This window comes from Prevotella sp. S7-1-8 (genome assembly GCF_000758925.1).
Lineage (GTDB): Bacteria > Bacteroidota > Bacteroidia > Bacteroidales > Bacteroidaceae > Prevotella.
In genome coordinates this window covers 1-54,113 of the sequence record NZ_JRNC01000049.1, presented here as the reverse complement: position 1 = coordinate 54,113, position 54,113 = coordinate 1, and the positions used below count along the sequence as shown (strand labels likewise).

At 46.6% G+C, this 54,113-nt stretch carries 37 protein-coding genes; 16 read left to right on the top strand and 21 right to left on the bottom strand.

The genetic code is table 11. The features are described from left to right. Positions 1-600 precede the first annotated feature (600 nt). The 7 genes from HMPREF1640_RS08350 to HMPREF1640_RS08320 all read right to left on the bottom strand — a co-directional run bounded on the left by HMPREF1640_RS08350 (position 601) and on the right by HMPREF1640_RS08320 (position 12,397). Positions 601-1,533 carry a hypothetical protein gene (locus HMPREF1640_RS08350; RefSeq protein ID WP_156098760.1) on the bottom strand — a complete coding sequence of 311 codons (933 nt, stop codon included), beginning with the start codon at positions 1,531-1,533 and terminating at the stop codon, positions 601-603. A gap of 4 nt (positions 1,534-1,537) precedes the next feature. Next, positions 1,538-4,402: a S8 family serine peptidase gene (locus HMPREF1640_RS08345; protein WP_036893860.1), complete on the bottom strand. Its 2,865-nt coding sequence runs from the start codon at positions 4,400-4,402 to the stop codon at positions 1,538-1,540. 16 nt (positions 4,403-4,418) lie between these two features. Beyond that, positions 4,419-6,035, bottom strand: coding sequence for a DUF6850 family outer membrane beta-barrel protein (locus tag HMPREF1640_RS08340; protein ID WP_036893859.1), 1,617 nt, complete (start codon positions 6,033-6,035; stop codon positions 4,419-4,421). Between the two features lie 4 nt (positions 6,036-6,039). Beyond that, a complete protein-coding gene (locus tag HMPREF1640_RS08335; RefSeq protein WP_036893858.1) occupies positions 6,040-8,766 on the bottom strand; it encodes a TonB-dependent receptor in 2,727 nt (908 codons plus the stop codon). A gap of 105 nt (positions 8,767-8,871) precedes the next feature. After that, the gene (locus HMPREF1640_RS08330) at positions 8,872-10,059 is read right to left on the bottom strand and encodes a DUF4876 domain-containing protein (RefSeq protein WP_036893857.1); all 1,188 of its coding nucleotides are present in this window, start codon (positions 10,057-10,059) and stop codon (positions 8,872-8,874) included. A gap of 744 nt (positions 10,060-10,803) precedes the next feature. Then, positions 10,804-11,733: a thioredoxin-disulfide reductase gene (gene trxB, locus HMPREF1640_RS08325; protein WP_036893856.1), complete on the bottom strand. Its 930-nt coding sequence runs from the start codon at positions 11,731-11,733 to the stop codon at positions 10,804-10,806. Between the two features lie 109 nt (positions 11,734-11,842). Continuing rightward, positions 11,843-12,397, bottom strand: coding sequence for a glutathione peroxidase (locus HMPREF1640_RS08320; protein WP_036893855.1), 555 nt, complete (start codon positions 12,395-12,397; stop codon positions 11,843-11,845). 229 nt (positions 12,398-12,626) lie between these two features. Here HMPREF1640_RS08320 and HMPREF1640_RS08315 point away from each other — a divergent pair, with 229 nt between their 5' ends. Both HMPREF1640_RS08315 and HMPREF1640_RS08310 read left to right on the top strand, forming a co-directional pair. Continuing rightward, positions 12,627-13,148, top strand: coding sequence for a hypothetical protein (locus tag HMPREF1640_RS08315; protein ID WP_036893854.1), 522 nt, complete (start codon positions 12,627-12,629; stop codon positions 13,146-13,148). 6 nt (positions 13,149-13,154) lie between these two features. Further along, on the top strand, positions 13,155-13,781 hold the full coding sequence (locus HMPREF1640_RS08310) for a hypothetical protein (protein ID WP_036893853.1): 627 nt from the start codon (positions 13,155-13,157) through the stop codon (positions 13,779-13,781). Positions 13,782-13,951: 170 nt separating this feature from the next. On the opposite strand, the gene HMPREF1640_RS08305 is transcribed toward HMPREF1640_RS08310, so the two are convergent. From HMPREF1640_RS08305 to HMPREF1640_RS08265, 9 genes are all read right to left on the bottom strand, one after another. After that, positions 13,952-15,274 carry an MFS transporter gene (locus HMPREF1640_RS08305; protein ID WP_036893852.1) on the bottom strand — a complete coding sequence of 441 codons (1,323 nt, stop codon included), beginning with the start codon at positions 15,272-15,274 and terminating at the stop codon, positions 13,952-13,954. Between the two features lie 31 nt (positions 15,275-15,305). Next, the gene (queG, locus tag HMPREF1640_RS08300) at positions 15,306-16,241 is read right to left on the bottom strand and encodes a tRNA epoxyqueuosine(34) reductase QueG (protein ID WP_036893851.1); all 936 of its coding nucleotides are present in this window, start codon (positions 16,239-16,241) and stop codon (positions 15,306-15,308) included. After that, the gene (locus HMPREF1640_RS08295; RefSeq protein ID WP_036893850.1) at positions 16,219-16,845 is read right to left on the bottom strand and encodes a polysaccharide deacetylase family protein; all 627 of its coding nucleotides are present in this window, start codon (positions 16,843-16,845) and stop codon (positions 16,219-16,221) included. Before HMPREF1640_RS08295 ends, queG begins: the two co-directional genes overlap by 23 nt. Before the next feature lie 61 nt (positions 16,846-16,906). Further along, positions 16,907-20,293, bottom strand: a complete 3,387-nt coding sequence (locus tag HMPREF1640_RS08290) for a DUF2723 domain-containing protein (RefSeq protein WP_036893848.1) — start codon at positions 20,291-20,293, stop codon at positions 16,907-16,909. Positions 20,294-20,910: 617 nt separating this feature from the next. Continuing rightward, positions 20,911-22,314, bottom strand: a complete 1,404-nt coding sequence (locus HMPREF1640_RS08285) for an MFS transporter (protein WP_052051772.1) — start codon at positions 22,312-22,314, stop codon at positions 20,911-20,913. A gap of 126 nt (positions 22,315-22,440) precedes the next feature. Continuing rightward, on the bottom strand, positions 22,441-24,063 hold the full coding sequence (locus HMPREF1640_RS08280; protein WP_036893847.1) for an MFS transporter: 1,623 nt from the start codon (positions 24,061-24,063) through the stop codon (positions 22,441-22,443). A gap of 76 nt (positions 24,064-24,139) precedes the next feature. After that, complete coding sequence (locus HMPREF1640_RS08275) at positions 24,140-26,311, bottom strand: S9 family peptidase (protein WP_036893846.1); 2,172 nt, start codon at positions 26,309-26,311, stop codon at positions 24,140-24,142. A gap of 135 nt (positions 26,312-26,446) precedes the next feature. Continuing rightward, positions 26,447-28,360 (bottom strand): membrane protein insertase YidC, encoded by a 1,914-nt coding sequence (gene yidC, locus HMPREF1640_RS08270; protein WP_036893845.1) that lies wholly within the window; start codon positions 28,358-28,360, stop codon positions 26,447-26,449. Between the two features lie 127 nt (positions 28,361-28,487). Continuing rightward, complete coding sequence (locus tag HMPREF1640_RS08265) at positions 28,488-30,110, bottom strand: CTP synthase (protein ID WP_036893844.1); 1,623 nt, start codon at positions 30,108-30,110, stop codon at positions 28,488-28,490. Between the two features lie 388 nt (positions 30,111-30,498). Between HMPREF1640_RS08265 and HMPREF1640_RS08260 the strand changes: the two genes are divergently transcribed. Then, the gene (locus HMPREF1640_RS08260) at positions 30,499-31,767 is read left to right on the top strand and encodes a DUF3078 domain-containing protein (protein WP_081935320.1); all 1,269 of its coding nucleotides are present in this window, start codon (positions 30,499-30,501) and stop codon (positions 31,765-31,767) included. Positions 31,768-32,475: 708 nt separating this feature from the next. Here the strand turns inward: HMPREF1640_RS08260 and HMPREF1640_RS08250 are convergent. Continuing rightward, entirely contained in the window at positions 32,476-34,851 is a 2,376-nt protein-coding gene (locus HMPREF1640_RS08250; RefSeq protein WP_036893842.1) for a TonB-dependent receptor, read from the bottom strand. A 72-nt stretch (positions 34,852-34,923) separates the two neighbouring features. Then, a complete protein-coding gene (locus HMPREF1640_RS08245) occupies positions 34,924-35,901 on the bottom strand; it encodes a GNAT family N-acetyltransferase (protein ID WP_036893840.1) in 978 nt (325 codons plus the stop codon). 275 nt (positions 35,902-36,176) lie between these two features. On the opposite strand from HMPREF1640_RS08245, the gene HMPREF1640_RS08240 reads away from it, so the two are divergent. Both HMPREF1640_RS08240 and HMPREF1640_RS08235 read left to right on the top strand, forming a co-directional pair. Beyond that, complete coding sequence (locus HMPREF1640_RS08240; protein ID WP_036893838.1) at positions 36,177-36,695, top strand: HAD family hydrolase; 519 nt, start codon at positions 36,177-36,179, stop codon at positions 36,693-36,695. An 18-nt stretch (positions 36,696-36,713) separates the two neighbouring features. Next, the gene (locus HMPREF1640_RS08235; protein WP_036893837.1) at positions 36,714-37,274 is read left to right on the top strand and encodes a Maf family nucleotide pyrophosphatase; all 561 of its coding nucleotides are present in this window, start codon (positions 36,714-36,716) and stop codon (positions 37,272-37,274) included. A gap of 196 nt (positions 37,275-37,470) precedes the next feature. Here HMPREF1640_RS08235 and HMPREF1640_RS08230 read toward each other — a convergent pair whose 3' ends face one another. From HMPREF1640_RS08230 to HMPREF1640_RS08220, 3 genes are all read right to left on the bottom strand, one after another. Continuing rightward, positions 37,471-38,811 (bottom strand): TolC family protein, encoded by a 1,341-nt coding sequence (locus tag HMPREF1640_RS08230; protein WP_036893836.1) that lies wholly within the window; start codon positions 38,809-38,811, stop codon positions 37,471-37,473. Positions 38,812-38,815: 4 nt separating this feature from the next. After that, complete coding sequence (locus tag HMPREF1640_RS08225; protein ID WP_036893835.1) at positions 38,816-41,971, bottom strand: efflux RND transporter permease subunit; 3,156 nt, start codon at positions 41,969-41,971, stop codon at positions 38,816-38,818. A 62-nt stretch (positions 41,972-42,033) separates the two neighbouring features. Then, a complete protein-coding gene (locus HMPREF1640_RS08220) occupies positions 42,034-43,101 on the bottom strand; it encodes an efflux RND transporter periplasmic adaptor subunit (protein WP_156098759.1) in 1,068 nt (355 codons plus the stop codon). 196 nt (positions 43,102-43,297) lie between these two features. On the opposite strand from HMPREF1640_RS08220, the gene HMPREF1640_RS08215 reads away from it, so the two are divergent. From HMPREF1640_RS08215 to HMPREF1640_RS08165, 11 genes are all read left to right on the top strand, one after another. Then, positions 43,298-44,200, top strand: coding sequence for an AraC family transcriptional regulator (locus HMPREF1640_RS08215; RefSeq protein ID WP_197051501.1), 903 nt, complete (start codon positions 43,298-43,300; stop codon positions 44,198-44,200). A 361-nt stretch (positions 44,201-44,561) separates the two neighbouring features. Beyond that, the gene (locus HMPREF1640_RS08210) at positions 44,562-45,323 is read left to right on the top strand and encodes a hypothetical protein (RefSeq protein ID WP_036893832.1); all 762 of its coding nucleotides are present in this window, start codon (positions 44,562-44,564) and stop codon (positions 45,321-45,323) included. Between the two features lie 79 nt (positions 45,324-45,402). After that, the gene (gene pfkA, locus HMPREF1640_RS08205) at positions 45,403-46,380 is read left to right on the top strand and encodes a 6-phosphofructokinase (protein ID WP_036893831.1); all 978 of its coding nucleotides are present in this window, start codon (positions 45,403-45,405) and stop codon (positions 46,378-46,380) included. 129 nt (positions 46,381-46,509) lie between these two features. Further along, on the top strand, positions 46,510-48,036 hold the full coding sequence (gene atpD, locus HMPREF1640_RS08200; RefSeq protein WP_036893830.1) for a F0F1 ATP synthase subunit beta: 1,527 nt from the start codon (positions 46,510-46,512) through the stop codon (positions 48,034-48,036). A gap of 30 nt (positions 48,037-48,066) precedes the next feature. Further along, positions 48,067-48,306 (top strand): ATP synthase F1 subunit epsilon, encoded by a 240-nt coding sequence (gene atpC / locus HMPREF1640_RS08195; RefSeq protein WP_036893828.1) that lies wholly within the window; start codon positions 48,067-48,069, stop codon positions 48,304-48,306. 562 nt (positions 48,307-48,868) lie between these two features. After that, positions 48,869-49,933 carry a F0F1 ATP synthase subunit A gene (gene atpB / locus HMPREF1640_RS08190; RefSeq protein WP_036893825.1) on the top strand — a complete coding sequence of 355 codons (1,065 nt, stop codon included), beginning with the start codon at positions 48,869-48,871 and terminating at the stop codon, positions 49,931-49,933. Between the two features lie 89 nt (positions 49,934-50,022). Next, positions 50,023-50,268, top strand: coding sequence for an ATP synthase F0 subunit C (gene atpE, locus HMPREF1640_RS08185; RefSeq protein WP_036893824.1), 246 nt, complete (start codon positions 50,023-50,025; stop codon positions 50,266-50,268). Between the two features lie 25 nt (positions 50,269-50,293). Further along, on the top strand, positions 50,294-50,809 hold the full coding sequence (atpF, locus tag HMPREF1640_RS08180) for a F0F1 ATP synthase subunit B (protein ID WP_036893823.1): 516 nt from the start codon (positions 50,294-50,296) through the stop codon (positions 50,807-50,809). 3 nt (positions 50,810-50,812) lie between these two features. Continuing rightward, positions 50,813-51,349 carry a F0F1 ATP synthase subunit delta gene (locus HMPREF1640_RS08175; RefSeq protein ID WP_036893822.1) on the top strand — a complete coding sequence of 179 codons (537 nt, stop codon included), beginning with the start codon at positions 50,813-50,815 and terminating at the stop codon, positions 51,347-51,349. Between the two features lie 62 nt (positions 51,350-51,411). Further along, positions 51,412-52,998 (top strand): F0F1 ATP synthase subunit alpha, encoded by a 1,587-nt coding sequence (gene atpA / locus HMPREF1640_RS08170; protein ID WP_036893821.1) that lies wholly within the window; start codon positions 51,412-51,414, stop codon positions 52,996-52,998. 14 nt (positions 52,999-53,012) lie between these two features. Next, positions 53,013-53,987 (top strand): F0F1 ATP synthase subunit gamma, encoded by a 975-nt coding sequence (locus HMPREF1640_RS08165; RefSeq protein WP_036893820.1) that lies wholly within the window; start codon positions 53,013-53,015, stop codon positions 53,985-53,987. The last annotated feature ends 126 nt before the right edge of the window (positions 53,988-54,113 follow it).

The window sequence follows — 54,113 nt, the reverse complement described above, 5'->3', positions numbered from 1 at the left end:
TTTGCTTATTTAAAAATAAGTTTACCTTCTTCTAAAATACGCGAAATATGCGATAGTTTGTAAATGACTGACATTCAGCGTCTTTTTAAAAGTAGCCTTTGTTCTCCTATTTTGTTGTCTGCTGTTGAGTATCAAATAGCATGAAGATAAGGTTGTAATCGCAACGTGATTGAGCCTCTTCCGCACTGCCAATGAGGCCTAATCAGGCTATGAGAAAGCACCAATCGCAACCCTCTTATGATTTTTGGTAATGCTCGACTTGGTTTTGACAAAAAAAGACAGCCTTTTTTCTCTGGATGACTCGAAAACAATGATCAAAAAAACAGTAATTATATTTTATAAAATAAAGAACAAGGAGTGAGGAATGGGGAGCGAAGAATGAATGAAGACAGCCGCGCCAGATACAAGAAACGTATGGGCGTGGTAGAAGTTTACACGTATGAACTTTTAGCCTACATCATGCATTCCTGTTTTTATCCTGTTTGCGGTTACGTGTTACCGTAATCGTAGGGATCTGCGGCGTCCCCCAAAAGTTAATACTTGCCGAGCCTTTAGCTCCCCCCTTAAATATCAGCTGAGCCGAGTTTTGGGCGTTGTTTTTTAAAAAATCAGCCCAACCCCAGCCATGTACATTTTGCCAACGTTGGCCGTTATGGGTGTTTTCATAGAAGTTTCCATCGTTATTTTCCCCAATCTTGCATTTAATCCGTATGCCACATAGTTGTCTTCGTCTCCCCAATGCGCTCCCATTTGTAGGCTGAGATAACGACATACGCTGTAGGCTGTGCCTATTGAGAGAGTGCCACTGTTTTTGATGCGTCCGTTGCCCCTATAGTATCCTCCTTCTGCGGCGACAGTAAGTTTTTGGTCGCCCCATGTGGGTAAAGAAATGTTTCCGCCTACATATACGAGTGGCGTAAGCATTTTGGTTGTGTTTTGATAGCTGTAAAGGCCAACGTTCCGAATTCCCAAGGCGACGGAACTTGCCATGCTATGCCAATGTGTGGAGTAGGTCGCACCCGCGTTCAGCGCACAGCCATTAGTGGTCATCAGTGTCTTTTCACTCATCAGCGCCCCTGTGACATATATGGACAAATTGCTGTTTAGTCGCAAGGCATATCCCATGTTGAATGAGACGCTATACATGCATTTGCTGTTTGGGGGCATTTGTTTCATGTTCTTGTCCACGTTTTGTTTTAGTTTTCCCATGTCAAGGTATCGCGTACCTACGCCTATTGCCTGTTTTCCACGTCGCCAAGTTACTGTAAGCGTGTGCCATATATAGTTGTTAACATACTCGGCGTTGTCGATATAGCCCAATTGGTAGTCGGCGCTTATGGCCGTGTCATTCGTCATGAAAATATTGCATGGCTGTGTGTAGGGGTAGCAACCGCCTTCTCGCAGGGTTGTAGTTCCGCCCATGGCAAGGGAGTTGGCTGACGAGGGTAAATCCACGATGGGAAAGGGGCGGCCTTGCGCCATCGCGTGGCATGAAACGAGGCATCCGATTATGATCAGGAGATATTTATTCATTGAGTTATCTTTTAACGAACATTTCTTGATATGTCTTTCCTTGGCAGGTTATGTAGAGCGTGTATTGCCCTACCGTGAGACTTGATACATTCATTGTATAGGTGCGTTTGTCGGCATCTAATGAGGAGGTGTCAAAAGCGTTAGCTTTGACCAGTTTTCCGGCCACGTTCCTTATTTGCCACTTTACATGCCCATCAATGGTATCTCCCACCTTGAGGTATAACATTCCGGAGGTTATCGTGGGAAACAAACTGTATATACCTTCATTCCGATATACAAACACGTCGAAGGCCATCGTTCCGCTCTGACCGTGCTTGTCTGTGGCTTTTATGTGTATTTGTCTCTGCCCCCACGTGGAGCCCACCACGTCCATACGGCCATCTTTTACAAGGACATCTTTTCCTTGTTCTTCACTGTTCATAAGTTCGTACTTGACGGAATTCACGTCTTCATCGTCCGTTATTTCGCGCAAATCAATTTGTCGGCGCTCCCCCAGCCGCAATCGTATTTTCCGCGCTTGGGTTTTCATGGAGGGGATTTTGTCCGCCACCACCTCTATAATAAACCGATAGGAACTCTTGGCTCCAAGCTCGTCTCTTGCGCTAACCGTGACTGGATAAACGCCAGGCATGTATTGTTTGGCCTCAATGTGTATGTTCACCCCGGATTTAGTGTGTACGATACGCAATTTGTCGACAGTGCTGAAAGCCACGGTCCATTTATGGTTTTCATGGTCTTCGATGCGCAGCGTGATATCCCTGGTGTCATTGCCGGCTAACGTTATGCGCTCGCTCTCGGTGTCAGGCGTAATTTGTGGAGGTGTGTTGTTGAGTGTCGCAATGCTGTTTGGCAATACGGTCAAAGATGATTGGTGTCCATTCCTTGCCTCTGCCAATATGCCAAAATAATATTTTGTGTTGTTATCCAGATGCGTGACGGTATATTGAATCGCTTGGTTTTCTTTGGCAAATTGGGCAGGAATGTTGTACGCAATGACATCCTTGTTGGCGCGATTAGCTGTTGTGACAGGATGTTTGGAGCAGTAGAGCACGTATTTTTGTAATGAGCCATTAGCCCCATTGTTTTTTGAGGTCCACGCCATCCTTATCTTGCCATAGTCCGGTTTGGCCCGATTGACAAGAAAGAGAGGCGCGGTGGGGGTCGTGTCGTGGTCGTAATCGGTCAGCGCCACAAGTGCGTCGGCATATCCACTGCCCATGGAGTTGCGATATGTCTCGGTTAAATACTTGTTGTAATCCATTGGGCGAACACCTGTCAGAAGCCTTTCCCTCAGTTGTTTGGCGGTGAACCGCGCGTTGCCGTATTTGGAAACTATTAGCGCCGCGATGGCCGATACGTGTGGCGTGGCCATTGACGTGCCTTGCATATAGGCATATCCGCCGTTGGGATGAGCCGTGGTGGCGGGTACGGTGCTCAATATGGCAGAGGTGGGCTGGCCGTCCTGCAACGGATAAAGCCCATTTACTGGTTTGGAGCCGCCCGGTGCTGAAATATCGGTCCACGAGCCATAATTTGTGTACCAAGACGCGCTGAAGTCGGGGTTGAAAGATGATACCGACACCACGGACGATTCCGCCGATGGCATGCTGGGGGCGGATGTGGCGTCGTTCCCGGCGGCAAATATCACCAACCCACCTTGCATCAGTGGTTTGTCGGTCTTGTCGCCGCCTGCGTAGGTGTTAAAATAATGGATTGCATCTTTGATAACTTGTGGCGTTTGTTTCATGACGCGATCGTATCCCCATGAGTTTTGGCTAATTATCGCTCCGTTATTTGCGCCATATACGATCGCCGCCGCCTCGCGGTTGCGGTCTCCCGTGCCGATGGTTTCCGGGGAGTGTTTGTCAGAAGGGTTATAATTGGGATTGTTTTTGAATATCTGGCAGCACATCAATCTAACCCCCGTGTTTGGGTTGCCGTTTCCTCCTGCTATGCTGCTGATGCCTTTGCCGTTGTTGTTGCGAGCGGCGATAATCCCCGCGACATGCGTGGCGTGGCGAGTAGGAGTGATGAGTGCGTTATCTTCCGTAAAGTTATAGCCGTACACATCGTCCACATATCCATTGTTGTCATCGTCAATGCCATTGTCCGGTATTTCATTTTTGTTGATCCAAATGCTTTCTTGCAAATCTTCATGGTGAATGTCTATGCCGCCATCCACGACGGCAACGACCACTGACGGATCGCCGGTTGTTTGCCGCCAAGCCGCCTCGGCGTTGATGTCGGCATGCGCAATACTGCTTATGATGCGCTTTCCCGTAGCGTCAGTATAGTTCCCTATATTGCCATTGTTATGCAGGTTCCACTGTTTGTCGTACAGGGGGTCGTTAAAATATTTGCCCTTGTTTGCTTGTGTCTCTGAGTCGCCATCGTCTGAAATATATTCCGGGCTTTCTAAAACGGCGTGGTATGCGGGCTCCGCATAGTCTGCGATGGTCTCTAATTGATGTTTTGCGGCGGCCCTTGTTCCGCGTGTCGCGGTTCTGTCCATGGCGATGGAGTACCATGTGTTGAGCGCGGCGGCTCGTTGCCTATGTTCGTCCTTGCCGGCAAAGGGAAATATACGCTCTATCTTGTTGGCTCCTACATCGCGCAAATATGTATCCAGCAAGTCGCTTCCTGTTGGTATGAATAGCGTGTTCCTTGAGTTGTCTATATGCTGTACGATACATGCCTTTAGCTTTATATTCAGTCTGTTGGGTATTGCGCGTGCATTGTCCGTTCTTGTTTGGCTTGCCAGGCCGGTGACATTTATCGTGTCAGTGCATGCCGTAAAGGCGGCAATGGCAGTCGCTGCCAGTAATTGTTGGGCGGCATGAAAGCTGCGTGTCGTGATGTTTGGAAACATGTTGCAAGTATAAGAATTAGAAGAAGTAGAACAGGCCGCAGTGCGTCGCTGTTGTTTTCCGATAGTCAGAGCGCGTGTAAGACAAGGTTGTTTCGACGCCGAGCCATTGCCTTCCTTTTATTTTCCGGGCATAGCCGATACGCATCGATAAACGTCGCGCGTTCTCTCCACGCAGCAAAAAGGGCGTGTATGCGTGCGCGTCGACAAACTTGTCGAAGGGAATGGGCACCGAATAATAATCTTTTATTCCTTGCCGCATGTCGAGAAGAAGGTCTGCCACAAGATTGTTTTTAGTGTTGCTCATGGCATAGCCGGTGCCAAGTGATGGAGAAAATGAGTGGTTGATTATTTTCATTCGTGGCGAAACGTAACTTTCTTGGTAACCATAATAGTTGGCGGCCGCCATCATATATACCTGATGCCATGTTGACAAAGGCATGATGTACTTGACACGCAGGTCCACGGACTGATGCCGGGATTTGTATAGCTGTCCGCTTCCCACTTTTTTCGCGTCATAAATGTATTGCTCTTGATTTTGTATTTGGTTTTCGTAGATGTTCTCCACGCCTGTTTTGATACTTTCGTCGCCTGTCAATTGAATATGCAGGGATGAGCTTTCGAACCGTCTGTCCAATATTACTTGTTGGCGAAACCTGTGTGCGTGAATTTCGAACAGGTTTTTGAACGATGTTTCCTCGGTGCTGGCGTGACGGTAATTGTATGCCAGATGGGTGCCCACGTTCCATTCGTTTCCAGTCTCCCCGTCCCTTTGCCAGAGCATGTCTGCCGTTATGCCTTCTATTTTTTGTGTCCTTCCGTATGCCAATGCGCCCTTGCTTTCCTGTCGATGCCATTGCCCAAAGCCATAGAACTGGAAAAAACGCATGGCGTCTGACACCGTGCTGGCTGATATATACTGTCTGTTTAGCTCGGGCGTTACTTTGATGGCGTAAAGATATTGGTGGTGAACGTGTGCCATGCTTAGCCCCAATGTTAGCCAATAGGAGTAGTTTGACTGTTTGGGATTGTCCGGGCGTGACTGTGCGATGCCTTCGTATAGGGCCTCTACGCCATAGTAGCGCTTGCCCAATCGGAAACCATAGCCACCTTTGATATAATAAATTTCCTGGCGCAGCCATCCCTTGGATAGGGTGTCGCCTACAAAATAGGGCTTGTAAAGTTCCGGTTGGGTAGCGTAATTATATGTCACGCCGTCTTTGCCGCGGTATATGTAAGCCGTGTTTCCGAATATGATGCCATGGTTGGCGCGGTATGTTCCTGACGCGGCAATGTCTCCGTCAAGGAGCTCGCATCCATCGTACGACAGGTATTTTCCCGATGTGTTGACATGGTTAACGCTTGATTTAATGATGTTGGCATTGTAACGGCGGCGACTTTTGAAGTAAGCGCTGCTGTCGTTGAGCGATTGCATGAAATAGAGCAGGGCGGCGTTCTCCTGCATAAGATGTACAGCGCCGTTCTCAATGTCAGTAATATGAAATGGCGTTGGCTCGACATAGGGGGAGCTTGGCAACCTGTCTCCACTCAAGAGATAGGTCAAGTTGTTCCGCGCAAAAACATTTTGAAAGCTAATGGATAGCAACAAGCCGATAATGTAAATAGGTATTCTCATGTGTTTAAAAAACGTTGACCGTTAGTTCCGCTCCAAAGAATGGTTTGTGCCAGCTTCTTGTCGTTTGGTAATATGCGTTAACATATTTAGGATTAATCTGTATGATATTGTTGGCGAAGAACGAAAGTTTGAACGAGCGTCCCATCTCCTTTGTCAATTTTATATTCCATAGAAGTGAGACGGGAGCCTTGTTTTCGTTGTACCGGGCGCTTGAAAATTCACGTTTGAGCGATTGAAGCGTTGGATTTCGTTCCAATTCTTCGTGGCGAAAACGATGTATTATACCATCACGATCGAGGTAATTTGCCGGATATATGTCGACGTCCTTGCCTAATCTGCTTTTAGTGAACCATACGGTTTGTATAAAATTGGTAAAGATGAGTTTCCATTGGGGTAGTCTTGTGTTAATCCACATGTTGGTATTGAGGCTTGATGCATATTTCTTCTCAAATCCATCGTACAGCCCCACGTAGGGATAGGGCTTGTCATTCTGGATAGTGCCCGGCCAATACATGACAGGAATACCGTCGGTATAGATGGTATGATAGTAAGCGCCGTTGACCTCTATGTCTGATTTTATCGCGGTTAGGGTGGGAATGTGTATTCGGTATTCCAATCCTTTTTTGATAACTTTCGCACTGTTTTTGGGCATTCGGTTAGATACAAAAGAATGCATGGTTCGAGAGAGGAAGTCTTTGCGCGAGGGTTTTGTGCTAACGGGATGTTTCAATTGATAATAATAGGTGTATGTCACTGGATCGTATTGCGTGAAGTATTCGATGCCGTCGTTCATCTCTTCATGAAACGCCGACAGGTTTATTTTCCATCCATGACAAGAAAAGTCGTAGCCTATTTCCCACTTTTTGTTTTTGTTTTCATGCAGATGCGGATTGGAAGGGTCGGCTATATGCGTGTCAAGTATGAGCCGTCGCTTGCTCTCGTCGTCGAAATAGGCGTTCATAACCATCAAGTCGTGGTATATCTTGTCAGGATACAGGTAGTCGGCGGATGGCAGCTTGTTTTCGACCCCATATCCTATGCGAAACGTGTTTTGCGCGTGATGAAATCCTGTCATGGTGTAAGCCAATTGTACGCGAGGCTCTAACAACGGTTTGCCGTGCAGGTCATAATGTCGTGGCAGGTTGAGCATCATGGCCTCTCTAACGCCTATGCGCATGTTAACCTCGTTGCGTCGTGCATGGAAACGCAAGGTCATTTCCGCGAACGCGGCCTGATTGACCAATGCGGGTATGTCTCTGTTCTTGCGCGGACGTATGAAGCTGCTTGTCGGAAATGGAGGACGTTGAGGGTTCATAATCGTTCCGTCTCCTAAGTTTTTGGTATAATTCAGAGAGGATCCGAGTAACAGGTTGTAGTTTAGGTATTTGCTCCACTGACCAAATTTTTGTCCGCAAAGTTGCGCGAATGTGTTGATGGGACGATTGATAATTTCGTAATATGTGTCGTAGGTGGATGGCAGGAAGATTCCGTCGTGCTCACCTTCGCCATAGGACTGTGGCATGGGAGTGACAGAATGGTTGACAACATGCTTGTGATGTTCCAATTTGTTGTTGGTATAGTCGGCCGATGTCACCAGCTCGAGATAGTCAATCCAAGGTAATTCGAGAGCCATCTTCAGTTTGGCAGAGAAGTCAAGGCGTTGGTATAAAGTGTTATATTTCTCCTGGTAAGCCTTAATCAAGGCGTCTGTCTTGTTATTGTTGAATGATGTCACACAGCTTCCGCGCATGTTTAAGTCTATGGCTTTGCCCCACCACTGACGTTTGTTGTTATAATTGAGTTGTGTTGTGACGCGGTTGTACGCTCCGCGCGTGTCGGCTATATCTGCGGCAGACTGCACAATATCTGCGCCAATATATAGCGTTCCCAACTGTTCCGACAACAAAAAGCCCTTGCCGGCATATGCCAGTTTATTTAAAGGGTCAAACTTAGCCCTTATCCTTAATGGGCTTTTACCTTGCTTCAAATCTATTTTGATAGCTCCGGAGCTAAGGTTGCCTTCTTTGGCCGACGATATTCCTCGTGTTACCGTGATGCGTTCGATATGGTCTGTGGATATGGTTCGCAGGTCTATACCGGTGTTGGCAGTCACATTGCCGTTAGGGTCAGCCATAGATGATCCTGTCAGTCCGCTCAGTTGCATACGCATGCCATCATTTTGTATGGGCACTCCATTGATGGAGACGCCCATTCCAAAGGCAGTGGCAAGGTCTGTACCCACCTGCCGAGAGCTGATAAGTGTGTTGTTTTGAATGTTGTCGCTGCCCATCTTTCCGCCCGGTAGCAATACAAAAATATCATTTAAAGACGTGGGTTGTATGTATTCCAAGGCTTCTTGATTGATTGTGGCCTCGCTCCCGATTTTGTCGTTGTATTTGGCGGTGACGGTAAAGTCGCGGAGCGTGACACTCTGGTCGGCCATGGCGACGTCCAAAGACGTGGTGCCTGCCTTGACGCTTATCTCTTGCGTGGCGTAGCCCATGCATGAAATCCTGAGTCGGTAATCACCGCTAAAAGCATGGCGAAAGACATATTTCCCCTGTACGTCGGCCATGACACCCTTGCCAATATCTATAGCGTAGACGCTGGCAAAACTCACTGGTCGTTTGGTCGTGGTATCGTATATTTTGCCTTGTAGGATGTTTTGAGCGAGCGAAACGGATGCGAGGCTTAACAGAGACACAAGGATGAGAAACGATTTGTAGCGCATAAGGATTGGAAACAATATATGAAAACGACACTAAGTCGCATGTGTAATGTCCCTTAGTGTCGTCGTTTAGTGCAGCTGAAAAAGGGGTGTCGGTCTATCGGCTATCTATTTTTTGATATAGTTTTTCTGCCCGTTGGCTATAACGACAAAGTCGTCAGTGCTGTTGTTGGTATCTTGTAGATAACCTTTTTTGGCCGTTTTACGTTGTACGAACAGACCTTTGAAGCCTCCCATCATGCCTGGCGTGTCGTCAATCAACACGGCGCCGCGATCAATGTCGTTTGGCAGGGCTTTGTGAACTAGTTCCCCTTTGGCGCCAATCTCAACACCATCGATGATAGTATTGGTCGGAAGGATGACATAGTCTTGTTTTTTTGTCGTAAAAGCATTGGGGTTGTTCATTGCCACCTTGTTCGCGTTGCAATATTGGGTAGCGTCTTCTTTTGTTTTTACAAGCATAATGGAGATGCCTCCGCCATATCCCCATTGAAAGGCTTGGAATGTAGAGAAGTTTACGATCATATTGTCTACCTCTGGATTGTCAACCGTCATGGCATATTGGCTGGGAACAAAAATCTCGAAGTCGGCTCCTGTCAGATTGCGCGCTTTCGCTTTCTTTCCGCCCTCGCTATGGTCCACGGCCGAGTGTGCGATAACAATACTTTGGCCAGGTTTTACGATGTGCTCACGCCCTTTGCCGGGAATTGTGTAAAGCTGGCTGATGACAATTTGGTTCTTTTTAAGGTATTCAGTCATTTTTCCCGCTTCCGAATAGTTGGGGTCCGCCGCAATCGCGATGCTTAAACCGTCTGCGTATAATGGTTTGTCACTGATGTTTTTAATGGTGAGATATTCTTCATAATAATTGCGGTCGTATGCCCCATCGTTTGAGGAACAGTTGAAAAACAGCTCATCCAAGACAAAGGTCTTGTCTAAAGTCTCAAAAATTGGTTTAACGACAAGTTTCAGCTCGGCGTTCTTTTGGCTAAGCATATAATTGTCTATTGCGCCATACATGGTGCAGGCGCCATTCTCCGCATCTTCGGCTATTATTTTGTATGTACCCTGTGGCACAGTTGCTGTGGCAATCCCCTTGTCATTGACGGTAGCCGTTGTAATTGCTCCCGATTTTTGCTCGGTCAGTTTAACCTGAAACTTGGTGTACGTGGAAGCCCCATTTGTGCCTTCGATTTGTATCGATAGTGAACACAGTTGATCTTGTTCGTCTTCTGAACATGAAAATAGCGTAATAAAGGAAAGTGTAGCTATGAACATCCACAAATAACTTTTCATTTTAAGATAATTTTAAGTGTTTGAATATGTTTTAGAAAATATTGCTTGCAAAAATATAGATTATAACATTCTGTTGCAATACCTATTAATAGGTATTTGTAAATGTGCCTTATACCATGTCCTTTCCATTAAATAAAGAGAACGCAACAGGTTGTGGTGGGTTTTCGGTTAATACTTTAATCCCAACATTTTTACCGTTCGGATTGTCCGCTTGTTAAACACCCTTCACCTGAGTTCGGGGAAAAAAAGTGATGAAAAAATGGAAATCTCGTTATATTACATTTTTATATATAATAACCAGAAAGTTACAAATATAAGAGAGCTGGCAATAAAAGACTTTTTTGCAAGCTCATGACAATTCTGAGATTTTTGTATTGCGGATGACTTTTAACAAGGAATTTTGCGTTGGATAGCAAAAATGGAATATATGGAAACACTATAAGCGACAAGCGCCGAATGCGTAAGTGACGGATGGGCCGTACGGAGCCCATGACCGCTCTTGTCTGTTTCTGATTCAATGATTTTTTCGATTTCAAGTATTATTGCCTGTTCTTAATAACAAATAGCCCTTATATGCTTCCAAACATATAAAGGGCTATTTGTAGTGTAAAAGCGGCAAATATCGAATGCTTGCGCTATACCACATAAAGGCGGATAATATTAGATAATTACAAAATACCCCCACGCGATCTTGAAAGAATGGTGGGGGTAATGTGATATATGTGGCGCGACCAAGAAGTTTGCCTAACGGCCGATGTATCTCTCGGCCTCAAGCGCGGCTTTGCAGCCCGAACCTGCCGCCACCACGGCCTGCCTGTAAACAGGGTCGGCGCAGTCGCCTGCCGCAAACACTCCTTCCACGTTTGTGCGCGTGCCGCTACCGTCAACCTTGATATATCCCACGTTGTCCATGTCCAATTTGCCTTTGAAAATATCTGTGTTGGGCGTATGGCCAATGGCAAGGAAGAAACCATCTATGGGTAAGTCGTATCTCTTTTCGTCATCTTTGCCTTTGCGGAAAACCACGTGAGCTCCTTCAACGCCGTTTTCACCGTATAGCCCCACGGTGTTGGTCTCGAAGAGGATTTCAATTCTTGGATTATTCTCGACGCGCTTTTTCATAATGTCCGAAGCCCTGAGGTGGTCCTTGCGCACAATCATGTATACCTTGGCGCATAGCCCGGCGAGGTAATTGGCCTCCTCGCATGCGGTGTCGCCACCGCCCACGACTGCCACCACTTTCTTGCGATAGAAAAAGCCATCGCATGTGGCGCATGCGCTAACCCCCTGTCCTTTGTATTTTTCTTCGTCTGGAAGACCGAGGTATTTGGCTGAGGAGCCCGTGGCAATGATGATGGTATCGGCTTCCACTTGGTCGCCTCGGTCGGTTGTCACCGTATAGGGCTTGATGTCAAAATTTACTTCGGTAATCACGCCGTCGCGTATGTCCGCGCCAAACCGCTCTGCTTGTTGGCGTAATTGCGTCATCATCTCGTTGGCATCAACACCATCGGGATAGCCGGGGAAGTTTTCCACGATGGTGGTTGTGGTGAGCTGCCCACCACTTTGCATGCCACAATATAAGATTGGCTTAAGATTGGCTCGGCCTGCGTAGAGTGCGGCCGTATAGCCTGCAGGGCCACTGCCTATGATTAAGCATTTGGTATGTTCCATATTTTTTGTTTCTATATATCCATGCGGAGAAAGCTGTCTTTAAGAGTAATTTTTCCTCGGCGAACGATGTTCGTTGTCGCGCCACTGCATACGCTTGTATGGCGACGAATTACTCAGCAAGCGCTGTCTCGATGTCAGCGCATATGTGTTCTATCTTTTCGGTTGGTTCATAACGCTTGACGACCTGTCCTTTTTTGTTTATAAGAAACTTGGTGAAGTTCCATTTGATATCGGCGTTTTCTTTATAGTGTGGGTCTGCCTCTGACAATAGTTTGTCGAGTATCGGTGTGAGTTTGTGGCTCTCGTCCCATCCGGCAAATCCTTTTTGCGCTTTTAGGAACTTGTATAGAGGTTCTGCGTCGTCGCCGTTCACTTTAATCTTCTTAAATTGAGGGAAGTCGGTTCCATAGTTGAGTTTGCAAAACTCGTGAATGGTCTCGTCAGTGCCGGGCGCTTGTTGCCCAAACTGGTTGCACGGAAAGTCTAAAATCTCGAAACCCCGGGAATGATATTTCCGGTATGTATCCTCCAACTCACTGTAAGTGGGCGTGAAGCCGCATTGTGTAGCGGTGTTAATAATGAGCAAAACCTCGTTGGAATATTCTTTAAGCGACACCTCTTTGCCTTTTCGGTCTTTCACGGTGAAATCGTAAACTGTTTTCATTTTATTGTCTTCTATGTGTTAATAATAGTGTTTAGGCAAAATTACAAAAAAGAATGGAGATAAGACATTGCTGTTTAACATTTCTTTTAGAATTAAATTTATTTAGGGAAATCCCCTTGGTTTGTAGGGAAATCCTACATAATAATATACGTTTTATCTTGTCTTGAAATGTATAAAAAAACTATCTTTGCAGTAACAACAAAGACAACACGACAAAATACCAAACGATATGAAAAAAATTATCAACTTGTGCGCGTTGGCGCTTTTGGCTATTCTATCCATGTCTTTTTCAGCTTGTGATTACGACGACGTGGAGCGAGCGACTGTATTGAACGGCGCATGGCACGGCTCTCTTGGGCAGTATTATCACACAGTCTATGGCGATGGCTATGACGAATGGGAGACGGAGTTCAGGTTTTCGACTTATGACGACTGCTGCATGCGAGGCGAAGGAGTAGAGGTGGACTACGATCCTGACATGTGGAGTGACTTTAAATATTACGACTTCAATTGGGAAGTGGTCAATGGTTGCATATATCTTTATTACCGCAACGGTGACAGATTGGTGATACGCGACTACCAGCTGTCTGACTATCGTCTGAGTGGTATTCTTGAAACCATGGACGGCTATGAGGTGGCAAGGCTCGATTTGGGACGCACCTCGTATTGGCCATGGGGCAATAGTTATGCTAAGAACACACGAGCGGGTATTGATGCTCATGCAGGAATAAAACGAAACTTTAAGAAATGATTGTATATGAAAAAGTGCACTACAATGATGTTGGTGGCCATGATGATGAGTCTACCAACACTTTTGACAAGCTGTGACAGTGACCCTTGGTATGATGATCCTTGGTATGACGATTGGTCATGGGGCAACGATTACAACCATCGGCCTGACAATCAGAATGTGAGCAATGATGATTTTTTTGTCTTGATGGCGCGAACTCTTGCCGGACAATGGCGCGGCAATATGATGGCATACGAGCTCGACGACCATGGTTTTGCAATAGATAGTTTGTCTTATACCACGGATATTGAGTTCAAACAATATAACCGTCAAAGCATTTCTGGCGCGGGAACGCAGTACGACTTTCGTCCTGACACTGAGAAATTGGAGATGAAGCGCGATTTCACTTGGTATATAGACCCCAAGACTGGAGACATATACCTCATTTACAAAGAACAAAATGCTGATGGCATCACACGAAACTACACTATGCGCGTGGCCTACGCAGATCTGAATATGAACAATCGTACGTTCACGGGGTATTTGTGGGCGGAGGACGGTCGCGAGGTGGAGGATTTTTGGTTTGACCGTTACAATGGCACCCGAGCTTCAAGCAAACAAGGTGCAAGAAAAATCTATGTGGTATTTAAGTAGGCATATTGTTCGTCGCTGCCTTGACAACATGCTTGTCAAGCTGTTTTCCTAAGTGATAGAAATAACATCGGCGGTCGTTGTAGCCAACAGGCCTATCCCCCGAAAATAAAAATGCGGTTTAATAGAGCTGTAGATTTAAGCATAAAGCTCAATCTACAGCTCCAAACTTTTTAGATTTGAATGTCTTTGTTCACGTTTTTATAACCCCAAAGGGCATAGAATAGCATGTAAATCATGGATAGCATCGGAACAATATACGATACCATGTAACCTATATGGTCCGCAATAGAGTTTTGTATCAGAGGTAACAAACCACCTCCAACGACCATCGTCATAAAAATACCACTTGCCTGAGCCGTGTATTTGCCCAGCCCTTCGGTGGCAAGATTGAAAATGCAGCTCCACATCACCGAAGTGCAAAGGCCACATAAGACAAGGAGAATGGCGCTCAATGGTAGCGTGGCCATCTCAAATCCAGACCCATTAAATACGGGCATGCTCCCTGTTACCGTCTTTGGTAAAAAAACGGCAATAAGTATTAGTGACAGGCCAAGGCAGTTTGTAAATATCATCATGGTTCTACTCGAAACCTTTGAAGCCGTGAAACCTGCGACCAGACGACCTATAAGCATCAAGAACCAATATGTCCCAGCGGCAAATCCACCTATGCTAACTGCCGTTGCCACATTCAGGCCCGCGCCAGAAGAGCTCGTGTCCGATAGGAAAAAATTGAGTGTACCGGGGATGCCCACCTCCGTTCCGACATAAAAGAAAATAGCGATGACACCCAATGTGAAATGACGAAAAGCGAATGGTGACCGTTCGAAAACAGTTTCACTACTATGGTTGCCCTCTGGGTCCGTAATTGGCACAAAGCTCAAGATGATGAAGGTCATCGCAAAAACTCCCATGGCCAAGAAGAGCACAGCATTGACGTCAGTGATGGCTGTATCCTTGGTTATCTCGCCAATGAGCGTTCCCACGAACATGGGCGTGAGTGTCCCCATGAACGAATTGAGCGTCCCGCCAATTTGAAGCAACTGGTTTCCTCGGTTCCCGCCGCCACCCAGAAGGTTGAGCATTGGGTTTACCACCGTGTTAAGCATACAAACCGAGATGCCTGCCACAAAAGCTCCAAGCAAGTAAATGTAGAAGTTGGCTGGCAACCCGCCCATCATGCTTTCGGTGAAGATTTGTCCGGATAGATATTGTACGTACACTCCCACAAAGCCACAAGCTATGGCGATAAGCGCGGTCTTCTTGTAGCCCACTTTGGATAGAAGTTTGCCAGAGGGGATGCCCATGAACAAATAGGCGAGAAAGTTCATCATATTTCCCAACATGCCAAGAGTGTTGCTTCCCTCAAGGGTAGGCTGGTTTTTCCAAATAACACCGATTGGCGCGGCAAGATTGGTAACAAAAGCTATCATTCCGAAGAGGAATATCATAGCGATAATAGCGATGTAACGCGATTTAGAATTGATTGTTTGCATTTTTTCCTTAGTTTAAGGGTTTGTTAGAATATTATTTATAATTATTAAAAAAGTTTCTAATGTTTCGCATCAGTCCATCATATTTCCCTCTTTTCACGGCAGAACCTTTGAACAATCTCCGGTAATCGTCTATTGACAGGCTGCGCCATTTTTCAGATGTCATGCTCAGAAGCTCTTCTTTGGGTTGAAACTCAGGTATATTGTTAGGTGTGGCATATCTGTTCCATGGGCACCATTGTTGGCATTTGTCGCAGCCATATATCACGTTTCCCATATTTTTCTTGGCTGTTTCGCTCAGTTCCTTTCGGTTTTCAATGGTCTGGTAAGACAGGCAAAGCTTTGCGTCGAAATCATGTTCCATGCTCAATGCGTGTGTGGGGCAGTGGTCTATGCAAGATGTACATGAGCCACACTTATTATCCATAGGCTCGTCATAGTCGGTCTCAAAGTCTACAAACAGCTCGCCAAGAAAGAACATGCTGCCAGCTTTCGGAATGATAAGTTGTCGGTTTTTGCCCACAAAGCCTATTCCGGCTCGTTGCGCCCAATATCGCTCAAGTACTGGCCCACTGTCCACGAATGCCCGATAGTTGGCGGTTCGGACATTTTCTGGTCCGTAAATATAGGTGGCCAACTTGTGTAGCCTGCGTTTCACCACGTCATGATAGTCTTGTCCGAGTGCGTAGGCTGCTATCTGTGGCTCTCCCTTGGGTAGGGTCTTTGCGGGCGCGTAGTTTATCGCTACCGATATGATCGACCTCACGCCATCCATCAATAAGCATGGGTTTATACGTTTCTCCAAATAGTTGCCCATCCATGTCATGTCTGCGTTCATGCCGTCTCTGAGCCATCTGCGCAGACGTCTCTCCTCTTCCTTGTTCACTCTCTCGGCTTTGGCTATGCCACAAGCCGAAAAACCTAAACGCTTGGCCTCGCCCTTGATGTCACTCGAAAGTTTTGAACTCATAGCCTTGTTCCCTTAGCCATTTCAGTGCCGCGGGCAGTGCGTCGCGCAGTTTGTCAATACTTTTCACTGAGTCGTGAAATGTGATGATAGATCCATTGCGTGCGTATTTTTTGACGTTTCTCAGCACGTCATCGGCCGTGAGCCATTTGGAGTAGTCGCGAGTCACGAGATCCCACATCACTATCTTGTATTTACGCTGGAGCCACCAATATTCAGATGGGCGCATCCACCCATGTGGTGGTCTAAACAGGTGACTTTTTATCAGCTCGTTGGCTCTTGCCGTATTCATGGCATACGATATAGTCCAATGCTTGAACGCGCCCATGTGGTTAAAGGTGTGATTGCCAACCTGATGCCCCTCTTTCACGATTTGATTGTAGAGATCATGATATCGAAGTACGTTCTCGCCCACCATGAAAAATGTTGCTTTGGCGTTATACTCTCGCAGCGTCTTCAAAATAAATGGAGTGGAGGACGGGACCGGGCCATCGTCAAACGTAAGGTACACCGATTGGTCGTTGGGGTCCATTCGCCACAAAGCGTTGGGATATAACCAACGCAACCATTTGGCAGGTTGTTCTATAAATCTATTCCTGTTAAACATGCGTCAGTTTGAAAGAATGAAAGGCAAAAGTTCCTACTTGGAACTTTCGCCTTTATAGATTTTACTCTCCAGCTTGACCTCCTTTTCCTATATAGACACGGTAGTAATTGTTCACTTGTGTCTTTTGTTTGGCCGCCAAATTTTTGTCCACCATCTTGGTGATTTCAGACAATTGCGACATAATGCTAAGTTGTATCATGCAGTCTTGCTGTGACATAGCGAAATTCGTGCCATCCAAGCTCAGATAGTATGTCTCGTATTGGCAAGCTTCTTTCCATGCGGCGTTGATTGCATCCAATGCTTTTCGTTTCTGCCCTAACAGTGCGTATGCTTTGGCTATGTCAGCTCCGCCGCTCATATAGTTGAGCGGTACGTTATATGCGGGGATTTCCTTTTCGGCTTTTTGCAACACCTTGAGAGCTTTGCCTTTTTTGTTTTCGGCTATCAAGTGCAATGCGAGCATGCCAAAGAGTCGACGGTGGGTGTTGCACATGCGCATGATATTGTCGTCCAAATACAGCCCCTTGGTTTTTAATCCACCATAGCGGTATCTATTCATCAAGTTGTTATAAGTCTTCTCCGTATCAAAATTCTTGACGCCATTCTTGTTGGTGAGGAATGGTGTTATGCGGTTGGCTAATCCCTCTTGAACGAAGTTGTCACCTAAATTCATGTAGTTGTTTTCACCTACCGTCATGGCCACATACACCGGTCGTGTCCAATTACAGTTGGCTATGATCTCCAGCATCATCAGCTCGCCTTTGTAAAGGGCGTTCTTGCCTTTCAGCGATATTACCATCTTGTCAGGTATGCTATCGCTTGCCATCATCATGCCACTTCTTTTCACGGCGTTTTTGTCGATGGAGACATAGAGGGTGTCGGTAGGAATCATGTGCATGGCTTCCTTGACTTTGGCCTTCGGAACGTTAAAAACTTGTGCGAGAATAGTGGCTTGCTCTGGCGTGATGTTGCCTCTAACCCATTTGTTCATCACGTTGCTCACTTCAAATGGGTTGTCACCAAACAGTTTCTTGGCGGTCGCCGCATCTTGCTTGTACAACTCAAGGATACTCTGTTTCATGTCTGGTACCACTTCCACGTACTCGTTCGTTCCCGAGCAATAATCAAGTCGAGGCCATGTGATAGGTAGCGACGGAGATTTGTAAGCCGGTCGCTTCATTTGGTCAATATACCAGTCTGTTTGAATGTAGCTCAAGTTGCATACACGCGCGTCAGTGCGTACGCCCTCCACATCTTGGTTGTACCACAATGGGAACGTGTCGTTGTCGCCATTGGTAAATAGAATAGGATTGCCTTCGTCTTGTAGCGTCATGAGATAGTTTCGCCCGAAGTCTCGACATGTGTAACGATTGGACCTGTCGTGGTCATCCCATGTCTGCGAGGCCATTTGGATGGGCACGAGCAAGCATGCCACTGCCGCCACTGCTGCCACCACCACGCCATCCGCGTGCAAATATTTCTTCAGCAGGTCTATGATGGCAGCTACGCCCATGCCACACCAGATGGCAAACGCATAGAATGAGCCAGCATAGGCATAGTCGCGCTCGCGCGGTTGCACGGGTGTTTGGTTCAAGTAGAACACGATGGCAAGTCCTGTCATAAAGAACAAGAAGAACACTACCCAGAACTGCCTGATGCCGCGACGACCGCGGAACGACTGCCAGAACAACCCTACCAAGCCAAGCAGGAGTGGCAGGCAGTAGAACACGTTGTGCCCCTTGTTCTCCTTCAGAGCGTCGGGCAGTTTGCTTTGATCGCCCAGTCGCATGTTGTCTATGAATGGAATGCCGGTAATCCAATTGCCATGCTCTGGCTCTCCATGACCTTGTATGTCGTTTTGCCTTCCGGCAAAATTCCACATGAAATATCTCCAGTACATGAAGTTACACTGATAAGACAAGAAGAATCTTAAGTTCTCAAGCTGGGTGGGCATTTTCACCATCATGGCTTCACCGCAACGGTCATACGGCACTTGCGTGCCTTCCACTCCACCCATCCACGACTCGTAGTCTTGTGCGTGGTCAGCGTCATACATGCGTGGAAACAGCATGTTTTGCGCAAAAATGTAATTGTTCTTGTGCGACACCACAAAATAAGAATCTTTCTCATCCTTGGAGGCTTTTTCCTTGCGGCTGTAGATAGGCGCGCCTTCACTCTGCTTCGGTTTGCAGAGGTTGCCCTCTTGCTCAAGGGCCACCTGTGAGGTATAAGCTTGCCCATACAAGAGCGGCTTGTTGCCATACTGGTCTCGGCTTAGGTAGCTACCTAAGGTAAATATGTCCTCCGGAGAGTTTTGGTCCATGGGTGGGTTGGCTGACGAACGTATCACTATCAAGGCGTAACTTGAACAGCCTATCAAGAGCATCAGCGCGCACAACAAAGCTGTATTCTTGAAACGAGAAGTCACGACGTAAACCATCTTGCCATCCGATCGTTTCTTATATTTGAGCAAGAAAGCCACGAGAGCTAATACAAATACGCCAATCACCAGTGCGCTCCAGCCATAACCATAAAATGGTATGCCAATCAATGCGAAAGCCACAAGAAAAGAAACGTTTTCCCTTTGCTTGCTTTTCCCTATATAGCTCTCGTATATACCCCATAACACTGCTGAGACGAGTAGAACTATATAAATCACCAAACCTGTGTTAAACGGCAGCCCAAGCGTGTTGACAAAGAACAGCTCAAACCATCCGCCAACGGTCACGATGCCAGGCACCACGCCATAGAGCACGGCGGCAACGATGGCAAACGAGATAAGCAGGGCTATGAGCGACCCTTTGGTTTCCACATTCGGGAAACGACGATAGCAGTAAACAAGTACAATGGCGGGAATACAAAGCAAGTTCAGCAAATGCACGCCAATGCTCAAGCCTATCATGTAGAAAATCAGCACCAACCAGTGGTCAGCATGCGGCTCGTCGGCATGGTCTTCCCATTTTAGGATGAGCCAAAACACGATGGCTGTGAAAGCTGACGAGTAGGCGTAGACCTCACCCTCTACGGCAGAAAACCAAAATGTGTCTGAAAAAGTATAAATGAGCGCTCCGACCAAGCCACTTGCCTCAATCGCGATGAGCTTGCTCGTTGAAAGGCTGTCCCAATCTTTCACGATAAGCTTGCGTGTGAGATGGGTGATAGTCCAAAACAAGAACATGATGGTGGTAGCGGAGAGTAGCGCGCTCATGGTGTTGACCATACGAGCCACTTGGCTTGGATCACTGACAAACTGGCTGAAGAGGTTAGCCGTTAGCATAAAGAATGGTGCCCCCGGCGGGTGTCCCACTTCCAATTTGTAACCCGTTGTGATAAACTCTGGACAATCCCAAAACGAGGCTGTTGGTTCAATGGTGCAGCAATACACCGTGGCAGCTATCAAGAACGCGAGCCAACCCAGCACATTGTCCACTAATCTGTACTGTTTCATTGATGATTTAATATAATTGGTCTTATTGCAATAATTGCTTGCAAAGATAACAAAAAGCTAAGAGAGAACGTTCAAAAATAAGTTTTTTTTACCTTATTTTCCATCCCGGCACGATTTAAAAACTAAACTTATTTCTTTTTTCTGTCATTTTGATTTTATTCAATTAAAATTGGCATAGACTTGTAATGTGAAGAGTAGAGGAAATGATCTTATAAGCCCAACTTGTAATCATGGTCCGAGCGTCAAGTTTCGCATGCGAAGCTACGCAATCAAATATAACATGTAGTTTTACGTTTGTAACGAATTTATTTTAAATATTTAATTAGGGAATTAGCGGAAATCCCCCATGTAAAGGTACAAACAATGTATCATGTTGCCAAACAGTCTGCTATGAATTTGCGCAATGTCCCTGACTACCCCTGCGTCTCATGCCGCCGTATATGCGGTTTGCCATATGGTGTCTCCTGTTTTTGGTGACATTATAGATCCTGCCCCATTAAAGCGGCATCCCCAGCCTTGTATAGAATGTCATTTTTATAGCTCTGCGCGGTAGGTTGCGGCTATAGCGCGCAAAAGCAGTTGGTAAGGTATGCCTGTGCATCATTATACACCATGCATTATTTGGAGGAGATGATATTCGCCCGTTGCAACCCATAATTGTACTTGCGATCCACGGCGTACAATATGACGGTTGCCAAGATGGTCGCCGACCCAAATGCGCAAAAGATTACTAAACCGGTGGTATAAGATGAATCCGCGTCATTCACCTTGCCAATGAGCATTGGGACCAGCGCAAGCCCGATGTTTTGAATATAATAGATGATGGAGTAGGCTGACCCGAGATATTTGATGGGCACGATCTTGGGGACGCTTGGCCATAGCGCGCTTGGCACGAGCGAGAAAGATATGCCGATGAGAATCATGGCGACAATGGCGAGCCGCGTGTCGTGAATCATGGGCAGGGCGAGTGCTAAATGGCATACCATAAGTATGGAGCAGCCCACAAATATGAGCGTAATGCCCTTGCCCCAACGGTCATACAAGGCGCCAAAAAGGGGAGTGAGAACAATGGTTCCATAAGGGATCACAGCCACGATCCAGCCCGCGGTGGTCTCAGTGACACCATATTTGTTGACCATCAGGTCGGTGGCAAATTTCATGAATGGGCGCAAAGAGCCGTAAAAGAACACGCACACCAATGCGATAAGCCAAAACCCCGGGTTTCGCAGCACTTGAGAAATGTCTCGCAGGTGAAACCCGTCGTCAAGATTTTGGAGGCCGTCAGCTTTTTTGTGACGGAAAGCGGAGAGCTTGCGGTTCAGGTCTCTGTGCATGAAACAGTAGGCGATGAATAGTGCCAGTGCGATGGCGAGGATGATGGCCCCGACAAGGATGGGCACGGACAGGCCCCATGCTTGGGCTATCATTGGACTGAAGCTTAATGCCGACGCTGTGCCAAGGCGTGCCATTGCCATCTGTATGCCCATGGCGGAGGCCAACTCATAACCTGTGAACCATTGGGTTATGATTTTCGAAACCGTGATGCCGGTGATGTCGCACCCCACGCCGAAGAGCGCGAAACCAATGGAGGCAACAATGACTTGCAACTTAATTTGCTCAGGGACAAGACCGAACAAAGTGAAAGTGGCACGCACGGTAATGTCCGGAGAGACATGGCTGATAGCGTAATAGTTGATGGTGGCGCCTAAAAACATAGCGCCCGTGGCAAGTAAGCCTGTAAATATTACGCCACACTTGTCAAGGATTACGCCACCTATGAAAAGCATGAACAGAAACACGTTGAAAAAGGAGTAGCTGCCTGCGTAAAATCCATATTCAGCTTGCGACCAACCCATGCCTCCTTCAGAGGCCGGCAATCGTAAGGAAGTGGAGATGGGAGAGATAATATCCCAAAACACATAGCCTGCCATCATCACGGTAGCCACGAGAAAAAGCGCAAGCCATCGCTTGGCTTTGGATGCTGATGGCAGGGTTGGAGTAGCCGTTCTTGTCTTGTTCATGTCATGATAGTCAATGTATCTATCACGCGATACGGTTTTAGCGGTGTCCTTGTGATGGTAGAAAAAGACCATGTCGCCAATGTGTGTTTCGACATGTTTGTGTTGGCGACATAGTCTTTCGTGATATTAGGCTTGGATATTGGGTTTCTCGAGTCCTAACCCTTTCTTCTTGTCTACGGCCTTAAGTATAAGGCCAATAATGAGGGCCGCCACTCCAAGGCCGGCCAACATGACAAGCGGAGCGGTGTAATCAAGTTGGGTGGCGTCTTTGACACCGGGGTTGGTTTTGTCAAGCACCTTGCCTATCAGAAGTGGGAAAAGCCATAAACCTATGTTTTGTATCCAGAAAATCAGCGCGTATGCGGAGCCGATAATCTTTGCGTCCACAAGTTTTGGCACGCTGGGCCACAGTGAGGCGGGCACCAACGAGAACGACGCTCCAAGCACGAGAATGGTAAGATAGGCTATGATGACACCGCCCACTTGGTTTCCTTTGAATTCCGGCAATATGAAGGCGAACGTTAGGTGGCACGCGATGAGCAGCACGGAGCCGAGCACGAGCATGGAGGCTGCTTTGCCCTTATGGTCCACATAGCTGCCCAGAATGGGCGTTATGCCAACGGCGAGCAAAGGGAACACGGCGAAAATGGATTCTGCCGACTGGCGCATGTAGCCCATGTAGCAATATATAACCAGCGAAATGACTGATAGACAAAGCACCAAGTATTTTATGCTCTTATTTTTCATGAAGTTGAACATGAATGCCGTGATCGCCACAATGAGCATTATGACATACTGCACAAAAGTGACAGACGATGACGCCCAGAACGAATTGGAGGGAACCTCCGTGAACGTAAGGTTGCATTGCAACATGTTAACCGCGTATTTTTGGAATGGGAAAATGGCGGAGTAATATAGCACGCAGAGCATAGACACGAGCCAAAAGCCTGTGCTGGTGAGTATTTGTCCAAGGTCGCTGATTTTGAATGGGTCGTCTTTTTCTTCGGCCTCGCCGGTTTGTTCGTCAAGTTTTCTGTCCATGAAGAAATACACGACAAACATTATCAAGGCAATACAGAGCAAGACAACGCCAAATGCCACGGATCGAGATACGTTCACTTTATCACCAAATTTGGCAAAGAAGGGTGAGAAAATCATACAGGTGGCTACACCAAGGCGTGCCAATGCCATCTCAGATCCCATGGCCAACGCCATCTCTCGTCCCTTGAACCATTTCACGATACCACGCGAAACGGTGATGCCGGCCATCTCTGTGCCACAGCCAAAAATCATGAAACCACATGCGGCTACTTTCGCGGAGGCTGGCATGCCCTCATAAAAAGGAGACACGCCAAGCTGCTCGAATACAGGAATGTGGTTTAGATTGTTAGTGAACCATGCCTCAAGACCGCTACCCATGAAGCTTTCGCTAATGGCATAGTATTTGATAAGCGCTCCTATGAGCATCACGCTACCCGATAGCACGGCCGTAAAGCGCACGCCCATCTTGTCGAGAATGATGCCTGCGAAGATGAGAAAGAACACAAACACATTTAAGAATGTTTCGGAACCTTGCATTGTCCCAAAGGCTGTCGAATCCCAATTGCGTTCCGTGAGCATCAAATCCTTGATGGGAGACAATATGTCCACAAAGATATAAGCGCAAAACATGGCGAGCGCCAAAAGCAGGAGCGCCGCCCATCGAATGGCCGCGGAGTCTCTAAGGGTGTGTTGAACTTGGTTTGTCATAATATGTTTATAATGTAATTTTTTTAAAATTCAGATTATCTACACAATGTCTTGATGGCTTCTTAAGGCTTGTGCGTTATTTCTTAAGCCAGCGATCCAGCCAGTTAAAGAACGTGCGCTGCCACAGCACGCCATTTTGAGGTTTCAGCACCCAGTGGTTCTCGTCTGGGAAAATGAGCAGTTGGGCGGGTATGCCGCGCATGCGAGCTGCGTTAAATGCGCCGAAACCTTGGTTGGCGTTGATGCGATAGTCTTTTTCGCCATGTATGCATAGGATGGGCGTGTCCCACTTGTCAACAAAGCGATGCGGACTGTTGGCATAGGTCTTCTTGGCCGCTTGGGTTTGGTCTTTGTTCCAATAGGCGTCGTCGTATTCCCAATTGGAGAACCAAGCCTCCTCCGTGTCTGTGTACATGGACTCAAGGTTGAAAGCCCCATCGTGTGAGATGAAACATTTGAAACGTTTGTCATGGTGGCCGGCTAAGTAATAAACAGAGAAGCCTCCGAATGAGGCGCCAACCGCGCCCAGCCTGTTTTTGTCCACATAGGGCAAGTTGTTGGCCGCGTCATCAATGGCCGATAGATAGTCGTCCATGCACTGGCCGGTCCAATCCCGGCTCACCGCCTCGTTCCATTCGCTGCCAAAGCCGGGAAGTCCTCGGCGGTTGGGGGCTACCACCACATAGCCATGCGCTGCCATGATAGACATGTTCCAACGGTAACTCCAGAACTGGCTCACGGGGCTTTGTGGGCCTCCCTCACAGAAAAGAAGAGCGGGATATTTTTTGTTGGCGTCAAAATGTGGTGGCAACACTATCCAAACCAATTCCTCCTTGCCATCGGTGGTCTTAACCCAGCGTTGTTTCACGGACGCGGGGGCAAGCTGGTCAAGGATATGTTTGTTCTCGGCAGTAATGGCTATGACATTGGATGCCTTTTCTTTCTTGCTTGGAGTGAGCACGTATAGGTCGTCTGGTGCCAAGTAAGAATGTCTTGAGACAAGTAGCTGGTTGGTATTTCCCAACATTTGCACAGAGCCGTAGTCATGCCATCCATCTGTTAGTTGTTTAACATGCCCACTCAAATTTGTTTGGTAAACCATCTCCACGCCATGCCAAACGCCAATGAAGTAGAGTGTTTTGGAGTTGGGGTGCCAGCAATAATCATCCACGTTTGAGTCGAAACGCTCGGTCACGTATTGCTTTTGACCCGTTTTCAAGTTATATACACAGAGTCTGTTCCGATCGCTCTCGTAGCCGTCGTGCGCCATGCTTTGCCATGCGATATACTGGCCATCGGGAGAAAACTTTGGGTTCACGTCGTAACCCACGTTCATGTCGCCTGATTGGTGGTTCACGGTTTGGTCTCGCATGCTCTTGGTGGGGTCCACGTGTGGAGCTTTGTAATCCTTTGGCTTGCAGATATTCCAGCTTTGTCGTGTCTCTATGTTATAGAGGTAGATGTCTGCGTCGGTGGATATGGCGTAGTCTACGCCGGTTTTTTTTCTGCAGGTGTAGGCCACGAGCTTGGAGTCTTTGCTCCAATCCAACTGCTCAATGCCGCCAAAGGGAGCCAAGGGGCACTCGTATGGCTCGCCATTCAAGATGTCCACACCGTCAGAGATGTTGTCGCCTTTGACATCTGCCACGAAAGGATGCGCGATGGTTTCCACGTAGTGATCCCAATGGCGATAGTTCAAGTCCGTGACCAATCGTCCGCTCGCCTTGGGCAAGTCGGATGGATTTTGCTGAATGCTTCCGTGATATGGCAGACTCTTGATTAAGATGACGCGCTGGCCGTTAGGCGAGAATTTAAACCCCTCTATGTCAATTTTGGAGTTGGTGAGCTGCACGCGATTTGTGCCATCGGGGTTCATTTTCCATATTTGGCCATCGCGTAGAAAAGCTATTTTTTTGCCATTCTCTATCCATGCGGCGTCAGTTTCGTTTTTGGCGTCGGTCGTTAGTTGTGTGGGAGCGATGATGTTTTTGCCCGGTTTGGCCGACTGAGCGAAAAGCATGGTGTGGCTTTTGTTTGCCTTGACGCTGTAGTAGCTTACTTGGTAAACCACTTGCGATCCGTCTGGCGACGCTTGCGCGCCTCCAATGCGCCCCATGGCCCATAGTGCCTCGGGCGTCATGAGGTCGCTTTTGAGGGTGATGTTGTTTTTCTGAATCATGTCTTGCGCGTTGGCATGCGGCTGCTCCATGAGCAGGATGCCTAATGTCAGAGCTAAAAGTTTTTTCATATTTGTTTATGGTTAATAGGATTGCTTAAGAAAATCATTCGTCAAGAATGGCGTTTATGTTGTAAATACATAAAGGTAAAAGGCTATAGGCCCTTTCGCTACCATGTGGAAACAGCCTATATGCCTTTTGGATTTTTATTTCAATCCTTTCTTTTTGCGATTGAGTTGGTCTCGCTTTTCCCTTTGCGCTTCTATTTGCTGTCGTTGCATTTGTTGAAGCGCTTGCATGCGAGCCATCATGCCTTTCATTTTTTGCGGGTTGCTCTGGTTGTCCTTGTAGCGCGCTTCGAGTATGGCGAGGAGCTTCTCGTCGTTGGTCGTTTTGCGCAAAATAAACATGATTGCCGCCGAGAGGATGAGCGATACAAAGTAGTAGAAGTTCAATCCTGACGAGTAATCATTGAATATAAAGAAGAACATCAGCGGCATGAGGAACATCATCCATTGCATCACTTTCATTTGCTCGGCTTGCTGTCCGACCATTTGGTCTTTCTGCATTTGCATGGTAAACCAGCTGTAGATGAGTTGGGCGGCGCAGAAGAGTATACAGGTGAGCGACAGATGATCGCCTATGAGCCACAAGTTGGAATTCCATTGGAACACAGGGTCGTAGGTGGACAGGTCTTTCATCCACAAGAAACTCTGTCCGCGCAGTTGTATGGCGTTGGGCACAAAATTGAACATGGCGATCCAAATGGGCATCTGTATCAACATGGGTAGGCATCCAGACAGTGGCGACACGCCATATTTGGCATACTCGGCCATCATGGCTTGCTGTTTCCGCATTTGGTCTTCGGGCTTGTCATATTGTTTGGTGGCCTCGTCAAGTTTGGGTTTGAGCACACGCATTTTGGCCGAGCTCATGTAGCTTTTTTTCACCATGGGGTAGGTGATGGCCTTTAATAGCAGCGTGATTAGTATCAACACGATACCCATTGGGAACCATTTGCTAAGCCAATCGAACACGTAGATGGTGAACCATCTGTTGATGATGCGAAACAAAGGCCAGCCTAAGTACACAAGGCGTTCCATCTGAAGGTCTTTGCCAAAGGCGCTCTCCTTTTCTACGTTTTTGAGCAGCCGGAAGTCGTTGGGGCCATAGTAGAACTCAAAATTTGTCGGTTTTTTCCCCGTTGGGTCGAGGAAAGCCTTCATTTTAGCCTCGTATTGCTTGAGATACCCGCTTCCTTTCTTTTGGGGAATGGATGTCATTTGCGTGTTCTCGCCAAAGTCCTTTTCCGCTATCATAACAGCTGAGAAGAACTGGTTTTTAAAGGCTACCCAGTCTATATTTTTCTCAATTTCCTCGTCTTTCTTTTCTTTATTCTCGTTCAGATAGTCTGTGCCGCCTTCTGTCTCATGATAGGTGAGGGTGGCGTATCGGTTTTCAAAGGTGAAGCCTTTTTCTTGTTGTCTCACCTTGTCCTGCCAATTGATGGCCATCGTGTTGCTGTTTGGCGCGAAGAGCCCTGCCATGCCATTGACCTTGAAACTCATGTTAAGCAAGTAATTACGTCCCAATTTGTATTGCAGGGATATGCTCTTGCCTTCCGCGGCCTTTGCGGTGAAAGTGACGGTGGTATCGGTTATCTCCGAGGGTTGGAAATAAAGGTCGGCCGTTGAGATGTTGGCCTCTTTGGCCACCAGTGTGTAACTCAGGTTTTGGTCATCGCCTTGGAACAGTGTCACACAGTTGGTTTCCTTGATATTGTCTTTGTAATTCTTGATGACAGCTTTTTTCACTTGAGCTCCTTTTGATGATAATGTAAGCTCCAGCTTGTCATTTTTCAGCACCACATCTTGCGCTTGGCCTGTCATCGCCGTATGGAACAAGGCGGTGGTGTCTTGCAAGATTTGCTGTTTGGCGGCCTGCCGGCGTTTAAAAGCGGTAGTTTGGGTTTCTTTTTCCGCTTTGGCTCTATTCGTCTGTTCTATAGAGTCTTTTACAAATTTGGCTCTTTGTTCCTCTTTGGAGGGTTGTGAGTACCAACTAAATCCGACGAGAATGGCTGCAATAAGAACAAATCCTATGATTGTATTTTTATCCATTGATATTATTGTGGGTCTCTAACAGGTGAATGTATCGTCTGTAATCAAAAAATCGCGCGCTATCGTAAGTCTTTAAGAAAATGTTTGATTTGGCGTCGTTTTTATTTAATTGAGAGGCGTCAACCTCTTAATCTTTAGTTAAATTGTTTTTTTTGTTTTCAATTGCCGCTTTGATAAAGTCTACAAAGAGGGGGTGAGGCCTTAGCACGGTGCTTTGGTATTCCGGGTGAAACTGCGTGCCGATATACCATTTCAGTCCGGGTATCTCAACAATTTCGACGAGGTCGCTCTCTGGATTTCGTCCCACGCACATCATGCCGTTGCGCTCGTATTCTTGTAAATAGTCGTTGTTAAACTCGTAACGGTGGCGATGTCGTTCTTGTATGTGTTCTTGTTTGTAGATGTTAAAAACGCGAGATTTTTGCCTTAGCACACATTCGTACGCGCCCAATCTCATGGTTCCGCCCATGTTGGTGATGTTTTTTTGTTCCTCCATAATGTCAATCACATTGTGCGGTGTCTTTTCGTCAAATTCGCGCGAGTTGGCGTCGGAATACCCTAAAACGTTGCGCGCGAACTCTATCACCATCATTTGCATGCCTAAACAGATGCCGAATGTTGGAATGTTGTGCGTGCGCGCGTGGCGCGCCGCAATGATTTTTCCCTCAATTCCGCGTTGGCCAAATCCTGGGCAAATTACAATGCCGTCTTGTCCCGCGAGCTTTTCGGCTACGTTTTCTTCCGTGATGTATTCCGAATTGATAAAGGTGATAACCGTTTTGTGGTCGTTATAGGTTCCCGCTTGGGACAGTCCCTCGCGAATGCTCTTGTACGCGTCTTGCAAATCATATTTCCCGACGAGCCCTATTTTTACCACTTCTTTGGCTTTTTTCTGGCATTCCAGGAACTCGCGCCATGGCCCGAGCGTTGGCGTCTCGCCCACAGGCTCTCCCACCTTTTTTAATATAGCCACGTCCAAGCCTTGTTTTTGCATGTTGATGGGCACCTCATAGATGCTGGGCATGTCCTCGCTTTGGATGATGCTGTCTATGTCAACGTTGCAGAAAGCGGCCACTTTCTTGCGCAAAGAGTCTGACAAATGTTTTTCCGTGCGCAGTACCAAGATGTCTGGTTGGATGCCCACGCTTTGCAGTTCTTTTACGGAATGTTGGGTAGGTTTGGTTTTCAACTCCCCGGCTGCGTGTAGATATGGCACGTAGGTGAGGTGTAGGTTTACGGCGTTTTTGCCCAGTTCCCACTTCAATTGCCTGATGGCCTCCATGAATGGCGCGCTCTCAATGTCGCCGATGGTGCCGCCTATTTCCGTGATGACAAAGTCGTAATGGCATTTCTTGCCGAGCATTTTCACGTTTCGCTTTATCTCGTCCGTGATGTGCGGCACCACTTGTATGGTTTTGCCGAGATAATCCCCGCGACGCTCCTTGTCTATTACCGATTTGTATATCCTACCCGTGGTCAGCGAGTTGGCCTTGGTGGTTTGGATGCCGGTAAAACGCTCGTAGTGGCCCAAGTCCAAGTCTGTCTCCATGCCGTCCACGGTGACATAGCATTCGCCGTGCTCGTATGGGTTGAGGGTGCCGGGGTCTATGTTGATGTATGGGTCAAATTTTTGGATGGTGATGTTATAGCCCCTTGCTTGCAAGAGCTTCCCTATGGACGACGAGATAATTCCTTTGCCAAGCGAAGAAACCACGCCTCCGGTGACGAATATATATTTTGTTTCTGCCACAATATTACGCGTTAAATTGGTTATTGATAATTTGTTGCAAAGGTAATGTATTTTTGTGAGACGAACAACAAAACAAATTGAAACTTTGGCTATCTATTTTTGACGATGCGATATGGAGGCAAAATCAAGAAATCACCTTTGCGAGTCGTGTCAAACGAAATATGATACGCGTCGTGTCACCTTTTTTTTCGGCATGAAGAGTTTGTTTGCCCTGTCGCGCGCGTGACGGCGCGCCTTCTCGATTTGGTTGCCGCGACGACAATAGGCCATGGATGAGGGTGGTTAAATAAAAAACGTCAATGAGACAATATTTCATACAATATTTGCTAACTTTGCAATCACAAGACGCTATTTGTCTTGATTTTTTGTGGTAAAAAAACATTGGTTGATGAATAATTATCGTTTGAAATATTTTTTCGTGTCATTCTTTTTAATGGTGTGCGTGTGTTCATGGGCGCAGGTTCATTGTCAGAACGCTCGCCATGCGCTTAAGGGCGGTGGCATGTCGAATGCCTATCAAGACTCTTTGAAAATTTTTGGCGATTCGTTATATAGACCTGATGTAAAGGTGGCGTCGTCCCTAACCAAGCAGGACATGGCCTCCTTGTTTCTGCCATTGACTTTTTATAAGAATATCACGCGTCACGCTTTTGTCATTGGCGAGTCGCTTTCGCCTATAGACGCCCAGCTGCTGAGTATTTACCTTCGGCGGCCTGACATGGTAAAAAGCACCCAAAGCGAGTTGGAAAGGATTGGGCCTACGTTGGCTCCAACCACTGTCACCAAGGATCCCACGGTCTCGGTGCAACAGCCTTCGGCCAAAGAGCCCGAGCGTCTGCCCGTGGACGTGGTGGTGTTGAGACCAAATTTTTGGACATTGACGGGCGATTACTACCTTCAATTCTTTCAAAACTACATTTCGTCCAACTGGTACAAAGGCGGCGAGAGCAACTATTCGATGGAGAGCGCCCTCACGTTGGAGGCCAACTACAATAATAAGCAGCGGTTCAAATGGGATAATAAATTGGAGCTAAAGCTTGGTTTCCAAACGTCCAAGAGCGACTCGCTGCACAAGCTGAGAACCTCGAACGATCTGTTGCGATACACCAGCAAATTAGGCCTTCAGGCTACCAGGGATTGGTACTATACCCTGCAACTCGTCGCAAACACGCAGTTTATGGCAAACTACAAGTCCAATCAACGGCAGGTGCTGTCTGACTTCGCGTCGCCATTGAATGTCAACGTGTCTTTTGGTATGGACTACACGGTCAATTGGTTTAAAGGAAAACTTAACGGAAGCGCGCACTTGGCGCCCTTGGCTTACAACTTAAAATATGTAGATCGCTTGGCCTTGGGAGGCCGGTATGGCCTTGAGGATGGCAGGCGTACGCTTCACGACTTCGGTTCGCAGTTCACGGTCGATTTGAAATGGCGTTTCTCGGACAATATAACATGGCTTGCCCGGCTCTATGGATACACCACCTACAAGCGTGCGGAGCTTGAGTGGGAGAACACTTTCACGTTCCAATTCAACAGGTATGTATCTTCCAAGCTGTTTGTATACCCGCGCTTTGACGATGGCCGCGGACGCCATGGGATGTATGGTTATTGGCAATTGAAGGAGTATGTTTCCTTGGGATTTTCTTACGATTTCTAACTGTCGCCATGAGTCGCCGGCGCTGTTGGCGTGCCCCCATGGTTGGCATGCCTTGTGATTGTCAACTCGCTTGCCGTGCGTTTTTATGGTTGTTGGTATTTTTTTTGTACGAGAAAATGCTCTTTATATAGAGCTTTCATGTCAAAATAATATCATAAAACAATGTGCATATTACATGGTTTTTTAGGTAAAAAAAGACTTCTTTTTGCTCCAAAAAGATCCAACTGAAATGTTTGTGGCGTGAGGAGCTTGTGCGAATAGGGCCTAATCGCATTGCCTTTAAGCCTTTAACACATGATGAAAGGATATTATTCGAAGCCCGTGCAAGCACCGGTCACGACATGTTTAAGGCCTAAAGGCGATGGTAAAAATGTTTTTCTGATTTAAGACAAATCTCTCAAAACGGTAAAAGGCTGATTTGTAGATATTTATTGAATACCCTTTGTTTTTTAATTTGAGGGGGCAAGGTTGGGCTTTGTCGTAAATGAGCGAGTTTCAAGTAGCTTTTTGTCTGTTATTTTCAACATGGTTTAGGTTTTGTTGGTTAAGAATATTCTTTTATAAAGTATTTTTTTTGTGGGTGGTCAGACATGGGAGAGGGCAGCAAGATAGAAAGGGGTGTCTATATGAAGAATACGATCTTATAATCTCCATTTATAGACAAAAGTCACCAAATGGCTATGTCAAATTTGCAGAAAAACCTGCCGTTTAGAATTCAAGCAGTATTTTGGCATTGAGCTGTCTGCCTGTCAAGAAGTTGGGAACGGCATATTGTTGGTTTGCCACGTCGGTCACCCAGTAATATGAGTTTACGTTGTTGATGCCAAACAAATTTAAGCAGTCCAATCCCAACCAGATGTTTCTAAAGATGCTTTTTTGTGAGATGTTTTGACGGTCAAGCAGTTTGTAACTCATACCTATGTCCGCTCGCTTGTATGCTGGAGCTCTGAAAGTGTTGCGCTCAAGTGCCCTGTGTGGCGCGGAGAAAGGCAGGCCATCGGCCAATGCCAATTTAAGGCTCATTTTCCAACGTTTTGTTCCAGGGAAGAAATCGGTAAAAAAGAGATTGACAGCATACCTCTGGTCTGTGGGAAGGGGAATGGACATACCGTTTAGTTTCATCTTGGTGTCCATCAAGGAGAGCGTCAGCCACGAGTCGCTGCCGGGCACAAACTCGCCGAAGAGCTTAAGATCGACACCCGCCGCATGGCCCGAGGCCATGTTGTTGCCTTCGTAAACCACTTTGACATTGTTGATGGAGTAGGGTACGAGATGGCCTAAAAGTTTGTAATAAGCCTCTGCCGTGAGTTTGAAAGGGCGGTTAAACAAGGTGAACCGATAATCCATGCCAGCGATGAAGTGTATGGATCGCTGGCTTTTAATTTTTTTGTTGAGGGCGGCTAATGTTATGCCGTTCACCGTGGATGTGTCGCGAAGCTCTTTGAAGAAAGGTGCTTGGTAGTATAGCCCCGTGGCAAATCGTAGCGTGACGTTATGGCTAAAGGGAGGAATGATGCCTAACGATAGTCGCGGTGAAAGCGTGGATTCGCCATTGAAGCTCCATTTGGCAAAGCGAAGCCCATAATTTAACGTGAAAAGAGTGTGTCCACCTGATGATCTGAAGCGCCATGTATCTTGCGCGTAAGCCTCTACGCGCTTGGCGTCAAGTTTGTTTTTCGCGCGCAGGGAGTAGATCATGTACAAGTCTTTGCCTGTATGTGGTATGCTGTATCCAGCCGAATCGCGCATTTCGTACTCATTGGAAAATTCCTCGATACGCTCTTTCTTATATGTCAGCGCCCACTCCGTGCGGTGGTGTTTAGTGGTGTGTTTTAGCATGAGTTTGATGCTTGCCACTCGAGCTTTGAGGTAGTTGCGGGCATGCTCAAAATACGTACCCACTCCGAGATTTTCGGATGTTCCTGTCTCCGTGAGCCAATATTGTCCTTGAATGTCATAGCGTTCAGACTCAGAGGTGGAGAAAGCCGAGCCCAAAAGCGACACAGAAGTGGAATCGCCCAAATGCCTTGTTAAGCTGAGCGTGCCAAAATAGGTGCGGAAAATGTCTTTCTCCTTGCCGTCAAAATAGACTTTAAAAGCGTGGACGCTTTTCAATGTGCCAAACTTTGTCTCGCGATCTGATGGCTGAAAGTTGAAATGATTGGCGGAAATGTTGCCGATAAGGTCCATGCTCCATCGCTTGTTGGGCTTGAAACTAAGATAGGTCTGGTAATCAAAAAAAATGGGATTGTACTCGCCCTTGGTGTCTAACGAGCCCAAGAGGTATTTTGTGGTCTTGTACCTTAGGCCGTGTGCCCATGCGAATTTCTTGTTCGAAAATCCTATGTAGGCATTGCCTCCAAGGAGCGAAGCCATAACGTTGGCCTCGAATTTCTTTGGACGGCGGTAGGTGATGTCAAGCGCGGACGACATTTTGTCGCCGTATTTGGCCTCAAAGCCACCGGTGGAAAAGCCTATGCGCTCTACCATGTCGGGATTGATGACGGACAGCCCCTCTTGCTGTCCGCCACGCACGAGAAACGGCCGGAATACCTCGACATTATTTATATATACGAAATTCTCGTCAAAACTGCCGCCTCGGACATTGTATTGCGATGATAACTCTGAGTGGGTTGACACGCCAGCCTGGCTCTGAATGAGCTCTTCCACAGCGTTGCCTGTGGTGGATGGTGTGGTTTTTAGTTGGTCTGTTTTAAGATCTTGTGTTTGTCCTGACTGTATTTTCTGCCTGACAACATTTACCTCACCAATATGCTCTACATTCTCATAGAGTGTCACTTGTAGGGTTTGCACGCCTTTCGGCCTTGTCAACGTTCTCGTTTTCGTTTTGTAGCCTAACATTGAAATGCGAACGATTACGGTGTCGGCAGAATGAAGCGTCATGCGAAATTCGCCCTTAAGAGAGGTCACGGCAACCTTGCCTTGTGTGGGGCACGACACCGTGGCAAGCTCAATGGGATTGTTGTTTGGGTCACTCACTCGTCCTCTAAGGGTAAAACTTTGGGCCGTGGCTAACATGGCCATGGCTATGAATATTGCCAAAAGAAGGGTTCGATGCTTCATGATGATACAATAACGACGTTTTTTTACGATTATTGCTTCATGGCAAAAGATAATCCACGTGGTGGATCGCCGTCATTCTTGATAGCGCCAAGCGATAATCTTGTTAATGAAACTGATGGAAAAACGGAACCATCTGTAGTTGGATACGGGCTTGCCGCCGAAACGAAGAATAAAATCGCGAAGCGGGCTTTGGGGATAAGGCAAGCCTACGTCAAGGAAGTAGAAATGGGCATAATTATTCTCCCAAGCATGATTGATGGCCTGCCAAATGGTCATCGTGTTGGGATGGAGGTAGGCGTAGCGTTTCCGTTTGGACGCAAGGTACCACAAGAACGCATTGCCCTCAGAGTAAGCGCAAACACATCCACCAATGATTTTGCCTTTGTATAAGGTGACGAAGAGGCGCGCGTTGTCAGATTTGAAAAATTCGACAAACTGCTTTTCAGGCGGGATAAGGCGTCGCGGCTTGAAGCGATAGAAATCGTGTATGAGCTTGTGGAGGCGTCTCGCCTCGTCCACGTTCGCCGCCTCGCGCGTGGTTACGCCCATGGCGTACGCGTGGTTGACGCGCGCCAAGGTTTTCTTGCTGATACGCTCTATAGGCGTTTTTGAGTGCAGCGAGTTGTGCACTTCTTGCCATCTGACGGGAAAGTAAGTGTTTTGACGAAAATAACGGTAACCAAACATCTTGCGCGAAAGATGGCTGAACTCTATGTAGAAGCACAGCTCGCGACGCAATTTCCGGGTGAGCGTTCTTAGCAACACGCCAAAAACCTCCTCCTGATCGACATCGTCCGCATATTCTCCTTCTCCAAAGACGCGTCCTTGGGTGTATAACATGGGAGGCATTAAAGAACCTCGCCGCCTGATAATGGCCAAAACGTGCCCCGCGACTTGACCTGTGGCGTTCGTGGCCACGACCATATAGGGCTTTTGCCCGGGCGTCTTCTCAATAATGTGAAAAAGCTCAGGACTGTGGAAGAAGTTGCGGCTGTTTAGCCGGGGCAACTTCTCACCAGAGGTGTATAGCCGTGTTTGGTAGGTTGCCATACGGCAAAGATAAGAAAAAACTGTAACATTCAAGCGCTTATACGCAATCTTTTTGTTAACTTTGCACATAAAGCGAGACATGCCTTGGAAATATCAAATCGCGGGTTGAGCTTGGGCAGGATATGACGGCGGTGTCTCGCGCCACGGTGACAAAATTGTCGCGGCAACTTGTGTCGCTGGCAGAGATCGCTCTGCCAACGAAAAAGAAAAACAGGCCATGCCGCCCATGGGAATTGAGCGGACGGACAACCTTGTAATCTATTATATTTAAGCAAATGATTAATTATGAGCTTGGGAAGATAAAAGCGGTCATTCTTGACGTGGACGGCGTGCTTTCCGCAGAAACCATTGGTATGGACGCGGAGGGGATGCCCGCGCGCACCATCAATATCAAGGATGGATACGCGCTCCAGTTGGCGGCGAAAATGGGCTTGCGCATCGCTATAATGACAGGTGGTCATGCTGATTCTATTTTTAAAAGGTACAATTACCTTGGCATAGAAGATATCTATACCAAATGCGCGGTGAAGATAGACACCTACGAAAGTTTTTTAAAGGAGTATGGGTTGCATGATGATGAGATAATCTATATGGGCGATGACATACCCGATTACGAGGTCATGAAACGCGTGGGATGCCCTTGTTGTCCGATGGACGCCTGCGCGGAGATAAAGGCGGTGTCTCTTTACGTCTCTCAAAAAAGAGGCGGAATGGGGTGCGTGCGAGACGTGTTGGAACAAGTGTTGCGGGCGCAAGGTTTGTGGTTGAGCTCGGCCAAGGCTTTCGGTTGGTAGTTTTTAATATTGCAAGAAATGAAGAAAATTGTGCTTGCGAGCAATTCGCCCCGTAGACGTGAATTGCTGGCTGGTTTGGGTTGTGATTTTGAGGTAAGGGTTATTGGCGGGATTGCCGAGGGTTATCCTGACAATTTGTCGGCGCAAGAAATTCCACAATACATCGCTAAAGAAAAAGCTGATGCCTATAGTGTCGGTGATGACGAAATACTTTTGACCGCGGATACGGTGGTGGTGGTAGATGACGAGGTGCTCGGTAAACCTTGTGACGCCGATGACGCAAGACGCATGTTGCACAAATTGAGCGGAAGAGATCACCAAGTGATAACCGGAGTATGTCTCACCACGGCAGAAGATCGACGAGTCTTCTCGGTGGCAACGAAGGTGACTTTTAAGAAATTGACAGACGCGGAGATAGATTTCTACATTGCCCGGTATAAACCTTATGACAAGGCTGGCGCTTATGGCATACAAGAATGGATAGGCTATATAGGTGTCACGGGCATTAACGGCAGCTATTTTAACGTGATGGGATTACCTGTTCAGCGTTTGTACGAGGAACTGAACATGTTGAAATAAAGGGTCTTCCTGCGAAGACCCTCAACTTTTGCTCCAGCGAGCATGGCATGTGGCAGATTGTTTTCAAGGAATACCACAATAAGAAATATTCTCTGATGACCTTTTGTGATTATTAAAGAAAATGAAAACAAAGGTCCGCTTATCTTTGAGACTTCCCTTTTCATACGTGGAAAAGTCAAGCGCGAGCGTGGCGGCGCTACCATCCAACGCTCTGTTTGTATTCCAAGATTTTTGTTTGCAACTGAGCGTAGGCGTCAACATAGCGATCCCTGCATTGCTGATATTTTTGCTGGGCATCTAACAATGTGTTGATGGTGGAAGTTCCGGCGTGATAGAAGTCGTTGTTTAGCCGTAGGTTTTTCTCGCTCTGCTCAATGCCTTTGCGAGCTAATAGCAGCTGCTTGTAAGCGTCGTCCATGTCATCACGATTCTTCTGGATGCGTATCTTTAACAGTTGGGCGTTGTCCTCCAACTGTTCGCGCGCGTTTTGTTCGGCCAATCTCTTGCGTTTGATGGCGTGCGAGCCTCCCCACCAGTCTGATATAGGTATGGTGACGGTGGCAAATACCATTCCGAAATTGTTGTATAAATGACTTCCGAAATCGTAGTAGTTGTAGTTGGCGCCAACACCTACGGCAGGCATGCGCTTGCCGGTTTCCATCTTGCGTTGTAGGGTTTTGGCCTCGACATTCTTTTGCAAGAGTTTGTATTCGGGTGTCGCGGCAATGGCCGTGTTGGGGTCGATGGCATCCTCTTGGTAGTCGGGCAATCGCTTAACATCTATCTCCGCGACGACATCGACAGTTTGTCCTTGCATGCCAATATACTGTGCCAGCACCCTTTGCGAGAGTTTCAGGCCGTTGCTTAACTTGACGCGCGCACTCTCCATCTCGTTTTGCTTCAGTTGCACCGCGAGCAAGTCGTTGCGCATGGCCACGCCAGCTTTCACGGCCATGTCGGCATCTTTCTCTATGTTCTTAAGCATGTCAATTACCGCATCTATCGTTTTTTGCTTTTCTTTGAGTGACACCACTTGCCAAAAGTACTTTTCCGCGGTCAGCTCCACGGTGTTTGCCGATGTCTCTTTTTTCAGCAGCGCGACGTCCTCGCCCACTTTGGCCAGTTTGTTGCCGTTGACAATCTGCCCACCGGCAAACACAGGCTGGATGGCCGTGACGCCACCAATCAATCCATGTTCCATCATACTGTAAGAGAATGTCTCGGGTAACACGCTGGCTACCGGTGACGGTATCAGTTTGGCGATGGCTGGCGTGATGTAGTCTTTCACATGGAAATCCTCTTGAAAGACGCCTCGATTGGCTTGATACGCCAAGCCAAAAGCACTCACTTTGGGGAAGAATAGTGTGAAAGCCTCTTGCGTTCGCTCTCGCGCTTGAGCCACGGCATTTTTTGCGGAACGTATCCCGATGTTGTTTTCAAGGGCCATTTTCTTGACCTCCTCGAGCGAAAGTCGCTTCTGCGCCATGCCCATGAGTGGCAGGGCAAGGCACAACGCTATCATATAATGTCTTTTCATCTTTTTAATTGTTTTCCAAGTCAATACTTTTTTGTCTTTTCTCGTCGGTGCCCCTCATCAACAGCCAATACGCAACGGGCATGACCGTGAGAATGAGTATCATGGTGATGATGGTGCCATAGAATATAACGTTTCCCATAGGTGTCCACAGTCCAGAGCCGCTAAGTATCATTGGTATGACACCCACCGAGGCGGCCGCCGACGTGAGGAAGATGGGGCGCATGCGCCGTTGGGCACTGAGATAGATTGCTTCGCGCGCGGTATAATGAGCGGGCAGGGCAGGGTTGGCGTCCAGTTCTTCTTGTGGACGCGATGTCAATCTAAGTTCCTCGGCATAATCGTACATGATGATGACGTTGCGAACCAATATACCCATGAGCGATATGATGCCAAGATAACAGGTCAGCGAGAAAGGACTTCCCGGTATGAGTACGCCCATGGCGGTGCCTAAGAGTACCAATGATAGCGACACGAGCAATAATATGGCTGTGGATATTCGTTTGAAATGTCCCAGCATCAAGAAGAAAATAATGACAATGCTAATGGCTAAACCTTTTATGATCTGCGGATTGGCCTCGTTGGCCACCTCGTATTCGCCTCCCCAATCCACAGATATGTCTTTGGGCAAGTCTTCTTGTTTGATAGCCTTTTGCAGCGCCGACGTTACCTCGATGACATTGACGCCATCGACTACGTCAGCCATCAAAGTGATGGTGCGTATGCCATTGCGATGACATATTTGGCCGTCCTCCCATTTGTTAGACACCGTGGCTATTTGTCTCAGTGGCACTGAGGTGATTCCTCCTGCCACGGCGACAGGTTCGTCGGCGATGTCGGACAATGTGGCGCGGTCGGCCTTGTTGGATTTTAATGTCACGGGAATGCCGTAGTCGCCATCCCACACTGTCGCGACGGGTATTCCGTCGCTTTGGTATCTGCCGGCAATCTGTAGCTCTACCATGGCGTTGGTAAGACCAAGGCGTCGTGACTTCATCTCGTCAAGTTTGATGTTTGTGGTTAGCAGAGGCTCGTTCACGTCACTACGGCATAAAATCAAGTTGCTGTTGGAGCGCATTTTCGTCATCACGCTGTCGGCGGTACGTTTCAGTTCGGTCCAGTTTTCACCACTTAGGCGTACCTCTATGGCGTTGCTCTCGCTGCTATAGCTAAGTTGTTTAAACCTGACGTATGCGCCCGGGAAAGCATTGGTATATTTCATGCGGTAATCTTCCAAGACACCGAGTGTCTCTTTGTTTCCCTTGGTGTTGACGATAAATTGCGCATAGTTTTTACCTCCAAATTGTGGGGCGTATGCCGTTTGAAATCTTGGAGATGCACAGCCATGGAATGAGGCGACCGAAACCACGCGGTCGTCGGCGCGCAGGATATGCTCGAGTGAGTCGGCAATAAGCGAGGTCTTCTTCAATGGAGTTCCTGTAGGCAAGTATATTTCCACCGCAAATTGGTTTCGTTCGGCGGTGGGCATCATCCTTTGTGGTAATATTGTCAACAGGAACGCACCAATAATGACTGATACAACGCCCATGGAAATGATCGTTTTTGGATGGCGGAAGCACACCGCAATGATTTTGTCATAATACTTCTGCATCAGGTTCAGGAACGAGAACTTGGGCTTGCCGTCATCGTTAGTGTCTTTTATGGGTTCTTTGATAAAATAGAACTGCATGAAAGGTACTACCAGTTCGGCCACCAAGAGCGAGACAAAAAGCACGATTGAGATGCCCCACGGGAAGAAGAGCAAGAAATCATGGAACATGCCCGTCATGGTAAGCAGCAGCGGGAAGAACGTGATGGAGATGGCTAACGTGGCCGAGAGAATGGCCTTGAAGAAGTGTGTGGCGCTCCGCAAGGATGCCTGCCAACGTGTGTACCCCTCTGACATCAATTCCATATAGTTGTCAATGATGACAATGGAGTTGTCTACAATCATGCCAAGGGTAACGATAAGCGCCGCAAGCGTAACAGTGTTAAGCTCAATGCCAAAAGCGTAGAACAATCCAAGCGAGATGAATATCGTAATGGGGATGGTACTTGCCGCCACTAATGCCACGCGTAAAGGCATGAGCGCGATAACAACTAACACCACGGCGCAAATGGCGACAAGCAACTCCGCGAGGAAATTCATAACCGAATCGCCCACAACCTGGCTTTGGTCGGTGATGGTGAACATCGTTACTTCGTCAGGCAAGGTTTTCTTAAATTTTTCAAGCTCCGCCTTGACGGCGTGACCCATTTCGGTTATGGAACGTCCCTTTTTAACCTCGATGCTGAGCACCAAGCATTTTTTGCCATTATTGGTGACATAGCTTGACGGCTCGGCGTACTCTCGTTTTACATCGGCGATGTCTTTTACGCGCACGACATTGCCGTCCGGGCTTGAGTAAACCACCATTTGCCGCACGTCGTTAACCATGTTGAGCGCACGATCAACATGGATGGGGGCCTCGTAGATAGAGGTTTTATGAGTGCCTGCCGTGGTGTTGAATCCTTGTGATATGAGGGCTGCCGACACGATGTTGGGGCCAATGCCATACTGGGAAAGCTTGCGAGTATCTACATGGATGGCAATTTGTTCTTTTTGCCCACCGGTGACACTGATGCGCCCCACGCTCTCAATGCCGCGCAACCGACATTTCAGGTCGTCCATGTAGGTGTTGAGCTCACGATAGGTTTTTTCGTCGCTCTCCATGGTGATGAGAAGTGACGAAGCGTCGCCAAAGTCGTCTTTGACAATAATGGCGGCTACTCCAGCGGGCAAAGTGCGCTTGAACTGTTGAACGCCAAGCTTGAAACGACTCCAGAAATTTTCCTTGACGTCTCCGTCCACGTCGTCGTTTAACTCTACTTGTACGATGGCCAGGCCATTGCGTGTGTAAGATTTGGTTTTACTTTTCTTAACCTCTTTATATGTGAAGATATAATCTTCCAACGGTTTGGTGACCTGTTGCTCCATCTCTTCGACCGATGCGCCAGGATAAACCGCGACGGCCACTCCTTGCCGGACCGTGAAGTCGGGGAACTCATTTTTGTTGATTTTATAGAACGCGTAAACGCCAAACGCTACCAAAACTGACGTAACCAGTATTACGATAGACCGGTTGTGCATGGCCCATTCTATAAGGTTTCTCTTCTTTCTCATTGTATTCAATTCAATTATTGGCTGATACCAATGGATAAACTCTCAGTATGGGAAGACGCGTTTTATAGCGTGCGGACCTTTTGGCCATTGCTAACTTTTTGCTGTCCCTCTATTATAACCTTTTCGCCTTCGTTCAGTCCACTTTCAATTACAATATTTTCGCCTGCATCGTTGCCGAGCGTTATCATGCGTTTGACGGCCTTTCCCTTCTCGACCACCCATACAAATGGCTTGTTGTCAACGTCTATCTGGATGATATTGGCAGGCAGCGTGATGCCGGTTGCTTGCGTTGAGGTGTCATGTATGTACGCGTCGCATACCATGCCGGGCAGCAATTTGCGGTTGGCGTTGTTTACCAAGGCCTTCACGGTATAGGCACGAGAGATGGGATCGGCAGACACGTTCTTCTCGGTAATCTTTCCGGTGTAATTCTCTTTACCCAAAGAAGACACGTTGAAAGTGATTGTCTGGCCAACGTTTATGTGTGAAAGGTCTTCCTCCGGAACGCTGATTTTAACCTTGACTTGGTCAATCCTCACCAATTTGGCTATGGGCTGTCCAGGTATCACATTTTGCCCCACCTCTGCATTCTTCCCGACGATATATCCGCTGAAAGGCGCTTTCAATCGCGTGTCACTCAATCCCTTGCGGGCTATCTGCTCCGCGGCTTGAGCTTGAGTGAGCATTTGTTTGGCTTGTGACACCTTTGTTTCCACTTCAACCCATTTAATCTCTGGCAATGAGCCGTTGTCGTGCAGCATTTTCATGCGTCTATAGGCATCCTCCGCTTGGCGAACGGATTCGCGAGCTTGGTTGGTTGTGGCTTTGGCCATTGTTACGGCGTTGGTAGAGGTGGACGCGTCGATGACACCGATAATTTGCCCCGCGGACACCTGTTGGCCTTCATGAATGTATAATGCCTTGATGGTGCCGGCGGTTGAGAAACTAAGTGACGTGCCGTCGACCTCCTCGATAGTGCCTGGATAGCTGGAGTTTTCACTAATCCCCAATCTGCTAACAGTCATGGTCTTGACATTTACAATATTGTCTATTTGCTTGTTTTTGTGAGAACAACCCATGACGAAAAATATCATGGAACCGTATACAATTTTACATACAACTGATTTCATAATCTATTTTTTGTTCTTCTTTTTTATTTTTGAGTGTAAAATTAATCTTAAAATGTTAGTTTTCGATGTTTAAAAAGGGAAATATACTGCCAAATAAACGAATATAATCCGAAAACACACATTATGTTTCCAAAATAATACATTTTTTTTGGAACAAATTGCCTACTTTTGTGCAAAAGATATGAAATATGATATTATGAATGAACAAATAAAGTCTGAAACAAACAGATTGTTTTCAATTGGGAAAAACGTTGCGTTGGCACAGCCAGACTACTTGGACGATGACCTTATTATAATAGACAATGTCAAGCTGCTAAGCAAGCGGGGTGCCATTCGCCCCAATATGAACATTATAGCTATATGTACGCACGGACGTCTTCAGACGGTCATCAACGGTGCGCCCCTTGAGGTGCGCGCCAACCAAGTGTGTATCTGTCCGCCTGAGACGGTGCTTGACGAGATGATGGTTACGCCTGATTTTGAATATGTGGCATTGTGCATTACCAATCGCGCTTTGCAAGTTTATCTTAGGCAATATATCAATGTGTGGAATGATTTTGCTTATGTTCAGAAGATGAAAATAATCGATTTGAACCAAAAGGAGATAGACATCTACCACAAAGTATATGATCTAATAGGCATGTGTCTGCGTCAAGATGATGAGGAATACAATTCTTCTTTCCGCAAGGAAATGATGAAAGAACTTTTAAGCGCTTCGCTCATTGGCCTATGTGGACTGTTAAAAAAACAGACAGGAGAACACGTTGAAACTTTCAAGCAGAATGTGTCGTTGTTCAATCGCTTTTTGCAGCTGCTTCAAACGGCCGAGATAAAACATCAACCGGTGGAATATTACGCCTCGCAATTATGCATATCGTCTAAGTATCTTACGATGATTTGCAAAAAAAACTCTCACAAAACGGCTAAGGAATGGATACAGGAATATACACTCGCGGACATTGCCTACTATCTTCGAAACACGTCTTTGAGCGTGAAAGAGGTGAGTAACAAGACTGGCTTCTCCAATTCGAGCTTCTTTGGAAAATATGTCAAAGACAATCTTGGGTATACGCCTTTGCAATTTAGGCAAAAAGAATAAAAAACGCTTGATAAGATGCTCATGAGAAACAAAGAAATAATAGGCATGTCATAAATGCGCTGGATGCTAACATGGAAGTTGGCGGGGCATTGGGGGCGAGGCGCGTTGTGGGTGGAAAGAATGTCTAATTATAATTTGTCCTCATTGTAATTCTTTCTTGATGAACAGATGATGGTAGTCGCACGAAAGTGTTGGCCAGACGATATTTGTCGCTCCTTGTTAAATAATTTTCTTGTTGCGTCTAATCATATTATACCATAAATATGTATAAACGGAAATAAAAATAGGCAAGTTTGCTTGTTGTTTCTTAGATATTTTACTAACTTTGCGATGCATAGGTAACACAAAAAGAATAAGTTTGATGACTCTTGTTATTGTATGTATATTGCTTTTGGTGTATCTACTTATTGACACAGAAAACATCACCAAGGTGAACAAAGCGGCTGTCGCCATTTTTGTTTGCGCGGTGGCATGGGCGCTGTGCATTGGCTATGGAGCGGATTTTTTGACACGCCAACATGCGTCTGAGCATGCCAATTGCCTGAATGGGAGGGTGACGGATGGCAGATTGGTGAAAATGTATGTAGCCAATAATCTTTTTCCGAAATACGTAGGTCGGGCTTGTGAGATAGTGTCGTTTTTGCTTGCCACAATGACAACAGTGAAAATTTTAGAGAACAATGGGAGTCTCGACTTCATCGCGCAATTGTTAAAACCCCGCGGCGGGGAAAAAATGCCATGGCGTATAGGTGTCGTGAAAGAAACAGGCATGGCGATAGATCTGGGCCTTGGGGGGCAAACAAATGGCATTTCGAGCATGCTGATTGGTTTGGGCGATGGAATAGTAAGCGCGGCGCATGATGATATTGTCACGGCCGCAAGCTATTTCGCGTTGCAATCCTTGCCAGAATTAAACATGGCATATTTGAAGATGGTGGCTTTTACGGCGTCGGTAGGACGTAATCTGTATACGGTAGGCTCTGTCGTTGGACTTGTCTTGATGAGAATGGAGAAGATGCGAGATAGTTGGCACTTTGGAAATATTGGGTGGAAAGCCGGGAGAGGAACTGTTGGCAGGTACGGCTGTCTTGCTGTTGCCTCATGTATAAAATTTCGTTGTTGAAAATCGTGCAGTCAGAACAACAAAACTCTTCTTTAACATAAATATAAATATAAGTATCAAGAATAGAACATATAATAACATGGCAAAAATTAAAACAATAGGTATTCTCACCTCGGGAGGTGACGCTCCCGGCATGAATGCGGCTATACGCGCCGTGACACGTGCAGGTATATGCAATGGTTATCAAATAAAAGGTATATATCGTGGATACGATGGGCTAATAAATGGCGAAATAAAGCCGTTTACAACAGAAAATGTTTCGGGTATCATCATGCAGGGTGGCACAATCTTGAAAAGTGCGCGCTCTAAGGATTTTGTCACGGAAGAAGGCAGGGCCAAAGCTTTTGACACTTTGCAACGTGAAGAAATCGACGCGTTGGTGATCGTTGGTGGCAACGGTTCTCTCACGGGAGCTATGAAGTTTGCGTGCCAATATGATATTTGTTGCATTGGACTACCCGGTACAATTGACAATGACCTATATGGCACAGATACTACAATTGGATATGATACCACACTGAATACTATTGTGGAATGTGTGGATCGCATTCGCGACACCGCTCAAAGTCATGAGCGGATATTCTTTGTTGAGGTGATGGGACGTGACGCTGGGTTCCTCGCTCAGAACGCCGCCATTGCTAGTGGAGCGGAGGCAGCCATTATTCCGGAAGATTCTACCGACGTGGACCAATTGGCACAATTTATGGAGCGAGGTATTCGTAAATCAAAAAGGAGTTGCATAGTTATTGTCTCGGAAAGTCCTAAATGTGGCGCGATTTATTACGCTGACCGCGTGAAGAAAGAGTTCCCGGGTTATGATGTGCGAGTTTCGATATTGGGACACTTGCAGCGTGGAGGCCGCCCCTCTGCCCATGACAGAATACTTGCCAGCAGAACAGGGGCTGGAGCGATAGAGGCTATTATGCAAGGGCAGCGAAATGTCATGGTCGGCATACGAAACAACGAGGTGGTTTACGTTCCGCTTTCGGAGGCCATCCGCTCGGATAAACCATTTGACAGGAAACTAATTAAAGTGTTGGACGAGCTTAGTATATAGCAGGAGGATTAAAGTATGTTAAAACCTCTTGGCTTGTAATATTTAAAATGTATTTTTGTAGTCAGAAATCTGAAATATACTTTAATCAAATAATCGAATCTATAAATAACTAATAATAAACAATAGCTTATGTCACAAATCAGAGGACGCATCTCCCAGATTATTGGTCCCGTGGTCGATGTTTATTTTGATACCCAGGGACAAGATCCCGAGAAGGTATTGCCAAAAATCAACGAGGCTCTCAAAGTGAAACGACCTGATGGAGCTGAGCTAATTATTGAAGTACAGCAACACATTGGCGAGGATACCGTGCGTTGTGTGGCTATGGACGTTACTGATGGTTTGCAGCGCAACTTGGAGGCAATCCCAACAGGCAGTCCGATAACAATGCCGGCAGGCTCGCAGATTAAGGGTCGAATGTTGAACGTTATAGGCAAGCCCATTGACGGCATGAAAGAATTCGACATGAAAGGCAGCTACCCTATACATAGGCAGCCACCAAAGTTTGACGAGTTGTCTACGCGAAAGGAAATACTGACTACAGGCATCAAGGTTGTGGACTTGTTGGAGCCTTACCTCAAAGGTGGCAAGATCGGACTCTTTGGTGGAGCTGGCGTTGGAAAGACAGTGTTGATCATGGAGCTCATTAATAATATAGCGAAAGGACATGATGGTTACTCTGTCTTTGCAGGCGTGGGCGAGCGTACCCGTGAAGGCAACGACCTAATTCGAGACATGCTCGAATCGGGCGTTATCAGATATGGCGAGAAATTTAAGAAAGCCATGGAGGAGGGTAAATGGGATCTTTCCTTAGTGGACCCTGACGAGATTGACAAGTCGCAAGCTACATTGGTGTACGGACAAATGAACGAGCCTCCTGGGGCTCGCGCTTCCGTGGCACTGTCTGGACTGACCGTGGCAGAGGAATTTCGCGATCATGGTGGAAAAGATGGTGGTCCTGCGGACATCATGTTCTTCATAGACAACATATTCCGCTTCACGCAAGCTGGTTCGGAGGTTTCCGCATTGTTAGGGCGAATGCCATCAGCGGTTGGTTATCAACCCACACTTGCGTCTGAAATGGGAGCACTTCAGGAGCGCATTACCTCAACCAAGAAAGGCTCTATTACGTCTGTGCAAGCAGTATATGTGCCTGCGGACGACTTGACGGACCCTGCGCCTGCCACTACATTCAGCCACCTTGACGCTACTACTGTGTTGGATCGTAAAATTGCGGAGCTGGGCATCTATCCCGCTGTCGACCCATTGGCAAGTACGTCTCGCATTCTTGATCCGCTGATTGTCGGCAAGGAACATTATGATTGCGCTCAACGGGTGAAAGAAACACTCCAGCACTATAATGATTTGCAAGACATTATTGCAATTCTTGGTATGGATGAGCTTTCTGATGAGGACAAGCTTGTCGTAAGTAGAGCACGTCGTGTACAGCGCTTTTTGTCTCAACCCTTTGCAGTGGCAGAGCAATTCACCGGTGTGCCAGGTATCATGGTTAGCGTGGAAGATACAATAAAAGGCTTTAACGCAATCCTTGACGGAGAGGTGGACGACCTTCCTGAACAAGCCTTTATGAACGTAGGTACTATAGAAGACGCTATTGCCAAGGGCAAAAAACTGATGGAACAGGCCAATAAATAATTTTTTTGGCCAATCAAACCATATTCGATTATGCTAAAATTAAGAATTGTATCTCCGGAAAAAGTGATATTTGATGGTGATGTGAAAAGCGTGACAGTGCCTGGAATGCAGGGTAGGTTTCAGATACTTGATAATCACGCCGCCATTATTTCCGCGCTTGTTGAAGGTAAAGTGGAATATGCCACTTCTCGGGAGGCAAAGCAATTTAACGTTGAAGGTGGCTTCGTCGAGGTTAAACAAAATGAGGTAAACCTGTGCGTAGAGGTATGATAAGCTTGAAAAGATTCGTGAATATGACATAGGTTGATGATTGATAATTTAGGCGAAAACGTTTATTAATTTATAAAAAGGTATATACTTGCCCAAAAACAACGTTGAGGGCATCTTATAAAACCAATGGGACAGGGGATATTTATAGATACCATTTTTGCCTATTCAAAAGTCAATTTGTTTTATCATAAACACTTTAAGCATGTACAAAAGTATGAGCGAGATGAAAAAATGCTTAGATGTCACGGGGTGATTTGATGTAAAAATGTATATGGTATCCTCACTAACCCTAATAATATGCACTTTGTTGTTTACGGCAATTGGTGCGATATGGATTGTGGGTTATAATTATGTCAAGAAACATTGCCCGGCAAACTTGCCCCAATTTTATATGATTTTGGCGGTTGCAAGGATTGTCTCAATACTGGCATTTGTAGGAATATACATACTGTTTATATCGAAAAGCGCCGCTGAGTCTCGAGTTTTTGCCTTAATGGTAATACTCATGTATATCGTGATGATGGGTGTTTCGCTGAAAATAAAACATTAATAATATATCTAAATGAAATACATTCATTTGATTGTTTGCACGTTGATGTGCCTCGCCCTTTTCCTTCCGGTTAACGCAGAAAGCAAGGACGAGGGGAAACTAAACACTTCAGAGCTTGTGGTAGGGCACATCAAAGACTCTTACGAATGGCATATCACTGATATCGGTGGCAAACCAATCGTCATTCATCTGCCTGTTATCGTTAAAAGTTCAACTGGTTGGCATGTCTTTAGCACAAGCGAATTCGCGGAGGAAGCAGATGCCAATGGCTATAAAAAAGGGCCTTACAACCTTGCCATTGTCACCCAAGGAGACAACGCTGGTAAAATAATGGAGTTGCGGAATGGAGAAGAGATCCGCCCCTTTGACATTTCTATTTCCAAGACCGTAGCGGTGATGCTCATAGATGCCATTATCCTTTTATGTGTCGTTTTGATACCTGCGCGTTGGTATCACAAGCATAAGCCAACCGACCTCGCGCCGGGCGGTTTCACCGGTTTTATAGAGATGCTGGTGACCTATGTCGAGGACAACATAGTAAAACCGGGGATAGGGGATGGCTATGAAAAGTATTCACCTTACTTGTTAACGTGTTTTTTCTTTATCCTAACATGCAATTTAATGGGTATTATCCCTTTCCCACCGGGTGGAGGCAATGTGACGGGTAATATTGCCGTGACTTTTTTCTTGGCGCTTTGTACGTTCGTCATAACTCAATTTAGTGGATCGAAACACTATTGGAAAGATATGTTTTGGCCAAATGTGCCAATGGCTCTGAAAGTGTTCCCACTCATTTCTATCATAGAATTTGTTGGTATCTTTACCAAACCGTTTGCGTTGATGATCCGTCTATTCGCAAACATGATGGCTGGGCATGCAATAGCCTTATCTTTGACATGTATTATATTTGTTGTCGCCGCTATTGGTGGAGCCACGTTCTATGGGATGTCTTTTCTAAGTATCCTCATGAGCATATTTATGATGTGTCTTGAGTTATTGGTTTGCTTTATTCAAGCCATGGTCTTCACCATGTTAAGCTCTATATTTATCGGACTTGCAAGAGCGAAATCAGAGTGAATGAATGGGAGTGTCAAATAATGGGCGTAAAATCAAAATAGAATCGATAAAACTACAATAATTAATAATAACATTAAAAATTTACAATTATGGTTTCAACATTATTATTGGCTGCCGCTGCGGATGGAATTGCAAAGTTAGGTGCTGGATTAGGCGCAGGTATCGCTGCCGTAGGCGCTGGTGTTGGTATTGGTCGTATTGGTGGCCAGGCTATGGACGCCATGGCTCGCCAACCGGAGGTGATGAACAAGATTTTTACCAATATGATTGTTGCCGCAGCTTTGGTAGAGGGTGTCGCGTTGTTTGCGGTAGTGGTTGCGTTCCTTTGCATTTAATCGCTGAACAATATAAACGCTGCGTATGGATTTATTAATGCCAAGTACAGGTCTGCTATTTTGGATGACGATAGTCTTCTTTGTAGTGCTTGCCGTTCTGTGGAAATGGGGATTCCCTGCCATCACCAATATGGTGAGAGACCGTAAGAACTTCATTGACGACAGTCTTCGAAAGGCTCATGAAGCCAATGAAAAGCTGGCCAATATACAAAAAGAAGGCGAATCCATTCTGCAGGAGGCACGCGAGAAGCAGTTGCGGATATTAAAAGAGGCCACTGCTACTCGTGATGCTATTGTTGCGAAAGCTCAAGATCAAGTGAAAGAGGATGGCGCGCGTCTACTCAACGATGCCAAGGCGGAAATAGAGTTGACCAAGCAGCAAGCCATTCGCGAGGTCCGTTCACAAATAGCCGAATTATCAGTAAAGATAGCTGAGAAAGTGGTTCGTGAGAGGCTTTCGGGCGAAAACAAGCAGATGGATTTGATAGACAAACTGCTGGCAGAGGTTTCTGCCTATGAGAGAAATGATATAAAACAATAGTCTATGGATTTAGGTGTAATATCGGTAAGATACGCTCGCGCGCTCCTTAAGAGTGCCATGGCATTGAAACAGGATACAGAGGTGTACCAAGAAATGCAGGTGCTCTACAACAGCTACCTGCAAGTGCCGCGGTTGCGTTTTACCATAGACAATCCAATGTTGAGCAAAGAGAAAAAGCAAGATATTGTTGAAATTGCCGCTGGCAGCAATATTTGTGAACAGACTCGCCGTTTTTTCCACCTTGTGTTAAAAGAGGGAAGGGAAGAAATGCTTCAACTCATGGCTGCGTCTTATATCACGCTCTATCGCAGAGAAAACAACATTACTCGTGGTAAACTTATTACCGCCGTCGCTGTATCTGATCAAATTGAGACGAAGATGAAGCAGATGGTAGAGCACAAAACAAATGGGACTGTAGAGTTTAATACCGAGATTGATCCTGACATCATAGGCGGTTTCATCTTGGAATACGACACCTACAGAATGGATGCGAGCGTTAAATCAAAGCTCAACAACATCCTTGTTCAATTGAAAAAATAAAATCGCCGCGTCAAATCATGATTAGATCAAAGCGTGCGGCTTTAAAAATTTAAACCAAAACAATGTCAGATAAAATAAAACCAAGCGAAGTGTCAGAGGTTCTTCTGAGGCAACTTGAGGGCATCAATGCCAACGAGCAGTTTGATGAGGTTGGCACTGTACTCACCGTTAGCGACGGAGTGGTGCGCATTTATGGTCTTCGTAACTGCGAGGCTAATGAATTGCTTGAGTTTGAAAATGGCACCATGGCTATTGTCATGAACCTTGAGGAAGACAATGTGGGCTGCGTGCTCTTGGGTCCTACCAGGGGCATTAAGGAGGGGCAATCCGTCAAACGCACCCATCGCATTTCTTCTATACGTGTTAATGATAGTTTCTTGGGGCGCGTTGTCAATCCTCTTGGCGAGCCTATTGATGGCAAGGGCGATTTGGATTTGACAGGGGCTTTTGAGATGCCATTGGATCGTAAGGCTCCAGGTGTGATCTATCGCCAACCCGTGAAAGAGCCTTTACAAACAGGATTGAAGTCTGTCGACTCGATGATCCCTATTGGCCGCGGACAGCGTGAGCTTATCATTGGCGACCGTCAAACAGGCAAAACCGCTGTTGCGATTGACACAATAATCAACCAAAAGGGCAATTACGAAGCTGGCAAGCCCGTGTATTGCATATATGTAGCCATTGGTCAAAAAGCCAGCACGGTGGCTACTTTGGTGCAAACATTGAAAGAGCACGGTGCGCTTCCTTATACCATCATTGTAAGTGCCACCGCCGCAGACCCTGCCGCCATGCAATATTATGCGCCATTGGCGGGCGCCGCCATTGGTGAGTATTTTCGCGACAGAGGCTATCATGCGTTAGTGGTGTATGACGACCTTTCAAAACAGGCTGTCGCATATCGTGAAGTTTCGCTCATACTTCGTCGTCCTTCGGGTCGCGAGGCCTATCCCGGCGATGTTTTCTATCTTCATTCTCGTTTGTTGGAGCGCGCCGCTCGTATAAACGATCAGCAAGAGGTGGCCGAGCAAATGAATGACCTTCCAGAGTGTATGCGCGGACATGTACGTGGTGGAGGCTCTCTCACGGCATTGCCAATTATCGAGACGCAAGCAGGCGATGTTTCCGCATACATCCCAACAAACGTTATTTCCATTACTGATGGCCAAATATATCTTGAGACCAACCTCTTCAATCAAGGTTTTCGTCCTGCCATCAACGTTGGTATTTCAGTATCTCGCGTGGGTGGTTCGGCTCAAGTTAAGAGTATGAAGAAAGTGGCGGGAACCTTGAAAATTGACATGGCGCAATATCGGGAATTGGAATCTTTTTCTAAGTTTGCGAGCGACATGGATCCAGTCACGGCAATGACTATCGACCGCGGTCGAAAGAACAATCAATTGCTCATACAAGCCCAATACAGCCCAATGCCAGTGGGCGAACAGATTGCTATTCTTTATTGTGGCGTGCATGGACTTTTGTATGATGTTCCAGTGGAGCGGGTTCGTATATGTCAAGAACAATTTTTAGATCAGATGCGCTCACAGCATCAGGATGTAATTGATAGTTTGGCGGCAGGCAAATTAGAAGAGTCGGGCGTCAAAGTCATAGAGGATGTGATGGCAAACATTACAGGCCAATTCAAGAAATAAGAATAAAATAGCTTATGCCTTCGTTAAAAGAGCTAAAAACCCGCAAGATGTCTGTTCAGAGCACTCGTAAGATTACGAGTGCCATGAAGATGATAGCCTCGTCCAAATTACACCATGCGCAGATGGCAATTCATAATATGTTGCCTTATTCCGAGCAAATGGAACATATATTAAAGGCATTCTTGGCATCTATGCCAGGTACCCAAACCATTTTCGAGGAGGAACGTGCAGAGGTAAAACGTGTGGCGATGTTAGTCTTTTCATCGAACAGTTCGTTGTGTGGCGCATTTAATAGTAATGTCATTCGTATGACGAAGCAAGTTGTTGAGGAATACAAAGCGCAGGGCATCACCGATATCACGATTTATCCTTTGGGCCGTAAGATAGCTGAAAAGGTAGCGAGGATGGGCTGTAAGTCTGCGGGTGATTTTACAGATCTCGCCGACAAGCCTAACGCTCACGCATGTAACGGAATTGCCAAAGAAATATCGAACAAGTTCGCCAACAACGAGTACGACAAAGTGGAGATGATATATCATCATTTTAAGAGTGCTGGTTCTCAAGTTCTTACACGCAAGACATTCTTGCCTATCGACCTAAGTACGGAAGCTATTGGCGCGGATAATGACAGAGATCTCAGTTCGTCTATAGCCACGGCTAAGGCTCAAGAATATCTGCGTAAGAGAAACAAGGTTGCCACTAAGCGTAATCAAGATGCGGTAATCGGGCTTAACGACGATTTTATTGTGGAGCCAGACATGGAGACAGTCTTGTCTCTTCTTGTACCTCAAATGTTGCATTTGATGGTATATACAGCGTTGCTTGACAGTGTAGCTTCGGAGCATGCGGCCCGAATGGTTGCCATGCAGACTGCCACTGACAATGCTGACCAATTGCTTGAGGAACTCAGCTTGCAGTTTAATAAGAGCCGTCAAACGGCTATCACCAATGAATTGCTTGATATTGTGGGTGGCTCTGTTAACAACTGACATTGTATCATCTATTTTATAAAAGCAGGTGGCAAACATTTCGAAACGATGTTTGCCACCTGCTTTTGGCTTATAATTGAGGATGCCATTTGAACTATGGTTATATGCTATCAAGGCATACAAGGG

What these genes read in the sequence shown, in the direction of transcription:
- HMPREF1640_RS08220 (WP_156098759.1), bottom strand. Translation starts at nt 43,101, where the DNA reads ATGAAATCAGTTGTATGTAAAATTGTATACGGTTCCATGATATTTTTC.
- HMPREF1640_RS08330 (WP_036893857.1), bottom strand. Translation starts at nt 10,059, where the DNA reads ATGAAAAGTTATTTGTGGATGTTCATAGCTACACTTTCCTTTATTACG.
- atpD (WP_036893830.1), top strand. Translation starts at nt 46,510, where the DNA reads ATGTCACAAATCAGAGGACGCATCTCCCAGATTATTGGTCCCGTGGTC.
- HMPREF1640_RS08280 (WP_036893847.1), bottom strand. Translation starts at nt 24,063, where the DNA reads ATGACAAACCAAGTTCAACACACCCTTAGAGACTCCGCGGCCATTCGA.
- atpB (WP_036893825.1), top strand. Translation starts at nt 48,869, where the DNA reads ATGAAATACATTCATTTGATTGTTTGCACGTTGATGTGCCTCGCCCTT.
- HMPREF1640_RS08305 (WP_036893852.1), bottom strand. Translation starts at nt 15,274, where the DNA reads ATGCAAACAATCAATTCTAAATCGCGTTACATCGCTATTATCGCTATG.
- HMPREF1640_RS08250 (WP_036893842.1), bottom strand. Translation starts at nt 34,851, where the DNA reads ATGAAGCATCGAACCCTTCTTTTGGCAATATTCATAGCCATGGCCATG.
- atpF (WP_036893823.1), top strand. Translation starts at nt 50,294, where the DNA reads ATGGATTTATTAATGCCAAGTACAGGTCTGCTATTTTGGATGACGATA.
- atpA (WP_036893821.1), top strand. Translation starts at nt 51,412, where the DNA reads ATGTCAGATAAAATAAAACCAAGCGAAGTGTCAGAGGTTCTTCTGAGG.
- HMPREF1640_RS08225 (WP_036893835.1), bottom strand. Translation starts at nt 41,971, where the DNA reads ATGAGAAAGAAGAGAAACCTTATAGAATGGGCCATGCACAACCGGTCT.
- HMPREF1640_RS08245 (WP_036893840.1), bottom strand. Translation starts at nt 35,901, where the DNA reads ATGGCAACCTACCAAACACGGCTATACACCTCTGGTGAGAAGTTGCCC.
- HMPREF1640_RS08165 (WP_036893820.1), top strand. Translation starts at nt 53,013, where the DNA reads ATGCCTTCGTTAAAAGAGCTAAAAACCCGCAAGATGTCTGTTCAGAGC.
- HMPREF1640_RS08315 (WP_036893854.1), top strand. Translation starts at nt 12,627, where the DNA reads ATGAAAAAAATTATCAACTTGTGCGCGTTGGCGCTTTTGGCTATTCTA.
- atpC (WP_036893828.1), top strand. Translation starts at nt 48,067, where the DNA reads ATGCTAAAATTAAGAATTGTATCTCCGGAAAAAGTGATATTTGATGGT.
- queG (WP_036893851.1), bottom strand. Translation starts at nt 16,241, where the DNA reads ATGAGTTCAAAACTTTCGAGTGACATCAAGGGCGAGGCCAAGCGTTTA.
- HMPREF1640_RS08210 (WP_036893832.1), top strand. Translation starts at nt 44,562, where the DNA reads ATGACTCTTGTTATTGTATGTATATTGCTTTTGGTGTATCTACTTATT.
- HMPREF1640_RS08275 (WP_036893846.1), bottom strand. Translation starts at nt 26,311, where the DNA reads ATGAAAAAACTTTTAGCTCTGACATTAGGCATCCTGCTCATGGAGCAG.
- yidC (WP_036893845.1), bottom strand. Translation starts at nt 28,360, where the DNA reads ATGGATAAAAATACAATCATAGGATTTGTTCTTATTGCAGCCATTCTC.
- HMPREF1640_RS08235 (WP_036893837.1), top strand. Translation starts at nt 36,714, where the DNA reads ATGAAGAAAATTGTGCTTGCGAGCAATTCGCCCCGTAGACGTGAATTG.
- HMPREF1640_RS08295 (WP_036893850.1), bottom strand. Translation starts at nt 16,845, where the DNA reads ATGTTTAACAGGAATAGATTTATAGAACAACCTGCCAAATGGTTGCGT.
- HMPREF1640_RS08340 (WP_036893859.1), bottom strand. Translation starts at nt 6,035, where the DNA reads ATGAGAATACCTATTTACATTATCGGCTTGTTGCTATCCATTAGCTTT.
- HMPREF1640_RS08335 (WP_036893858.1), bottom strand. Translation starts at nt 8,766, where the DNA reads ATGCGCTACAAATCGTTTCTCATCCTTGTGTCTCTGTTAAGCCTCGCA.
- HMPREF1640_RS08260 (WP_081935320.1), top strand. Translation starts at nt 30,499, where the DNA reads ATGAATAATTATCGTTTGAAATATTTTTTCGTGTCATTCTTTTTAATG.
- atpE (WP_036893824.1), top strand. Translation starts at nt 50,023, where the DNA reads ATGGTTTCAACATTATTATTGGCTGCCGCTGCGGATGGAATTGCAAAG.
- HMPREF1640_RS08230 (WP_036893836.1), bottom strand. Translation starts at nt 38,811, where the DNA reads ATGAAAAGACATTATATGATAGCGTTGTGCCTTGCCCTGCCACTCATG.
- HMPREF1640_RS08175 (WP_036893822.1), top strand. Translation starts at nt 50,813, where the DNA reads ATGGATTTAGGTGTAATATCGGTAAGATACGCTCGCGCGCTCCTTAAG.
- HMPREF1640_RS08320 (WP_036893855.1), bottom strand. Translation starts at nt 12,397, where the DNA reads ATGAAAACAGTTTACGATTTCACCGTGAAAGACCGAAAAGGCAAAGAG.
- HMPREF1640_RS08285 (WP_052051772.1), bottom strand. Translation starts at nt 22,314, where the DNA reads ATGAACAAGACAAGAACGGCTACTCCAACCCTGCCATCAGCATCCAAA.
- HMPREF1640_RS08240 (WP_036893838.1), top strand. Translation starts at nt 36,177, where the DNA reads ATGATTAATTATGAGCTTGGGAAGATAAAAGCGGTCATTCTTGACGTG.
- trxB (WP_036893856.1), bottom strand. Translation starts at nt 11,733, where the DNA reads ATGGAACATACCAAATGCTTAATCATAGGCAGTGGCCCTGCAGGCTAT.
- HMPREF1640_RS08350 (WP_156098760.1), bottom strand. Translation starts at nt 1,533, where the DNA reads ATGAATAAATATCTCCTGATCATAATCGGATGCCTCGTTTCATGCCAC.
- HMPREF1640_RS08345 (WP_036893860.1), bottom strand. Translation starts at nt 4,402, where the DNA reads ATGTTTCCAAACATCACGACACGCAGCTTTCATGCCGCCCAACAATTA.
- HMPREF1640_RS08290 (WP_036893848.1), bottom strand. Translation starts at nt 20,293, where the DNA reads ATGAAACAGTACAGATTAGTGGACAATGTGCTGGGTTGGCTCGCGTTC.
- HMPREF1640_RS08215 (WP_197051501.1), top strand. Translation starts at nt 43,298, where the DNA reads ATGAATGAACAAATAAAGTCTGAAACAAACAGATTGTTTTCAATTGGG.
- HMPREF1640_RS08310 (WP_036893853.1), top strand. Translation starts at nt 13,155, where the DNA reads ATGAAAAAGTGCACTACAATGATGTTGGTGGCCATGATGATGAGTCTA.
- pfkA (WP_036893831.1), top strand. Translation starts at nt 45,403, where the DNA reads ATGGCAAAAATTAAAACAATAGGTATTCTCACCTCGGGAGGTGACGCT.